The organism is Mesorhizobium sp. Root102 (assembly GCF_001425625.1).
Lineage (GTDB): Bacteria > Pseudomonadota > Alphaproteobacteria > Rhizobiales > Rhizobiaceae > Mesorhizobium.
In genome coordinates this window covers 1-52,992 of record NZ_LMCP01000024.1, presented here as the reverse complement: position 1 = coordinate 52,992, position 52,992 = coordinate 1, and the positions used below count along the sequence as shown (strand labels likewise).

Sequence of the window (52,992 nt, the reverse complement as noted above, 5' to 3'; positions counted from 1 at the left end):
CGCCGACCTCCAAATCAGTCGACAATCCATGAATCAGACTGGATTCGTCAGCGGAACCCCAAAACCTATGCCTGAGTCAATTCGTCCACACGGCCTAGGCCTGCTTGACGTATCTGCGCCAGCTATGCTCCGGGCGGAAACCCAGCACGTCGCGCGCCTTGCGGTTGGAGAGCAGCGTCTCGTATTCGCCAAGCTCGGCCTTGACCGGTACGCCAGGGTAGAACCGCTTCAAGAGTTCGGCCGTCGGCAGGTCGGACGAGGTGTCGTCATTGGCGGCGTTGAACACCTGGTAGCCGAGGCCGTCCTTCTCGATGGCGCGCAACGTGATCTGGCCGAGGTCGCGCGCGTCGACATAGCTCCAGGCAATGCGCTTGCGAAAACCCGGATCGGCGAACCATTTCGGAAACAGCGAATATTCATGTGGCTCGATGACATTGCCGATGCGCAAGGCGTAGATGTCGGTGCCGTTGCGCTGTGCGAAGGCCCGCGCCGTCTTCTCGTTGACGACTTTGGACAGCGCGTAGCTGTCCATCGGATCGACGTCATAGTCTTCGTCGAGTGGGAAATATTGGGGATCACGCGGCTCGTTGGCGAAGACGAGGCCATAGGTCGTCTCGCTGGAGGCGATGATAACCTTGCGGATGCCGAGCTTCACCGCCGCCTCGATGACATTGTAGGTGCCGAGCGCATTGATGCGGAACACCTCATTGTCGGTGGTGATCATAATGCGCGGGATGGCGGCGAAATGCACCACGGCATCGACCGGCTGCGGGCGCAGCGACGGGTCGAATTCGTGCAGGCCCATATAGCTCGACAGCGCGTTGAATACCTGCCCGCTGTCGGTGATGTCGGTGATCAGCGTGCGCACCTTGGGATTGTCGAGCGGCTTGGTGTCGATGTTGAGCACCTGACAGCCTTGCTCCACCAGATACTGCACGACATGGCGTCCGGCCTTGCCGCTGCCGCCGGTGAACATGATCCGCTTCGTCATTTTGTTCTCCACATCCTCTGGGATTTATGTGTATTGTCAGACAATATCGCAATCCGCAACCACCCTCGCCTGCAAAACGGCAGCGCCTGACATCAATCATTGCAACAGGACTTGAAGACATGAACACGACTGCCGCGAGCGAAAAGATCGGCTTCATTGGCCTTGGTCTGATGGGGCACGGGATCGCCAAGAACATCGTCGACAAGGGGTACAGCCTGACCTTTCTCGGCCGCAAGAACCGCAAGCCGGCGGAGGACCTGCTCGGTCGAGGTGCGAAGGAAGCATCGACCTCGCGTGATGTCGCGGCGGCATCGACAATCGTCTTCATCTGCGTCACCGGCTCACGCGAGGTCGAAGCTATCATTCGCGGCCCCGGCGGCCTCAAGGAGGGCTTGAAGAAGGGCTCGGTCGTCGTCGACTGCTCGACCTCCGATCCGGTCTCGACGGTGGCACTGGCGACTGAGCTCAAGGCGCTCGGCATCGATTTTGTCGACGCACCGCTCAGCCGCACACCGAAGGAGGCCTGGGAAGGCACGCTCGACGCCATGGTCGGCGCGCCGGACGCCCTCTTTGCCAGGGTGAAGCCGGTGATCGAAACCTGGGCCGGCCGCATCGTCCATATCGGCGACACCGGCGACGGCCACCGCATGAAGCTGCTCAACAATTTCATCTCGCTCGGCTACGCCGCGATCTATTCCGAGGCGCTGGCGCTGGCTGAGAAGGTCGGCATCTCGCCGCCGCGCTTCGACAGCGTCATCCGCAACGGCCGCATGGATTGCGGCTTCTACCAGACCTTCATGCGCTGGACGCTGGAGGGCGACCGCGACGCTCACAAATTCACCATCGCCAACGCCTTCAAGGACCTGACCTATCTGGAATCGATGGCCGGTGCGGCGGGGATCGCCAACCCCCTCGGCAACGCCACCAAGAACTCCTTCGCCGGCGCTCACGCCACCGGTCCGGCGGAGCAGTTCGTGCCCATGCTGGCAACGCATATCGGCAAGGTGAACGGCGTCGATCTGATGCCGACGAAGGATGGCAAGAAACAAACGATTTGAGGGATTACGAAGCAAAGGTGCCGATCACCGCCTTGACCGGCCGATCCCATCGTCGGTGTTTGCAAGCAGCTTGTGCACGGCGTTGCGCGCGGCTGCAGGGCGCTGCAAGCGGATGTTCTTCTCAATCGCTTCATGCAGCTTCTGCGCCTGCCGCTGATCGCCGATCTGCTGCGTGGTGAACGCGAAGAGATGGTCGAGCGCCGATTCGATCAACACGCCGAGCGGCACCAACAGGTCGTTGCCGGAGGCGCGCAGGATAGCCAGATGAAAACGCGTGTCGGCGCGGATACGCTCCTGCAGGCTCAAGGCCTCGCCCATTTCGCGGCAGGCTTGGCTGATCTCCACCATCTGCTCGTCACTGCGCCGCGTGGCGGCAAAGGCCGACGCTTCCGGCTCGATGATGTGGCGAAACTCCTGCACGGTGCGCAGGAACGCCTCGCGGTCGGGCGCGGTCGCATACCAGGCCAACACGTCGCGGTCGAGCAGGTTCCAACGCTCCTTCGGCTCGACCCAGCTGCCGATCTTGGGGCGCGATGCCAACAGGCTTTTTGCCATCAGCATCTTGATGGCTTCGCGCACGGCTGAACGGCTGACATTGAAGATATCGGCCCATTTGGCCTCGTTGGGCAGGATGGTGCCGGGCGGATAGTCGCCACGCACGATCCGCAGGCCAATCTCGCCGGCCAGCGAGACATGGACGCTGGCTCCCGCAAAGTGCGCGGCCCCAGCCTTGCGCATGATGGCCGGACGGGAGCTGGCTTCTGCCTTGGCCCAGGCGGCTCGCTTCTTTGACTTCTCGTCCGGCATTCACGTTCCAATGCGTCGGCCGTCTGTCGTGCGGATTGGCCCGAACCTGCGCGGCGCGCCGATCTCGTTGCCGAAAAATCCAGACCATGGACGCGCGAAAGCCGGCGCCTGTCGCCACAACCATTGCGTCCGTCCAGGAATTGACGGGACGCCCGTTGCCGAGCGTCCCGAAATCGAGAACCTACTTCTGGATGCAGGTGTCGACCGTCTCCTTGGTGCACTCGTCGAGGCCGGTGAACACCGGATCGGCGACGGCCTTGCCTTCGATCAGGTCGATCATCACCGACGGTGCCTTGTAGCCCATTTCGAACGGCCGCTGACCGACCAGCGCGGTCACAAGGCCATCCTTGGCGATCGCCACTTCGTCGCCGATCGTGTCGGCGGCGCCGATGACGAAGTCGTTGCTGGCCAGTCTGTCCTTGAGCGGCCCGATCAGGTCGCGGTAAGGTTGCGGCGCACCGAACAGCGGCCAGCCGCCCATGATGCCGAATGCATCGAGCTTGGGATTGGCGGCGAGGATGTCGGTCATTGCCTGCACGCCCTTGGCGCCGTCGTCATTGGTGAAAACCGGGCAGCCGGCGACTTCGGTCCAGCCACCTTCACCCGCCAGTGCGGCAAGGCCGTCCTTGCCCGACAATGCGTCGCGCATGCCCTGGGCACGGCGCAGGATGTTGTCGGCCGCGGGATTGCCCTCGATCGTACAGATAGTGCCGCCGTTCGGCTTGCCCTTCTTGATGTACTCGCCGATCTTCTTGCCCATCAGATAGTTGTCGGTGCCGAGATAGGTCTTGCGAAGGGCTGCATCTTCCTTGCTGAGATCGGCATCGACCGTCATGATCGGGATCGTCGGATTGGCGGTCTTGATAGTCTGCGCGATCAGCGGAGCGTTGGACGGCGAAATCGCCATCGCCACCGTGTCGGCCTTGCTCAGCATGTCCTGGACGATCTGCGCCTCGCCGGCTTCGTCCGAGGTCGATGCCGGACCGGTGTAGAAGCATTCATATTCCGAGCTGGCGTTTTCCTTGTTCCATTTCTCGCAGCCCTGATGGATGGCCTCGAAGAACGGATTGTCGAGACCCTTCACGACAATGACGAGCTGTTTCTTGGCCAAAGCCGGCCCGGCGCCCAACGCCATGGCGGCGACGGCGGCAAGCAAAAGTGTTTTCCTCATGTCAGTCCTCCCTTGAAACAGACGGACACGGCGTGCCCGCCACACAGATCGACCGGATGCGTGATGACAGACGTTCGTCTCGCGAGCGCTCATGTCGCCAGGACAGATCGATAAGCATTTCCAGATGCGGCTTCAAATCAGCTCAAACACACAAGGTGCCGCCGGATCCTAGACCGTGAAACCTCCGCCGATTCCGTCCGGCAAACCGCCAGCAGGGATCGGCATAATCTCCTCCGGCGCTCAGCTAATATCGGCTTGCAGCCAACGTCAATGCTATTTGTCCTACAAAACTGATTTTTAAAATAGTCCTTGCTCAAATCGTCCGACAATTGATTGACGCGCGCCGGCTTTTGCGTAAAAGAACGCTAACGCTGTCTTCGGGAGGAGCTGGGGACAGCGGGGCCAAAGCAGCGCCGGCATTCACGCCGGGAACAGCAGCAGGCCGCAAGCACGGGGAGGCAAAGGCTGGTGGCGGTTCTCGAACTCACCAACATCTCGAAGCATTTCGGCGCCATCCAGGCGGTCAACGACGTGTCGCTGTCGATCGAGCCAGGACAGGTGGTCGGCCTGATGGGCGACAACGGCGCCGGCAAGTCGACACTGGTCAAGATGATCGCCGGCAATTTCCGCCCGAGCCATGGAACCATGCACATGGATGGCAAGGAATTGATCCTGCACAAGCCGGCGGACGCCCGCCAGCACGGCATCGAGATCGTCCACCAGGACCTTGCGCTCTGCAACAATCTGACCGCCGCCGCCAATGTCTATCTTGGCCGCGAGCTGCGGCGTGGCGTCGGGCCGTTCCGCATCCTCGACTATGCGACGATGTATAGGCGCGCCGGCCAGCTCTTCGCCGAATTGAAGTCCGAGACGCGTCCGCGCGACCTCGTCAAGCAGATGTCGGGCGGCCAGCGCCAGGCGGTGGCGATCGCCCGCACCATGCTGTCGCAGGCCAAGATCGTGCTGATGGACGAGCCGACGGCGGCGATCTCGGTGCGCCAGGTGGCCGAGGTGCTGAATCTGATCCGCCATTTGCGCGACCAGGGCATATCAGTGGTGCTGATCAGTCATCGCATGCCAGACGTCTTCACCGTTGCCGACCGCGTCATCGTCATGCGGCGCGGCCGCAAGGTCGCCGACAAGACGATTGCGTCGAGTTCGCCCGAGGAAGTCACCGGGCTGATCACCGGCGCCATCGAACAGGTTTGATTTCAGCGAATCCCACCACGCACAGCAGATGAAGGTCGACGATGGCACTGACAATTGACCAGCCGATCGAACACAAGCAGCAATCCCTGCCGGCAAGGCTGTTTGCCAGCCAGACCTTCTGGGTGGTGATCGCCGTCATCCTGGCCTGTCTGTTCCTGTCGTTTGCCACCGACGCTTTCGCCACGTCGAAGAACCTCTACAACATCACCCGCAACATCACCTTCGTCGCCATCATCGCGCTCGGCATGACCTTCGTCATCATCACCGGCGGCATCGACCTGTCGGTCGGCTCGGTGCTGTGCCTGTCGTCGATGATCTTGGCCGTCACCATGCATGCCGGCTACTCGATCGAGGTCGGCATCCTGGCCTCGATCGCCACCGCGCTCGCCATCGGCGCCTTCAACGGTATCCTGATCGCCTATCTCGGCTTTCCGCCATTCGTGGTGACACTCGGCATGCTGTCGATCGCCCGCAGCCTGGCCATGGTCGCCTCCAACAACACCGTCGTCTTCCAGTTCGGGCCAGACCACGCCAAGCTTCTGGCATTGGGAGGCGGCGCCTGGGTGTTCGGCATCGCCAATCCGGTGCTTTACATGATCCTTCTGGCGCTGATCACCGGCTTCGTCCTGCGCTGGACCAAGTTCGGCCGGCACATCTTCGCCATCGGCGGCAATGAGCATGCGGCGACGCTGACCGGCGTTCCGGTGCGCCAGATCAAGGTCGCGGTCTACATGATCTCGGCGCTGTCGGCAGGCATTGCCGGCATCATCCAGACTGGCTGGCTGGGCGCCGTTACCACCAATCTCGGCACCGGCATGGAGCTCCAGGTGATCGCCGCCACCGTCATCGGCGGCGCCAATCTGGCCGGCGGTGTCGGCACCGCCTTCGGCGCCATCGTTGGCGCGGCGCTGATCGAGGTGATCCGCAACAGCCTTGGCCTGCTCGGCATCAATGCCTTCTGGCAAGGCGTCTTCATCGGCGGCGCCATCCTGTTGGCGGTGCTGTTCGACCGCATCCGCAATTTCCGCCGCAGCGACTAGGCCGGGACAGTCTGTGACAAACTCCCTGTTCAGCCTTGATGGGCGGCTTGCGCTGATCACCGGTTCTGGCCAAGGTATAGGTTTCGCCCTGGCTCGGGGCCTTGCCGAACACGGCGCCAGCGTGGTGCTCAACGGCCGCGACGCTGCCAGGATCGACAGCGCCGTCGAAAAGCTGCGCGATGCCGGCTTCAAGGCGCATGCTTCGAGTTTCGACGTCACCGATTTTCAGGCGGTCAACGCCGACGTCGCCCGCATTGAGGCCGAGATCGGGCCTATCGACATCCTCGTCAACAATGCCGGCGTGCAATTCCGCGCCCCGCTCGAAGATTTTCCCGAGGAGCAATGGGAGCGGCTGTTCAAGACCAATGTGTCGGGCGCCTTCCATGCCGGTAAGGCGGTCGCCCGCAACATGATCCCACGCGGCAAGGGCAAGATCATCAACATCGGCTCGGTGCAGAGCGAACTGGCCCGGCCGAACATCGCGCCCTACACAGCCACCAAGGGCGCGATCCGCAACCTGACGCGAGGCATGTGCGCCGACTGGGCGAGATACGGCCTGCAGATCAACGCGATCGCGCCCGGCTACTTCCGCACCGAGATGAACCAGGCGCTGGTCGACAATCCAGAATTTTCCGCGTGGCTGGAAAAACGCACGCCGGCCGGACGCTGGGGCAATGTCGACGAGTTGATCGGCGCCGCCGTGTTCCTCGCCTCCGACGCCTCGTCCTTCGTCAACGGCCATACGCTGTATGTCGATGGCGGCATGACGGCTTCGGTTTGAGGGGTTGGCATCCTCCCCAACCGCTATTCGTTCCGGTGCCTATCGCTCAGTCTGAAAATCCACAGGCATCGGCCGTCATCCGCCCCCGTCGCAGCCCCGAGTCTTGACGCGGCCCCGAACTCAGCCGCACAATCCCCGTTGCAGGCGAAGGGAGGCCAGTCGTCTGCGGGAGGAAATACCCATGACGGAAGCGATCAGGCTCTACTGGGGCCGGTTCGGACATGTTTCTGTCCTGAATGTCGCAAGCGACTTCGTCACCCATGCCCATGTCGAGGCGCATCTGATCATCTGGCTGGAAGGTACGGCCGGCGAGATGACCATCGGCCGTGAGACCGTCCGGCTTGGCCCCTGCACAGCCGCCGGCATCAACTCCTTTCAGCCGCACAGCCATGTTCTGTCGCAGAACGGAACGCCCGGTCTGTTTCTCGCCTTCTACATCGATCCCGACTGGGCGCGGCGCCGCCGCGACCTGCCTTCGTCCGCGCCGCTGTTCTCACAAGCCGCGATCACGCTTGAACCCTGGCTACACCAGGCCGCCGCCAATCTGCTCGATCACCTCAGCGACAATGAGAGCATCGACGACATCGCCAACTACGAGATCGAGCGTTTCATCGACAGCGTGCTCGATGCCGCCGACGCCTCGGCGCCGCAGGAGGCACGTGTCCGCATCAACACCATGCAGGATTTCCGTGTCCGCAAGGCGATCCAGCTGATGAAGGCCAATGTCTGCGAGCGCATCTGCTTCGACGACGTGGCGCGCAGCGTCGGCCTGTCGCGGCCGCACTTCTTCGCGCTGTTCAAGGAACAGACCAATCTGACGCCCAACGTCTATTGGAACACGCTGCGCATGGAGGAAGCGGTGCGGCAGTTGCAGTGGTCGCAGGAGCCGCTGATCTCGGTCGCCTGCAATCTCGGCTTCACCACGCAGGGCAATTTCTCGCGCTTCTTCCGCGACCATGTCGGCGTGCCGCCGACGCTCTACCGCGAGGCCGCGCGGGCGATCGCCTGAACCAACCGCCCGCGCCCCTTTTTCAGACTCCCACCCTTTTTCAGACGCATTGATACGCGCTCAAGACGCATTGATAAGCGCCGCTGAAATGGCCGTCCTACCCTTGCACCGGATCGTTTTTGCAAGGGAAGATTTGAATGACCAAAGTCACCATCTCCAGCGTCATCGACGCGCCGGTCGAAAAGGTCTGGGCGCGCATACGCGACTTCAATGGACTGCCAGGCTGGCATCCGCGCATGGTCGAAAGCCATATCGAGGACGGCAAGGACGCCGGCGCGATCGGCTGCGTGCGCAATTTCCAACTCGCCAGCGGCGCCCGCATCCGTGAAAAGCTGCTCGACTTCTCCGATCCGAATTTCCTCGTCAGCTATTCCATCCTGGAAACGCCGCAGCCGCTCACCAACCACAAGGCGACGCTGCAACTCAGGCGCGTCACCGATGGCGACCGCACCTATGCCGAATGGACCGCCAGCTTCGACGCCGCGCCCGAGGAAGCCGACAAGATTGCCGAGGGCATGGGCGCCAATGTTTTTCAGGGCGGCTTCAATGCCCTGAAAAGCCATTTCGCCGGTCAGAGCTGACAGGAGCCAAGCCATGGCGCTAGCACTGCAGACTTTTGCAACGGTGAAGGACGCCAACGCGGCGCTGAAAGCCGCTGGCACGCGCTATCTCGGTGGGGGTACACTGGTGGTCCGCGCGGCCAATGAAGGCGATGTTTCGGTCTCCGGCCTAATCCGCTCAACCGAGCCGTCTCTGTCCACCATCGCTGTTGCCGGCGGCAAGGTCCGCATCGGTGCTTCGGTGACCATGGCGGCTATTGCCCGCCATCCGGACCTCGGCACGCTTGCCAAGACCGCCCGCGCCGTTGGAGGCCCGGCGATCCGCAACATGGCGACCGTCGGCGGCAATCTGTTTGCCCCGGCTCCCTATGGCGATTTCGCCGTTGCCCTGCTGGCGCTCGACGCCACGGTCAGCACCGATGATGGCGAAACGCCGATCGAGACCTTCCTGGCCAAGCGGGACGGCAGCCGCGCCATCGTCACTTCGGTCGGGTTCACGCTTCCCCCGCAAGGCGGCTTTCGCTTCCTGAAAGTGTCCAGGGTGAAGCCGAAGGGGGTCTCGGTGCTCAGCATCGCCACTGTGCTTCAACAGGCTCCAGATGGCACCGTCTCTTCGGCGCGGATCGCGCTCGGCTGTATGGCCGACCGGCCAGTGCGTGCCAGCGCGGCGGAAAAGGCCCTGCTCGGCCGGATGCTGACCGCAGACGGCATCGCGCCTGCTTTGGCCGCAGCCAGTGATGGCACCTCGCCGATCACCGATCCGATTGCCAGCGCCTGGTATCGCAACGAAGTGCTGCCGGTCCATCTCGGCCGGCTTCTGCTCGCATAATATTTCGTTCGGGGCGCGCGTCTGTCCGATGGTTCGGGCAGGCGCGCTGGGAGGGAAAGCATGGCAAAGGTTCCGGTTCAATTCACACTCAACGGTTCTGAAAAGGCCGAATTCGTCGACAGTGGCACGACGCTGCTACACGCCTTGCGCGACAAGATCGGCGACACCTCGCCGAAGGGCGGCTGCCATCAGGGCAGTTGCGGCGCCTGTTCGGTCATCATCGACGGCGAGCTCCGGCTCTCCTGCCTGACGCTGGCCGAGACCTGCGATGGCGCCGTCATCAGCACCACGTCCGGGCTTTCCGATTCTGGGGTCTTGCATCCCTTGCAGCGCGCCTTCCTCGACACCTTCGCCACGCAATGCGGCTTCTGCACGCCGGGCATGATCATGGCGGCCAAGGTGTTGCTCGACCACACACCCAATCCCAGCCGCGACGAGGTGGTCGAGGCGCTGTCGGGCAACATCTGCCGCTGCACAGGCTACGAGCCGATCATCCAGGCGGTGCTGACCGTCGCGCGGTCCAACTCTCAGAACGCGGCTTGAGGGAACAAAACGAATGGAACTGCGCAAGAATTACTTCGCCGATGTCCGCAGGGACGATCTGCACGAGATCGGCCAGCCACGGCCGCGCTCGGACTCTCCCGGCCATGTCACCGGCAAGACCGCCTTTTTTGCTGACCGCAACTTTCCCGGCATGCTCCATCTGAAGATGGTGCGCAGCCCGCATCACCATGCCCGCATCCGCTCGATCGACACGTCGGAAGCGGAAAAGCATCCGGGCGTGGTGAAAATTCTGACCGCCAAGGACGTGCCGCACAATGTCTACACCATCCTCATCCTGATCCAGATCGGGCCGGAGGACGAAACCGTGCTGGCCGACGGCAAGGTGCGTTGGAAGGGCGAGGCCGTGGTGGCGGTGCTGGCCGAGACCGAGCGCGCGGCACAAGAGGCCGCCGCCAAGGTCAAGGTCGACTATGAGGTGCTCCCGGCCGTCTTCGACATGCAGGAGGCGCTGAAGCCCGGCGCGCCGCTGGTCAACGAATATCACGGCCAGAATTACTACCTCTATGACAGCGGCGAGTGCCGCAAGGTGCGATTCGGCGATGTCGAGGCGGGCTTCACCGGCGCCGATCACGTGTTGGAGCAAAGCTACCAGTCCTCGCCGATCGAGCACGCGCCGACCGAGACCACCGGCTGCGTGGTGGCACCCGAGGGCAATGACCGCTTCACCTGCTACACCAACACGCAGGCGATGTTCTTCACGCTCGACAACACCTCGATCATCCTGCAGATGCCCGGCAGCAAATTGCATTTCGTCGGCGGCACCGTCGGCGGCGGCTTTGGCGGCAAGGTCGACGTCATCGTCGAGCCGATCGCCATCCTCGGCGCCAAATTAACCGGGCGACCGGTCTGTTTTATCTACAGCCGCGAGGAGGAGATGCAGATATCGTCACCTCGCGCGGCCGAAAAGGTCGTCATCAAGGACGGCGTCATGAAGGACGGCCGCATCGTCGCGCGCAAGGTCACCGGCTATACCGACGCCGGCGCCTATTCACGCCACTCGCCCTATGGCGCGCAGAAGGGTGCGGGGCACTATCCCGGCCCTTACACCATCCCCAATGTCTGGATCGACACCTACTGCGTCTACACCAACCGCACTCCCTCCTCCGCCATGCGTGGCTTCGGCGTCACCATCGGTGACTTCGCGCTGGAGGTGCAGATGGACAAGCTGGCGCGGCTGATCGGCATGGACCCGCTCGAATTCCGCTTCATCAACGCCTATCGCGACGGCGACATGAAGGCGCATCGCCAGCCGACCGAAGGCGCGGCGCTGATCGAATGCATGCAGGAAGCCTCGCGCGCCGCCAACTGGCCGGTGGCGGAGAAGTACATGGCGATGTCCTCCTACGTGAAGGGAGCTTGAGATGGCGATCAGGCGTGGACGCGGCGTCGCCGCGATCAACTATCCCACCGGCATGAACCTCGGCGGCGACCCGACGCAGGCCCTGGTGCATTCGACACCGACCGGCAATTTCATGGTGACGCTGTCATCGGTCGATCTCGGCCAGGGCATGAAGCAGATCATGGCGCAGATCTGCGCCGAGACGATCGGCGTGCCGACCGACCGTGTCGTCGTCGACACCGCCGACACCGACACCGGCCCGCACTGCATGGGCACCTTCGCCTCGCGCGGCACGCACCGCGCCGGCAACGCCGTCATCCAGGCCGCCAGGGAAGCCCGCCAGGTGATGCTGGAAGTGGCGGCCGAGGAGCTGGAGGTGAATGCGTCGGACCTCGAGACCGACGGCCAGGGCAACATCCTGGTCAAGGGCGCGCCGCAAAAATCGATCTCGATCTTCGACGTCGCGCTGTCGGCGCATTTCAAGCGCGGCCGCTCGATTTCCGGCCGCGGCATGTTCCTGATCCCGCGCTCCTATCCGGAAAAAGAGACCGGCGCGATGAAGCCGTCGACCTGCTACGCGCATGCCTGCACCGTGGCAGAAGTCGAGGTCGACGACGAGACCGGCGAGGTCACCGTGCTGACGGTCAAGAACGTCTTCGAGATCGGCCGCGCGCTGAACCCGAAAATGGTCGAGCAGCAGCTGGTCGGCGGCTCGTGGATGGGCATCAGCCACGCGCTCTACGAGACCACGGAACCCTACTACCCCAACCGCGACCATGGCGGCACCGACTTCAACCAGTATCTGATGCCCGGCCCCGGCGACCTCGCCGAGACCGAGATCATCGTGCTGGAGCGTCCCTCGGCAGACGGGCCATACGGTGCCAAGGGGCCGGGCGAAATGTGCGCCAACCCTCAGATCCCCGCCGTCGCCAATGCCGTCTTCGATGCCGTCGGGGTGCGCATCGATACGCTGCCGATCACGCCGGAGCGCATCTTGCGCGCGCTGAAGGCGCAAGCGGCGAACTGAGGGCTGGAATGACTGGGACAAGCGCCGAGACTGTCGCGACCTCGCCGGAGGCGGTGGCGCAGCATCTGGCCGCCTCGCGCTATCTGGCGGATGAGAGCCTGGCAACAGCCATCTTCCTGGCGATCCGGCTGGGCAAGCCGCTGCTGCTTGAAGGCGCACCGGGTGTCGGCAAGACGGAAGCGGCGAAGGCGATCGCGCAGCTGCTGGGCCGCGATCTGGTGCGGCTGCAATGCTATGAAGGCATCGACGCCGCCCATGCCCTCTACGAATGGAACTACCAACGCCAGCTGCTCGCCATCCGCCATGCCGGCGAGCATGAGATCGACATCTATGACGACCGTTTCCTGATCGCCCGGCCGCTGCTGCAGGTGCTGAAGGCGCCCGAGCGGCGCGTGCTGCTGGTCGACGAGATCGATCGTTCCGACCATGAATTCGAAGCGCTGCTTTTGGAATTCCTCTCCGACTTCCAGATCAGCATTCCCGAGCGCGGCACCATCCGCGCCACCGCACAGCCGATCGTCATCCTGACCTCGAACCGCACCCGGGAACTCGCCGAAGCACTGCGGCGGCGTTGCGTCTATCACTGGATCGGCTATCCCGACGCCGAGCGCGAGGCCGCCATCATCATGCTGCGCGCCGGCGATGTGGCTGAGGCAACGGCACGTGCGGTGGCAGCAGCCGTGCAGACCATTCGCGCCCGGCCGCTCGCCAAGCCGCCCGGCATTGCCGAGGCGGTCGAATGGGCCAATGCCGCCACCATTCTGGAGAAAGGCGGCAGCCCGTGGCCGGAAGCCTTCCGCCGCGCCATCGGCGTGCTGATCAAGGACGAGGAAGATCTCTCCTACATCGCGCCGGAGCTTGGCCGGATCGTCGAGGAGGCGCTGGCGTGAGCGCGTTGCCTCGCGCGGCCACGCCCCTGCTCGGCTTCGGGCGGCTGCTGCGCCGCTACGGCTTTGCTATAGCAGCCGAGCAGGTGTCCGGCTTCATGCAAGCGGTGACATTGCTCGGCCCGCGCTCGATGGCGGATATCCGCGAGGCAGCGCTTGCGACACTGGCGCCGCCTCCCGACCGCCGCGACGAATTCGAGGCGCATTTCCAGAGCCATTTCTATGGCAACGCATCCGCCATGGTCGAAGGCGACGCCGACGAGGAAACCCGCATCAAGGATGATGGCGGCGCCGATGACCAACGACTCGAAGCCGAACAGAGACATGAAGGCGGCGAGCTGTCGTCGGCCCTGGAGCAATTGAGCACGCGCGATTTCCAGCGCGACGACGACAGGCTGACCGGTTTTCAACGCAAGCTCGCCTCCGCCCTGCCCACCCGCCGCTCCTTCCGCACCGTGCGCACCCACGCGCGCGGCAAGCTCGACCTGCGCCGGTCGCTCAGGGAAATCGTCAGCGCCGATGGCGACGTCCCTTCGCCGCTGCTGCGCCGCCGCCAGACCGTGCCGCGCAAGCTGCTGCTGATGATCGACGTCTCCGGCTCGATGAAACTGCACACCGCGGACTATCTCAAGCTCGCCCATACCGCTGTGCAAGGTGGGGATCGCGTCGAGATCTTCACCTTCGGCACACGGCTGACCCGCATCACGTCAGCGCTGCGCATCCGCGACCGCGACCAGGCGCTGGCGCGTGCGGCGGCCCTGGTCGACGATTGGGACGGCGGCACCAGAATGGGGCCAACCCTGCTGGCCTTCCTCTCGGTGCCGCGATTCTCGGCCTTCGCGCGCGGCGCTGCCGTCGTCATCCTGTCCGACGCGCTGGAGCGCGGCGACCATGCCGAGTTGGAGACGGCGATGCGCCGGCTGAGCGCCCGCGCCTTCAGGCTCTCGCTGGCAACGCCGTTGGCTGGCGACCCAGGCTTCCGGCCGGCAACAGCGGCGCTTCGCGCCATCCTGCCGGTGCTCGACGATCTCGTCGACGGCTCGTCGCTCGCCGGCCTCACCGATTTCATCCTGTCGCTCGCCCACCCTGCCCCAGCGGCGGCGGCAATCTGGAAGAGGGTTTCATGATGCAGAAAGCCATCGACGCGCATTTCCACATCTGGCGCCAGCAGGACCAGCCCTGGCTGGTCGGGCCGATGGTGCCGCGCATCTTCGGCCCTTACGAGCCGATCCGTCGCGACTACCCGATGGAGGAATTTCTGGCCGATCAGCAGGGCGCCGGCGTCGAGAAGGCCGTCTATGTCCAGACCAACTGGGCCAAGGAGGATTTCGAGAAGGAGGTCGCCTTCCTGCAGCAGACCGCTGAAGAGACCGGCTGGCCGCATGCCATTGTCGGTTATGCCGACATGACCGTCGACGATATCAGGCCGCAGATCGACAGGCTGAAGAAATATCCGCTGCTGCGCGGCGTGCGCATGCAACTGCACTGGCACGAGACGCCGGCCTTCCGCTTCGCCGCTTCGGCCGACCAGGTCATCGACCCGAAGGTCCGCGCCAATGTGGCGCGGTTGAAGGACTATGGCCTGTCCTTCGACCTGCAGCTTTTCCCGGCGCAGATGAAGGACGGCCTCACCCTGGTCGGCGAGAACCCGCGGACCAATTTCATCCTCACCCACGCCGGCATGCTGACCGGCATGGAGCCGGAAACCACCGAGGCCTGGAAGGCAGGCCTCCGCACGCTGTCAGCGGCGCCCAATTTCTATGCCAAGCTGTCCGGCCTCGGTACCTTCGTCCACCGCAACGACCCGGCGCTGATTGCCTACATCATCGACAACGCGATCGACATTCTGGGCAGCGACCACCTGATGTTCGGCTCGAACTTCCCGATCGAGAAACTGTGGACCAGCCACGCCGAGCTGATCAAGGCGCACCGGGATGCAGTGGCCAGGCATGGTGCTGCGGCAGAGGCGGATATCTTCTGGAACACAGCGGAGAAGGTTTACCGGCCAGCGTGAGAGCGCCCTTCCCTTCTCCCCTGGGAGAAGGTGGGTCGGCGCACAGCCGCCTCGTCACTTCACCTCGAACTGCGGATCGACCGGGATCTGCAACGCCGTCACCATGTGGTTGGTCTGGCCGGCGAGCCCAATGATCGACACCAACTCGCCATGCTGGGCGTCGGTCATCCCCTTGGCACGAGCGGCGGCGGTATGCGAATGGACGCAGTAAGAGCAGCCATTGGCGGTCGACACGGCGATGTAGATCATCTCCTTGGTCAGCGGATCGATAGCGCTGTCAGTGACCATCACCACCTTCAGCTGTTCCCAGATCCGCTTCAGCGCCGGAGGATCGTTGGCCAACCCGCGCCAGAAATTGTTGACGAAATCGGATTTGCGCGTCGTGCGGATGTCGTCGAAGACGGCCTTCACGGCCGGGATTTTCTCCACCTCGGCATCGCTGAGAAGTCTTGTGGTCGCCATGGTTTTTCCCTTCGTGTGAATTGAATCAGGTCTTGAGCAATTGCGGTCAATTGTCGTGGATGATTCAGTTTTTGCAGGTCGGCGCCCCTAGCTTCCATTCCGTGACGCCTCTCCAAGGGTGCAGCGGAGCAGAATCCTGCACCCCTGCGACGCCTGGAAGTCGCGGCATGGATCCTCGGGTCTGCGCCGCGTCGCTGCGCTCCTTGCTCCGCCCGTGGATGACGAAAGGACTGACGTCTTCGCCAATTACCAACGTATGCGCACCGCCAGCCACCGCCTAGGAACCTAATGCACGGCCGCATACATGATCTTCTCCTCCGTCGCCTCGGCTGGCGAAAACTCCTCGACGATGCGGCCCTGGCGGCAGACCAGGATGCGGTCGGACAGGTTCATGATCTCAGGCAGGTAGGACGAGATGACGACGACGGCCAGGCCCTCATCGGCCAGCCTGTTGATGATCTGATGGATCTCGGCGATCGCGCCGACATCGACGCCGCGCGTCGGCTCGTCGAAGATGACGATGCGCGGCTTTTGCACCAGTCCCTTGCCGATCACCACCTTCTGCTGGTTGCCGCCGGACAGCTCGACCACACGCGCATTGTCGTTGATCGCCTTGATGTTCAGCGTCTTGGTCCACTCGGCCGAAAGCGTGCGCATCTCCTGCTGGTTGATCACCCAGGCCTTTTCGCGGCCCGCCGCCAGCAGCCCGCCGAACAGGTTCTCGGCGATGCCCATCGTCTCGAAGATGCCTTCGCTCTTGCGGTCCTCGGTGACATAGACGATGCCGTCGGCCACTGCCTCGCTCGGCACGAGGTAGCGCACCGGCCTGTCGTCTAGCTCGATGGCGCCGCCGCGCAGGAAATCGCGCTTGTAGATGCCGGAGACGATCTTGAACGTTTCGGTGCGGCCCGAGCCGATCAGCCCGAACACGCCGGTGATCTGGCCCTCGAAGATCGAGAAGGAGTTATTGCGCACGACATTGCTCATCGAGATGTCCTGCACCGACAGCACCTTCTTGCCAGCCTTGCGCAGCTTGGCTTCGTCACGCTGCCGGTAGATCTGCCCCGAAAGCGTACGCCCGACCATGGCGGCGACGATCCTGTCGCGGTCGAAGGCCGATGTATCGTCGGTGATCACAAGCTCGCCGTCGCGCAGGATGGTGATGCGGTCGGCAATCATCAGCGCCTCTTCCAGCGCGTGGCTGATGAAGACGATGGAAACGCCGCTCGCCTTCAGCCGGCGGATCAACGCGAAGAAGTGGCGCTTTTCTTCCGGCGTCAGCGTCGCCGTCGGCTCGTCGAAGATGATGATCTCGGCATTGTGGTGGACGGCGCGCGCGATCTCGACCATTTGCCGCTTGGCCGCGCCCAGCGTCGCCACCATCGCATTCGGATCGACCGGAAAATTCAGCGACTGCAGGAACTGCTGTGCTGAAATATACGTGCCGCGCAGTCGGTTGAGGAATTTTTCAGTACCGAGATAAAGGTTCTGCGCCACCGTCATCGACGGCACCAGGCTGGTTTCCTGAAACACCATGGCAATGCCGGCCTCGAGGGCGGCATGCGGCGAGGCGTAGGCGATCTCGGCGCCTTTGTGGAACATCTTGCCCGACGTGGCGTCGACCACGCCGGCGATGATCTTGGTCAGCGTCGATTTGCCGGCGCCGTTCTCGCCGAGCAGTGCGTGGATCTCGCCCTTGCGCAATTCGAAGCTGACATTCTTCACCGCGGGCACGCCGCGATAATTCTTGGTGACATTCTCCAGGCGGACGATCGGTTCCATCAAAACCCTCCCGACGCGAGGTCGATCGCCAGCACGCAATCGCCGCCCCTGGAGGCGACGAACAAAACGCCGTCCTTCTCGGCGACACTGCAGATGCCGTGACGCGTGCCGTTGGCGCGGCTGTGCAGGCTGAATTGCGGCTGCATCTTCTGGTCGAGCCTGACCACCAGCCCGTAGGAGCGGCTCGGCGACCATGGCTTGTGGATGCCCATGGTGCGGATGCCGCCGCATTGCAGCGGCTCGAGGAAGCTGCGGCTGGACGCCACTGCCGGCGCGATCCAGTAGGCCGGCGGCACCTGGCTCAGCATATCCTGCCTGTAATGCGTTTCCTGCAGCACGAATTCGATCAGCCGGTTGCGCGGCGCGAACAAGGTCAACCACGCCCCGCCATCGGCGGACGGCGACAGCCGCGCGGGATAACCGGGCAGATGCGCAAGAACCGTCGAGCGGCTGCCCGTCGCGCCATCGAAACGCACCAACTGATGACGCCAGCTTTCGCTGACCAGCACATCTTTGCCGACAGGATGCAGGCCATAGGGAAAGGTTATGTCGCCGGCCACCTTGCGGAAATCGCCGCCTGCCGTGTCCCGCTTCCAGAGCGAACCGGACGCGCCCTTCTTCATCAGATCGGCGGCCCATTGCGATGGAGCATGCTCGGCCGAGCCGTTGGCCAGCCACAGCGTGCCATCGTCGGCATAGGCAAGTGCGGTGATGCAGCGGATCTCCGCCGGCAGCGAAACCTCCCCGCCGGCAATCAGCAGCTTGCCACTTTCCAGCCCGACCGTCAGTTCGCCCGATGGCGACAGCGCCAGCGCGGTGATGGGAGAGGGAAACGTATCGACCACGGTTTGGGTCGCGCCGATAGCAATCGAGTGGATGGCATTGCCGCTGGAGGCCAGCAGCCGGTCACCGGGAGCCAGCAGATTGTCAGGCTCGGTCAGCTCGGCAAACGCAGGCGCATCATCCAGCCGCGTATTGGGACGGAAAGCGCCGTCGAGCGGCGGGATGGTCACTGCCTTGCCGCGAAACAGGTCGAGCACAGGATCGAGGATCATGGCTTTGCCCCCCAGTAGGAAGTGGGACTGGTCCAGTTCGGGTCGGCGCCTGAAATCTTGTAGCGGCCGATGCGGTTGTTGAGGATGCCGCCGACGAACAGAAAACCCTTGTGCTCGCGCATCGAGGTGACCATCGGGTGCGCACCACCCGTGAGGTCGCCCATCGCCTCGACGATGCCGCCCTTTTCGTTGAACTTCACCACGCCGCCAGTGTTGATGTTGGGGAACAGCCATTCATCCTGCGGCAGCCGCCGCGTCATGCGCTTGCGCATGTCGGGGTGGCGCAGCGACAGGTCGAAGCTCGGCGTGCGCATGCCCAGCCATGCCATCCAGTAATTGCCGTCGGAAGCACGGTTGATGTTGTCGGGATAGCCCGGCATGTCGCGGATGACGCATTCGGCGGTGCCGGCTTTCGGCCCCTCCAGCCAGTAGCGATGCACCCGGCAGGCCCAGCTTTCGGCGAAGAACAGCGACTTGCCGTCATGCGCCATGCACACGCCATTGGTGTAGCGGTAGCCGTCGAGCAGCGTTTTCGTCGAGCCGTCCTTCGGATCGTAGACCAGCAGCCGGCCGGTGGCGCGGTTCTCGATCGAATCCAGCGCCCAGTCATGCGCGTCGTAGCGCTTGGTAGAGTCGGTGAAATAGATGCGGCCGTCAGGTGCGATGTCGCAGTCGTTCGGGTCGCGCAAACGCGCATCGTCGACGATCGAGGTCCACGAACGTGACGTCTCGGCAGACAGGCGCTTCACTTCGCGCTCAGGCGAGACGGAATAGAGCCCCATGGCGCCGACGCAGCTGATCAGATTGCCGGATTTGTCGAGGGCCAGGCCGAGCGGAAAGCCGCCAATATGAGCAAACACTTCCGACCTGACATACCCAGGTGCAAAGAAGCGGACGATCTCGCCATGGCGCGTACCACAATAGAGATTGTCGTCGCGGTCGAGGATGACGTCTTCCGGCCCCTCCAACTCGCCAAGCCCGATATGGTCTGCCGCCGACAGCCGGTTGTCGAGTTCATAGGGCGTACCGGAGCCGGGCGCGGCCGACTGTGTCTCGCCCATCTTGAGATAGACCGGCGCGACATAGACCTCGTTCAGCACCTTGTGGCGGTTCTTCAGCCAGCGGATGTCGATGGTCACCGCCACCGCCAGCATGATGCCGAGCACCATCTGGTTGGTGCCGGTGCCGTAACCCAGCCGGATCAGTCCGTTGGTCATGGTCAAGACGATGATGGCGCCCATCAGCCCCTTGATCACCGAGCCGCGCCCGCCGCCGAGACTGACTCCGCCGACTACTGCCGCCGTCAGCGCCATGATCTCGAGGTTGAGGCCGGTGCCCGGCCCTGCCCCGCTCAAGCGGCATGCGATGAGGAAGCCGCCGATCGAGGCACAGAAGCCGGAAAAGACATAAGTCATGAACACCGTGCGGCGCACGCGAATGCCGGCATTGTGCGCCGAGCGCCTGGAACCGCCGACCGCCAGCACATGCCAGCCCGGCCGCGAGCGCGTCAGCGCGATGTGGGTAATGATGGCCAGGATGATCGCCAGCCACACCGAGACGGAGAGCCCCCAGAAGGTGCTATCGCCAATGAAGTCGAGCACATCGGATGTGGCAGTCGAAAGCTGCACGTCGGCGGCATAGGTGGTGACCAGGATGTCGAACAGCGCCCGTCCGAAAATGAAGGTGACCAGCGTGGTCAGAAAGGCACGCAGCCTGAGATAGCCGACGAGGTAGCCGTTGATGGCGCCGAAGACGAGGCCGGTGGTGAGCGACGCGGCCAGCGCCAGCCAGATCGACTGTTCGAGGATGAAGAAGACGTAGACGGCGGAGAAGCAGGACAGCGCGAAGATCGAGCCGACCGACAGGTCGATGCCGCCGCCCAGCATCACCACCGTCATGCCGGTGACGACCATCGAGAACTCGCCGAGCTGGCGGGTCGATTCCTGCAGTGCGGTCAGCTTGAAGAAGCCGGGAATGACCGAGCCGAAGGTCGCCAGTGTCACCACCAGTGCCAGGAACGGAATGGCGTTGTCGGTCCAGCGTTTGGTCAGGATCTCGCCGACGACATGGTCGGGCACGAGATTGTAGCGCCAGGAGTGGAGGCGTTCGCGAACGGACATCGGCTGCTGCTATTCCATGAGGGAGCGAGGTGACCGGATCCTTCCGGCCACCTCGCTTATACTTCAGTCGAAAAAGTACGGCTTATTTCGCCGCCGCTTCAGCCTGCAGCGCCTTCAGGTCCCAGCAGCTGTCGGGCTTGAGGTCCGCCTTGGTCGTCGCCTTCTCCAGCGTGTAGATGTAGGTGTGCGAGGTGCCCGCCGGCTGGCCGCTCTGCAGCAGGAACTTGATGATGGCGTTCATGTCGCCCGACTGGCGGGCAAGATCGGTCATCACCACGGCGCCATAGGTGCCGTCCTGCAGCTTGTCGCAGTCGGCGGCCTTCTCGCCGCCGCCGGTGGTGACCAGGAACACCTTGCCATCGAGCTTGGCGTCGCGGATCGCGGCGGATGCGCCGGTAGCGTCACCATCCCAGAAATCAATGATCGAGCAGATATCCGGGTTCTGCTGCAGCATCGTCGTCGTCACGTTGCGCGAAGTCGTCGCATCCCAGTTGGAGTCGGGCTTGGCCACCACCTTGAAGTCGGGATGCTTGTCCAGAACCTTCATGATGCCGGCATACTGATAAAGGCTGGAAGAGTTGGCCTGGTCGCCCTGCACGAGGCCGATCTTCTTCGACGAGTTTTCGCCGCAGCCCTTGATCGCCGCTTCGGCCTCGAGCTGGCCAAGCCGATCCCAGTCGCTGCCGACGAAGGCGTCGGCCGGGAAGTTGGCGGGATTGTCGACCAGGATGACGTAGGTGCCGGCGGCCTGCGCCTTCTTCATCAGCTTGGAATAGGAGTTGAGGTCGGGTGCATGGATGATCAGCACATCCGGCCTGGTGTCCGAGGAGATGGCGTCCGTGATCGCCTGCGCGCCGGCATCGACGACCCAGTTCGGATCGCGCGTTTCGAACACGCCGCCCCAGGCCTCGACTTCGGTCTTCAGGTAGTGCGCCCAGCCCTGCGCCAGGTCGAAGCCCATCGCCAGAGGCACCAGCATCACGCGCTTGCCTTTGAGCGCCTGCGCGTAAGCCGCCGGGCCCGGATCGTCGGCGGCGAAGGTTGGCGCCACGAAGGCGGTGACGGCGAGTGCCGTGGCGGCGGCCATCAATGTCCTGATGAATTTCATGTCAGATCCTCTCGTTTCGATTTTCATTGCCGGTCGATCGGGATGGATCGGGCCGGGTACCCCTAGATGTCGCCTTGCTGGGCGGTCTGCTCGTCACGTGGATTGATGATACCGTCGACGATGATCGCGCCGAGCAGGATCGCCGCCTTGATCAGGTTCTGGTAGAGCAGCGGAATGTCGATGATGGTCATGGCGTTGAGCAGGATGCCGATCAGCGCCGCACCAACCAACACGTTGCGCACCCCGCCGCGCCCGCCGGACAGGCCGATGCCGCCGATCACCGCCACCAGCACGATGTCGTAGAGCAGCGTCGAATTGACGACGCGGGTGTTGATCGAATGCAGGCTGGCCGCCGTCAGCAAGCCGGCGATCAGTGCGACGAACGCTGAAAGCACGTAGCGCAGCACCAGCATCGGCCGCACCGGAATGCCGATGTTGCGCGCGGCCACCGGATTGTCGCCGGCGAAGTAGATGTAGCGGCCCCATTTGGTGTAGCGCAGGAACAGGAAGAACAGGAACGCCAGTCCGGCGAAGACGAACACTTCGATGGGAATATCGAGGAAGCGCAGGCCGCCGAGCAGCTCGACCCAATGGCCCTGCGGCACCGGCACGGCATCCTGCGTGATCAGCTGCGAGCGCACATAGCCGAAGACGAAAGAGCCTGTCGCCAGCGTCACGAAGATCGCCGGCACATCGGCGTAGGCGACGAGAAAGCCGTTGAGCAGGCCGACGGCCAGCACGCCAGCCAGCACATAGGCGAAGGCCAGCCCATCCGGCGTGCCCGAGTTCAGCAGTTGCAGATACCAGGCGACCGACATCGCCATGATCGCCACCGCCGACAGGTCGATTCCTCGGCCGATAATGACGACGGCCATGCCGAGCGCCAGTATGCCGAGCACCGACACCGAACGCACAATAGCGACAAGGTTGTTGGCATCGATGAAGCCCGGCAGGCCGATGGCAGCGGCAACGAACAGCACCACCGCGATGGCAAAGACAATGCCTTCCTGATTCAGGCTCCTGAAATTCGGCCAGCCGATCGTGTTCATGTCTGCGTTTGCCCCGATGGCAGCGCTGCCATCCCTGGGAAGAAAGCTAATCGGCTCAGTGCCGGTTCGTCAAATGAATCCGCGTTCAAAACCTGGGCTTGCAACGATATTCATCGAGTGGACGCATCGATTGCCGAAGCTGGCGCAATGCGTGGAAAACTCTGCGCTTTTGGCAATCGGTTGCGCCAATGCGGCCGCTCGCGAAAGCGTTGCACCAAGGCGAAAGGACAAGACGGAATTTATCTCCGTATCAGGCGGAAAAAATCGATCTCAATTCCCCGGCGCGTGGCCGGAAACTTCGGCGCCCGCACCCGGCGGCAGCCCGAGAAAACGCAACGCCGCCACCAGCCCGATGGCGCCGAACACCAGGAAGGCTACTCGAAAATCGACGAGGTCGAGAGCGGGCCGGTCCCTGGCGATCTGCGACAGATTGAGGATCGCCGCCGCCACCGCCACGCCGAACAGCATCGCCACCTGCTGCAGCATGGAGGACAGCGTCGCCGCCGAACTGCGCCGCGCCGCATCGATATCGGCGAAGGCCAGTGTGTTGAGTGCCGTGAACTGCATCGAGCGCGACAGGCCGGCGATCAGCATCAGCGCCACCACCAGCGCTTGTGGCGTCTGTGGCGAGATCGCCGCGCAGGCCATGATCGCCGCCGAGGCGATCAGGCCGTTGACGACCAGCACCGACCGGAAGCCGAAGCGGCGCAGCGTCGGCGTAGTCACCGTCTTCATGCCGAGATTGCCGAGGAAATAGGCAAGGATCATCATGCCGGCGTCGACGGGGCTCAGACCAAAGCCGACCTGGAACAGCAGCGGCAACAGGAATGGCGTGGCGTTGATCGCCACCCGGAAAATGGTGCCGGCGGCAAGTGTCGATATGGCGAAGGTCAGCACCTTGAACGAGGAGAGATCGAGCAGCGGATGCCGCGCGCGCCGCAGATGCCGCACCGCCAGCCAGCCGATGACGATGCCGGCCGCGATCAGCAACACCGTCGGCAGCACGGCCTCCTCGGGATGCGCGATGCGCTCGAGGCCGTAGAGCAGCAGAGCGAGCCCAGCCGATGTCAGCACGAAGCCCGGCCAGTCCAGCGGCTTGGGATCGGCCTCGCGGTCGCCCGGAATGAAGCGGGCGACCAGCGCCAGACCGATCACGCCGAGCGGGATGTTGATGAAGAAATTCCAGTGCCAAGACAGATAGGTGGTGATGAAACCGCCAAGCACAGGTCCGACCACTGGCGCGAACAGCGCCGGCCAGGTGATCAGGGCCGTAGCGTTCAGCAGCTCCGACTTCGACGCGTTGCGCAAGACGAGGATGCGCCCGACCGGCGTCATCAGCGCGCTGCCGAGCCCCTGCACGACACGTGCGGCGACGAACTGGGTCAGGTTTTGCGAGAAGCCGCAGGCGAGCGACGCCAGCGTGAACAGGACGATCGCCAGCAGGAAGATGTTGCGCGCGCCGAACCGGTCGGCAAGCCAGCCCGACAGTGGCACGAGTACCGCCATGGTCAGCATGTAGACGGTGATGCCGATGCTCATTGCCACCGCCGACACGCCGAAGGACTCCCCCATCTGCGGCAGCGAGGTCGAGATGATCGTCGAATCCAACAACTGCATGAAGAAGGCGATGGCGACGATCAGCGCCACGCGCCGCGCATTGCTGGCCGTTTCGGGTAAGGCTTCGGTGTTGGGAATGGCAGTCATGACGGAACCGGTTTGAACCGCATTTGGCCGGCCGCGTCCAGAGATAGCGCAACAAACTTTCGTGTCGCGCGGCGGCCTGCTATGGGATGAACGGGGTGTCCGAGGAAAGTGTAGGCGTCAAATGAAGCCCATCTATATCGACTACCTCAATGCCCTCGACATCGATGCCCTTGCCATGACCGATGCTGAAATCATTGCCGCCGTCGAGGCTGGCCTGGTGGCGCAAGGCAGGGGCGAGACGGTGATCGAGCCGCGCGTCCATCTCGAGCCGGACCCGTCCTTCCACGGTCATTTCAATGTCTTGCGCGGCTACGTCGCGCCGCTCGACACAGCCGGCGTCAAGATCGTCGGCGACTATGTCGACAACTACCTGCATGGCCTGCCTTCCGAATTCGGCATCCTCAATCTGTTCGATCCACGCACGGGCACACCGCGCGCCATCCTCGACGCCACCGTCATCACCGACATGCGCACCGGCGCCGTCACCGCCATCGGCGCCAAGCATCTGGCGCGCAAGAATTCAAGGGTGCTGGCCCACATCGGCGCGCGCGGCACCGCCTACTGGAATGTGCGCCTGCTCGACCATCTCTTCGACTTCGACGAGATCCGCGTCCATTCGCGCCGGCCGGAAAGCCGCGACAGTTTTGCCGCCAAACTCTCCGCCGATCTCGGCAAGACAGTGACGGCGGTGGCCGACTGGAAAAGCTGCATCGACGGCGCCGACATCGTCGTCGAGGCCTCGCGGCTGCCGGAGCCGCAGCCATTACTGAAGACGGAATGGATCAAGCCGGGCGCGCTGGTCGTGCCCTATGGCACGATGAGCGCGGTGGAACTGTCGCTGACCGACATCATGCAGAAGATAGTCGTCGACGATTGGGGCCAGTGCAAGGGCGGCAAGTTCGGCTCGCTGCGCGCCCATGTGGAGACCGGGCGGCTGAGCGAAAAGACGCTGCATGCCGAGCTCGGCCAGGTTGCCGCCGGTCTCAAGGCCGGGCGTGAAAGCGACGACGAAACGATCCTGTTCTGGCACCGCGGCCTGTCGCTGTCCGACATTGCACTCGGCAAGGCGATGCTGGCCAAGGCGCAGGCGCAAGGCATCGGCCAGAGGCTGCGCTTCGCATGACCGCGCTCGTCCTCACCGGAGCCGGCGTCGCCGTTAGCGATGTCGCTGCGGTCGCCCGCGATGGTCGCAAGGTGGAAATAGGACCCGATGTCATCGGCAGGCTCGAGAAGGCGCGAAAAGTGCTCGACCAGGCTGCCGCGTCCGGCCAGCAGATCTACGGCCTCAACACCGGGCTCGGCGCCAATCTCGGTACCGCTGTAGAGGGCGACGCCAGCACCTTCCAGCGCCAGTTGCTGGAAGGGCGCAGCGGCGCGGTCGGCGAAGCGTTGCCGGTCGAGGCCGTTCGCGCAACCATGGTCGCGCGTGCGGCGATGCTGTCGGTTGGCGGGTCCGGCCTTTCACCCTCCGTCTTCGTCGCTTTGGTCGATACGCTCAATGCCGGCGTCCATCCGGTGATGCCGTCGCTCGGCTCGATCGGCGCCGGCGATCTGGTGCTGATGACAGCACTTGCCCGCATGCTCTCCGGCGAAGGCGAAGCAGACTATCAGGGCCGTCGCATGCCGGCGGCCAAGGCGCTGATGATGGCTCGCCTCGCCCCCATCAGCCTGGCGCCCAAGGACGGGCTATCGCTGATCAACGCATCGGCGGTGTCCGCCGGCAGCGGCGCACTTGCGGTGACGGAGGCGCTGTCCGCCCTTGCCCAGCAACAGCAGGCCGGCGCTCTGACCATGGAAAGCGTCGGTGCCAACCGCACCGTCCTCGACCCGCGCCTGCATATGGCGCGTCCGGCGGCTGGCCAGCAGGAAGCAGCCAAGGCGCTGCACGATCTGCTTGCCCGAGACGAGGCGCCAGCGCCGACCACCTTGCAGGATCCGCTGTCGATCCGCTGTATGCCGTCGATCCATGGCGCGCTGATCGAGGCAATCGGCCAGGCGAGACGTGCCGTCGAGATCGAGTTGAACGCCGCCGCCGACAATCCGCTGGTGCTGGGTGATGATGAACTGGTTCTGTCGACCGGCAATTTCCACACCGCCGCACTGTCGCTCGCCTTCGAGACGCTCGGCTTGGCAATTGCCCAATGTGCGGCGGCGAGCGCCGCCCGCTTCATCCAGCTCACCGGTTCGGGCCGCAATGGCCTGCCGAAATACCTGTCGCCGGTTGGCGGCGCCTCGGCCGGCTTCGTGCCCTTGCAGAAGACGGTAACTGGGATCCTTGCCGCCATCCGCCACAAGGCCAATCCGGTCATGCTCGACTTCCTGGCCGTGTCGGAAGGCGTCGAGGATCACGCCACGCAGACACCTCTCGCGGTCGCGAAATGCGCCGGGATGATCGCGCTGTGGCGCCGCCTGATCGCCTTTGAATTGATGGCAGCCGCGCAGGCGGTCGATCTGCACGACGGTTTCACGCCGGCGCCACGCACCGCCGCAATACACACGGCAATACGCGCGCTGGTCCCGACGCTGAAGGAGGACCGGCCGCTCGGCATCGACGCCGAGGCGCTTTACGCCGCGCTTGCCGGCGGAAGCTGGCCGGCCTGACGCGGCTTCTCAGAAGACGACGGTCTTGTGGCCGTTGAGCATGACGCGGGCTTCGAGATGCAACTTGACGGCGCGCGCCAGCACCCGGCTTTCGATGTCGCGCCCGACAGCGACGAAATCCTCGGCGCTCATCGCATGAGTAACGCGTTCGGTCTCCTGATCGATGATCGGGCCCTCGTCGAGGTCGGAGGTGACGTAATGCGCCGTCGCGCCGATCAGCTTGACGCCGCGGTCGAAAGCCTGGTGGTACGGCTTGGCGCCCTTGAAGCTCGGCAGGAAGGAATGGTGGATGTTGATTGCCCGTCCAAACAACCGGTCCGACAGGCCTTTCGAAAAGACCTGCATGTAGCGCGCCAGGATGACCAGTTCCGCCCCCGTCCGATGCACCAGGTCCAGCAGCCTCTGTTCCTGTTCGACCTTGTTTTCCCTGGTGGTCGGCCAATGGTGGTAGGGGATGCCTTCCATCTCGGCGAAGCGGCGGGCATCCTCGTGATTGGAGACGATGGCGGCAACCTCCGCGTTCAGCCAGCCGACCCTGATCTGGTAGAGCAGATGGAGAAGCGCGTGGTCGAACTTGGAGACCATGACGATGATCTTCGGGCGGCGCCCCTGATCGACCAGCGCGGTCTTCATGCCGAAGCGATCGACGCTTGATTTCAGCGCCCGTTCCAGACTTTCCTTGGTCGAGCCCGGCGGGCTGATGAAGGCGATCCGCATGAAAAAGCGATTGGTCTGCCGGTCCCAGAACTGGCTGCTCTCGGCGATGTTGGCGCCGTTCGCGGCAAGCTCCGCCGTGACGGCGGCGACGACCCCCGGCCGGTCCTCGCAGGAAAGGGTAAGAATATGAACCGGAGCCTCGCCCGTCGCATCATTGTCTTGAGATTTCACGCCCCGTCGACCCTCTTCATGAACAGGCTGAGCTCAGCCGGGTCCATATGCACCACATGCTTGTCCTCGGGATATGCGCCGCTGTTCACATCGGCGACATATTCGGAGAACGCAGCGATGCGCTCGGCCTGCAAACGATCAAATTCGGCGGCGAAATTGCGATAGACCTTGGAGTGGCGGGGCATGTGGCCACGGTTCTGGCCGAGGATGTCGTCGGCGAACAGATACTGCGCGTCGCAGCCGGTGCCCGCCCCCATCGACAGCATGATCAGCGATGTCCGTTCCGAGATCGCCTTGGCCACCTCGACCGGCACGACCTCGATTTCGGCGCCGATGGCGCCGGCCGCCTCCAGCTGCTTTACCGCCGCGAAGACCTCCATGGCGGTATCGGCGGTCTTGCCGACAGCCTTGAAGCCGCCGGTCCAGGTCGCGCGGGAAGGAATGAGGCCGACATGGCCAATCACCGGTATGGCATCGTCCGCCATCCGCTTGATCGTGGCGTAGCCAGCGCTGCAATAGACCGCGTCGGCACCGGCCTTGTAGAGCCGGAAGGCCCAGCGTACGAAATCGTCCGCCGTGCCGATCTCGAAGAAATTGTCTCCCGGCATGGTGAACAGGCTGGGTGCTGCGTCGCGGTACTCAGGGTTGAGCACCAGTTCGGGCGGCACCGAGACGATGTCGACCCCTGCCCGCTCGGCAGCCTCGGCTTCGTCCATCGTCAGCACGCGCAGCATGGTCAGCTGGCGCTTGCCCTTCATGGCGCGCAAATCCGCGACGGTCGGTCTTTTTCGGCTCATCGAATGGGTTCCCTCTGTTACATGCTGCGGCAGGTCAGCCGATCTGGACCATCACTTTGCCGGCCTCGACCTTCACCGGATAGGTCGCGAGATTGACGCATACCGGCGCACCTTTGGCGGCACCAGTCTTATAGTTGAAGCGGCCATTGTGCTTGGGGCATTCGATGATGTCGTCCATCACCAGCCCATCGGCCAGATGCGCCTTCTCATGCGTGCAGTAGCCGTCGGTGGCGAAATATTCGTCATCCGGGCTGCGATAGATGGCGAAGGTGCGTCCGCCGTGATCGAAGCGGATGACATCCTCTTCCTCGACATCATCGACGCCACACGCTTCAACCCAGTCGGCCATCTGTTTCTCCTGCAACTCTATTCCGCCGCCGGCACGGCCAGCGCGTGGAATTCCTCCCGGTACGGCCGCGCCGTCGGCGGCAGCTCGCGCTTGAGGAAATAGTCCTCGTACTGGAACTGCTTGATCAGCACCGGCCAGACCTCGCGATAGGCATGCCACATCGATGGATTCGGCTCCGGCAGATCGTGCTTGATCAGTTCGTGCAGCCTCGGCAGCGCGTGATAGGGCACCATCGGGAACATGTGATGTTCGACATGATAGTTCATGTTCCAGTAGATGAAGCGGCTGATCGGGTTCATGTATACGGTGCGCGTGTTCAGCCGGTGGTCAGTGACGTTGTCGGCGAGGCCGATATGCTGCAGCAGGCCGGTCAGTACCATGTGCCAGCTGCCATAGAGGCGCGGCAGGCCAATCAGGACCAGCGGCAGCAACGACCACAGGTACAGCGCCAGCGCCATCGCCGCGACATAGATGGCGATATGCCAGCGCGCGGCGGTGACCACCTTGCGCAGCTCCATCTCGGGGATGAAACTCCTTTCGTCGGGCGAGATGCCGCCGAACGCATTGCGCACCAGCGTCGGCAGCGAATAGCGGAAATCGAGAATGCCGGTGAAGGCGAGTGCGGCGCGCAGCAGGTCCGGCGGACGCATCACCGCGATCTCGGCATCACGGCCCACGATGATCGTATCGGTGTGATGGCGTGCATGGCTCCAGCGCCAGGTCACCGGATTGCGCATCAGCATGAAGCTGGCGATCTGGTAGACGACATCATTCATCCAGCGCGTACGGAAAGCGGTGCCGTGGCCGCATTCATGCCAGCGCGAGTCGCTGGAGGAGCCGTAGAGCACGCCATAGACAAGCAGGAACGGCACCACCCACCACGTACCCCAGAACCAGATGATGCCGGCGGCCGAGCCCAGTATGGCAACGATCCAGATGATCGTGTCGCGGATCGCCGGCCCGTCGGAGCGTTGCATCAGCTCCTTCATCGCCTTGCGCGCGACGTCGGTGTGATACCATTCGGCCGAGGCCAGTCCCGTCTCGATGGCGATGCGTGTGCTTTCTCCGACCAGGCTGTAGTCGCGCTTTTTTGCCATCACATCGACCTCCGATATCCGGCCCGCCAGCCGGAGCATTCGTTTCGCATCATGCCCTGTCCGCCAATCTCGGAAAATTTCCCGACGGCGCAGGATAATCCTGTTGCGGTTGCCTGGCGATCGAAGCGATCCTCGCTTCAGCCGCGGCGATCGCGCCGGCGCCGTCGAGCACCCTGAACACCGCGTCGTAAGAACGGCTGCCGCCATGCTCCAGCCATATCATCTCGCCACGTTCACGCGCCGCGAGATTGCCGAGCACATGGTGCGTCGAGGGTTCGATGCCCAACGCGTACTGCCCCGCCTGGAAATTCTGCCATTGATAGGCGCAAGGCAGCTGGTCCTTGCGCGTCACCACTTCGAAGCCAAGCCCGAGTTGATCGTTGACCACCGCCACAGGCACCTCGCCATTGGCGTCCGCCGCCATCTCATGCTGCCAGACCTGCTCGCTGAAACCCAGTCGCGGCGCTGGCATCGTGCGGTAGCCGACCTCCTGCGCCTGATAGCGCTCGCCGTCATGACCGGCCCAGACGACGTCGCGGATCGGCGCCAGATAGCGCGAACCTTCGTCAAGCAAGGGATGGCTGACATTGACGTGGTAGAAATACATATGCGGCGTGCGGTTGAAGCCGTGATTGACGACGCGGTCCGACAGCCGAATCTCGTTGCCACCGACATCGGCCTCGATGCGCCGCACCAGATGGAGATCCTCACCGAACACCGCCGATTGTTGGACGATGCCCTCGGCCCACAGCACGCAGCGGTCGCCATCCCAGGCCTCGCCATAACTGGTCAGCCGTGCCGGAATGGTGCCGACGCGGCCGTGCAGCGAATGGATCACGGTCTTCCTGCCCGGATAGTTGTAGCTCTCGGCGGGCACCTCTTCCCGACCCAATATGTGGTCGAGGCCGCAGGTCACAAGCAGGCCTGAAAACGAGCGCGCCCAGGCAAGCCCGCCTTCCCCCTCATAATCGTGCAGGCCGGGATGACGAAAGCCGCTCGGCGAATGCCAGCCGATCGCCTGGCCCTTGAAGTCGCAATCGGCGATATCAAGCGCCCGGTCGACCAGCGCGGTGAAACGCAGGCCCGAGCCGGTACGGAACTCCAGCATACGGATGCCGCGTTCCACCCCGTCGCCAAGCGTCATCAGCCGCACGCCGGCGAATTGCGACAGCATGCCTGAACGTTCCGATACCTGCCGGCGCGAAAGCGTCTTGCCGTAAAGCTCTACCATGTGACGGCCGCTTCGTTCACTGCACTGTCGTCCCTTCAACCAGCGGCGCGAGAGGCGGTCACAGACCGTTGGCGCGGAACTTCCCGTCGAGGAACTTCTTGGCGCGCGGCACGTCGTCTTCCGAGAGATGCTCGATGATGACCGGGATGTTCGGATGCTTCTGCGCCAGCCGCTGAAGATAGAGGTCGTAATTCAGCGAACCGAGGCCCGGTGCCGGCAGCTCGATCTCACCGACGCCACGGAACGTATGGCTCTCCAGCGCGTCCTCGTCGCCAATATCGGCGTGCTTCTCGGACTTGTCGCCGCCCGAACGCTTGACGTCCTTGGCGTGAGCGATCTTGATCTTGTCGGTCAGCGTGTCGAACACCTGATTCAGGATCTGGTCCATCTTGTCGATGTTGTGCGTCTCGAAATAATTGGTCGGATCCATCAAGAGGCCGAGGCCGGGATGGTCGATCTGCGCGAACATCTTCACCGTCTCCTCGACCGAACCGACGACGTTGTTGACATAGGTTTCGAGCAGGAAGACCGCGCCGTGGTCATAGGCTGTCTGGGCGAGGTCGGCGATCACCTTGCGGCATTCCTCGAACCCTTCCTCGGTCTTGTTCTTGGGGTGATGCACCCAGTCGGATTCGGTGTTGTAGGTGCCGGTTTCCGAGATCACGTAGGGTGAGCCGAAATGGCGGGCGTTGCGGATGATCTCCTTGAGGTAGCCGACGCGCTTGTCGCGCTCGGCCTTGTCGGGATGGATGATGTTGGTATAGCCCGACACGCAGCAGACCGGCAGATTGTGGTCGCGGAAGACGTCGCGCACCTTCTTGGCCTTGTCCTTGGTGATCTGCCCGGCCGACAGGTCGACATCCTTGAAATGCAGGTCGAGCTGCACCGTGTTGAAACCGAGCCCGCGGATCTTCTTCGCCGTCTCTTCGAGACCGTACGGGAAATAGCCCGTGAAAATACCTGCCTGCATCATGGTGTGAATTCCTCCCTGTAAGCGATTCAGTTGATTGAAGTTGTCGAGATTTCGGAAAGCTTGACCGTGCGGCCCTCGTCGATCGAGCGGTAGCCCGCCTCGACCAGCGCCATGGTCTTGACGTTGTCGGCGACCGACAGCGCCGGCGGCGTGCCGGTCTTCACCGCGTGCTGGAGCTGCTCCATCACGCCGATAAAGGCATGCGGGAACCACATCGTGTCCCAGCTTGGACTGACCCACTCGCCGCCGGTCGTCTCGGTCGAGGCGTAGGTCAACGTCGAGGCAGCGCCCGTCGGCCAGCCGATGGTGCCCTTGGCGACACCCTTGGTGCCGTCGACGCGCCAGTTGATGTGCTGGTCGTCCTTGTAGCCATCCTGGCGCGGGCCGGACCAGACATCCTCCAGCGACACGGCGAGCACGCCGGACGGGAAGCGCAGCGTCGACACCGTGATGCCGTCCGAGTGGTCGAATTTCGTGCGCGGATCCTTGCGCGTCAGCGTGGTGATCTCGTCGGGATCGCCGAACAGGAAGCGCAGCACATCGAGATGGTGCACGCTCATATTGGCGAGCGTCAGCCGGTCGTAGTCTTCAAGGAAGCTCTGCCAATGTGGGATGGCGTGCATGTCGATCTGCGCGAAGACGATGTCGCCCAGCGCGCCGCTGTCGATGATCTGCTTCAGCACGCGCATCGACTGGTCGTAGCGCATGTTCTGGTTGACCGAGAGGATCTTGCCGGCTTTTGCCGCCTCGTCGCGCAGCTTGACCGCTTCCTCGACCGACAATGCCAATGGCTTCTGCGCCAGGATCGCCTTGATGTGCTTCTGCTTCAGCGCATGGCGGATCAGCGCCGGCTGCTGGTCTGGCGGGAAAGCAAGATCGATGATCTCGACATTCGTATCCTCGATCAGCTTTTCGGGCGTGTCGTGGACGGTCGGGATGGCCCAGCGCGTCGCTACCTTCTCGGCGCTGGCCCTCGTGCGCGAAGCAATCGCCACCACCGGGAAGCCAGCTTCCTTGTAGGCGGCGAGATGGCACTCCGCCATGATCATGCCGGCGCCGACGCAGCCGATCCTGTGTTCCTTCGTGCGGACCTTCACGTCCGGCTCGAAGCCCTTGTGTGCCATCTGATCCTCCCGAAGCTCTTTTCTTGCGGTCGCTGTCATCGTGCCAGCGCTCCCCCGCTCTGCCCGAAATAATGCACGCGAGCCGGCTCGCAGGATATCGCCACCATGGCGTCGGGCCGGATGTCGGGCTGGCCGCGCAGCAATGCCTTCAGCCGCGCCTGGCCGGCAGCGAGCGTCACCACGGTGTAGCCGCCAAGCGGCTCGACCTCGAACACCCGCGCCGGGCGGCCTGAGCCCCCGTCCGCTTCGATGAGCCACGGTCTGACCTTGATGTCTTCCGGCCTGAGCCCGATCTCGACGGCATCAGTGGGAGCCGCCTTGTCGGCAATGCGGATCGTGCCATCGGCCGCTTCGACGCCGGCCTCACCACGCGCCGATTTCAGGATGTTCATCATCGGCGAGCCGAGCAGCCGCGCCACATAGGTGCTGGCCGGACGGTCATAAATCTCGGCCGGCGCACCGATCTGCCTGATCCTGCCATCCTCCAGGATGGCGATGCGATCGGCTACCGACATCGCCTCTTCCTGATCATGCGTGACATAGATCAGCGTCTTGCCGAGCTCGCGCTGGATACGCTTCAGCTCGACGCGCGTTTCTTCGCGCAGCCTGGCGTCAAGCGCCGAGATCGGATCGTCCATGAGATAGGCGTTGGGATCGCGCACCAGCGCACGCGCAATCGCCACACGCTGCCGCTCGCCGCCCGAAAGCTGTCCCGGCGGCTTGTGCAGGATGTGGCCGATATGCAGCTTCGCCGCGACGTCGGCGACCCGCCTTTTGATCTCGACCTCGGCGACCCGGCGTTCGACCAGGGGGAAGCGGACATTGTCGAGCGCGCTCATATGCGGAAACAGTGCCAGGTTCTGGAACACCATCGCCACGTTGCGCTCAGCCGGCGACATGGTGTTGACCGGCCTGCCGCCGATCAGGATCTCTCCGGCATCCGGTGTCTCCAACCCCAGCACCAGGCGCAGGATCGTTGACTTGCCCGACAGTGGTGGCCCGAAGAAGCAGAAGAACTCATTGTCGTTGACCGCAAACGAGGCGTCGTCGACGGCGAGTGTCTTGCCGTAGCGCTTGGTCACATTGCGGAAGACGATATCGGCCATCTCAACCCGCCCTCATCGCAAGGCCGCTAGCGGCGTCGAAGACACGCACCGACGACGCGGCAGGCGCAACAACAGCGGTGTCGCCGATCGCCAGTCCGACATCATTGTCGAACACCGTTTTCACGGCAGTCTCGCCCTGCCCGAGATGAACGATGGTGCGCGCGCCGATCCGTTCGACGAAGGTGACCTGCATGGCGAGGCCCTGCCCATCTTGCACCAGCGTCGCTTGTTCGGGCCGAAATCCGTAAAGCACCTCCCCGCGCGCCCCACGCAAAGCGGCCGCGAGTTCGCCCGGCAGCGGCGGCGTAATGCCCAATGGTCCGAGATCGACGACGAGCCCACGATCGCTCTCCGCCGGCCTGCCCTTGAGCAGGTTCATGCCCGGCGCGCCGATGAAGCGGGCGACGAAGACATTGGCCGGGTCGTTGTAGACCTCGAGCGGCGTGCCGACCTGCTGCAGCACGCCATGGTCCATGACCGCGATGCGGTCGGCCATGGTCATCGCCTCGAGCTGGTCGTGGGTGACATAGACCATGGTCTGGCGAAACTGGCGCTGCAACTGCTTCAGTTCGGTGCGCATGACGGCCCGGAAGGCGGCGTCGACATTGGAGAGCGGCTCGTCGAGCAGGAAGATCGCCGGCTCCATGATCGCCGAACGGCCGATCGCTACCCGCTGCAAGATGTTGACCGAGAGCCGGTCGGCCTTGCGGTCGAGCAGCGGTGTCAGCTGCAGCATCTCGGCGATGGCGCCGACGCGACGGTCGATCTCGGCTTTCGCGGTACCCCGCATCCTCGGCCCGTAAGCGAGGTTCTGGCGCACCGTCATATGGGTGAAGATGGCGTAGTTCTGGAACACGAAGCCGACGCCGCGCCGCCCCATCGGTACCCCGGCCATGTCGCGCTCGCCAAACAGGATCTTGCCGCTGGTCGGCTCCTCCATGCCGGCGATCATGTTCATCGTCGTCGACTTGCCGCAGCCAGACGGCCCGAGCAGCGCCATGAACTCGCCGTCGGCAATTGCCAGGTCCATGGTCTTCAGCGCGGTGAAGTCACCGAACTTCTTGACCAGGTTCTGCAGGTGAATGGCACTCATGCCGGGACCTCGCGTGCCCGCGCCATGCGCTTCATGGCGAACACCGCAACGATCGACAGCACGATCAATATGGCCAGCGCGATCGCCGCCACATAGCCCCAGATCAGGTCCTGCGTGGTGAGCTTGTAGATGTAGACGGAGATGGTCTCGGTGGCGACGCCGGGACCGCCGCCGGTCATGATGTAGAGCGTGTCGAAGATCTTGAAGTTCTCGATCACCCTGATCGCCAGCGCGATGATGATGATCGTCTTCATCTTCGGCAGCACGATGGTGACGAAGCGCTGCCACGGATTGGCGCCGAGCAGCGTCGCTGCCTTGATCTGATCCTCCGGCACGCCGACCAGGCCGGCAAGCAGGATGAGGAACATCAGCGGCGTCCACTGCCAGATGTCGGCGACCATCACGGCGATCAGTGCCAGCGTCGGGTCCGACAGCCATGCGATGGTGACGGGAGAGCCGGTGAGCGCCGACAAGATGTCGTTCACCGGGCCGCCCGACTGGAACAGCATGAAGAACATGTAGCCGGCCACCGCCGGCACCACCATCATCGGCATCAGCAGGATCGAGTAGAAGATGCGCTTGCCCGGAAAATCGTCGGCAAACAGCGTCGCCAGCGCCAGCCCGAGCAGGAATTCCGCCGGCACGCAGACGATCATGACGATGGCCGTGCGCTTCAGCGCGCTCCAGAAGCGCGGATCGGCGGCGAGATCGGTGTAGTTGGCTAGGTTGTTCCACATCGACCAGGCATTCCACCAGCCGAGGCCCGACAACGGCGACCAGTCGGTGACGCTGATGTAGAGCTGCATCAACAGCGGGAAGGCCGAGATGAACAGCACCAGGATCTGCGCCGGCAGCGTCAGCCGGAAACCCAGCCTTGCGCCCTCGTCGCGGGGAACCGGCCTTGCTCCGACGGCTTTCATCTCGTCCTCTGAAATCATGGCAGTCACTGCGCTCATTGCTTGAGCGCTCCGAAAGTCAGTCCGCGCACCAGATGGCGCTGGATGGCGATGCCCATGATGACCGGCGGCACCGCCGCGATGAGGCCAAGCGCCGCCTTGGCGCCATAGAGCTGCCCGGTCATCGAGGAGGACAGCGAGGCCATGTAGACTGGGATCGTCACCCATTCGCGCGTCGTGAGAAGCAGCGCGATCAGATAGTCCGACCAGTTGAGGATGAAAACGAAGAGTGCGGCACTGGCCAGCGGCGCGCGCATCATCGGCAGCGTGATACGGGTGAAGACGCGCAGCCGCGAGCAGCCTTCGACAAGTGCCGCCTCCTCGATCTCGCGCGGCATGTCGTCGAAGAAGGTCTTCATCAGCCAGAAGGCGAACGGCAAGGTGACGATGCCGTAGATCAGCGCCAGTCCCCACCAGCTGTCGGTGAAATTCAGGAAAGCCCACATGATCATCACCGGGATCATCACCGCCATCGGCGGAAACAGCCGCAACTGAATCAGCGCCAGCGGCAGGTTCTGGCCGGAGCTGAAACGCGACAATCCGTAAGCCGCGGCAGTGCCCGCCGACATGGCGATCACCGTGCCGAAAACCGCCGACAGCAGCGATGAGAGGATCGGTTTCAGCGCCGTGCGGTCGAGCGCGACAATCAGATTGTTGGTCGACTCTCCGAACACGAAACGGAAATTGCTGAGCGTCGGGTTCTTCGGCCACCATGTCAGGTCGGCGCCGGTCGCCGACCATTCGGCGATCGGCTTGAACGCCATCGACACCATCCACAGGATCGGCACCAGCGTCACCGCCATGGCCGCGAAGATCGCGGCGTAGCGGAAGATCTCGAAAGGAATGGAACGCTTCATCTGGCGGCTTTGCTGGTGGCGTTGTGGGCGGAGGGGAGAAGCAGGCTCCTCCCCTCCTTCGATGTGATCCAGGGAGATGGATCAGACGATCGGATCGAGAACTGTCGGCCAGGCCTCCTTGTTGGTCTTGATGGCTTCGAGCAACTTGTCCTCGCCGGTGCGCCGGGCGATCTTCTTCCACTCGGCCTCGGTATCGGCCATCGCCTGCTCTGACGTCTTGGCCTTGGTCAGCGCCGCCATGAGGTTCTCGTCGAGCGCATTGTGGAAGGCGGTTGCGCCGGGATAGTTGATGGTCGGCACGGTGCGGGCGACCGTCTCGCGCACAACGTCCATGTGGTAGGCATGATAGGTCTGGCGGACCAGCGGGTCGGAGAAATCCGAAAGCCGGAACGGATCCAGGTAACCGCCGGGGTTGGCGCTCATCCATGCGTAGATTCGGGCGGAGCCCAGCCATTGCAGCAGGAGATAGGCGACCTCCTGGTTTTTCGACTGCGCGGAAACCATGCCGGTCAGCGAGAACCACAGCACGGAACGGCTGATCAGCTTGCCGTCGATCTCCCGGCCGGGTGGCAGCATCGAGCCGATCTTGCCGGTGACAGCCGAGTCCTTGTTGCCGGCATTGTCGAGGAATTTCGGCAGGTTGGAGAAGGCGCACGTCATCGCCGCCCCGCCCTTGGCGAAATTGCCGTACTGTTCCGGCCAGCCCCAGGAGATCGCATCCGGCGAATGATGCGCGAGCGACGCGACATATTCGTTGGTCGCGGCAATGCCTTGCTCGGAATTGATCATCGGCTTGCCGTCATCGCCAAACAGGAACTGGTTGGGCGAGGCCATCGAGACATAGCCCTGATACCAGTTGGTATAGCCCCAGCCCTGGTTGCGCAGGTCGGTCGATCCGAACAGGCCCTTGTCCGGGCGCTGGAAGAAGGCGGCGATGTCGCCATGCTGCTTCCAGGTCTTCGGCGGTGCCAGATCGTAGCCGTATTTGTCCTTGAAGGCCTTCTTCTCGGCTTCGTCGCCGAACAGATCGGTGCGGTAGACCCAGGTCTGGAAGTCGCCGTCCAGCGACACGCCATAGTTCGAGCCGCGGTATTTGTTGAGCAGCGACACGCCCTTGGCGCCGTTGACATAGCCTGTCGTGGGATCGTCCCATTCGGGCTTGTGCTGCGCGACGAAGTCATCGAGCTTGGCGATGCCGCCGGTTTCGGCGAGGTCGCCGAGGCGGTTCCATTCGGTCGAATAGATGTCGTAGGCCCCACCCTTGGTGGAGATGTCCTGCATCGTCTTGGTGAATTCCTGGCCGTTCGGCAGACCGACGATTTCGATCGGGATGCCGGTCTCCTTTTCCCACAGGTCCTTGATCGACGGCGCGCCGGCCGGAAACGGCTGTGTGAGCTGGCCGATCGAGCCATCGGACAGGCCGAGCACGATCTTGGCCGGCGCCTTGCCGGCGCCCTTCAGCGCCTTGGCCGCCTCGATGGCGCGGCCTTCCGGCGTGTCGGCGCCATACTGGTAGCGCTCGGCCCCATCGAAGCCCGTCGGGCCGCCGATCATGCCTGGCGCCAGCGCGTCGGCCGCATAGGCGCGGCTGGGACGAATGAATTTCGGCGCAATGCCAGCGGCGGCCATGATCACGGCCGCCTTTCCTCCGGACGCCAGCAAGCGGCGCCGCGAGATGCGGATCAAATTGGACATTGAAACTCCTCCCTCAGGGCCACGTTTCCTCCACGACCCTATGAGGGATATTGACGGCAGCACGGGAAGGCTGTCAACATCATAAATAATCAAAAGACCTCATAACATTGCAAATGGGCTGAGAAATGCGCAAATCCAGGGTCCACACCTCACCCCCGATGCCTCGATTTGATGGGAACCGCCTCTCCCCGACCCTGCATAGCCCTGCCGGATCATTTGATTTAGCCCGGGAGCTTGCACATCTGCCAAGGGCGGATACATCATTTCCCATCAGAATCGCCGATGGCAGGGAAGCCGTCTCCGCCCGATCTGACGCATGCAGGAGATGAAAGACGGTGCGGTCCACCTTGACTGACATAGCCCGGGAAGCCGGTGTCTCGGCCGCCACGGTCGACCGAGTGCTCAACAACCGCCCCGGCGTGCGGGCGCGCACGCGCGAAATCGTGCTCGAAATGGCACAGCGGCTTGGCTACATCGCCGAAAGCCCGAACGGGGCACCGCCGCGGCCCTTGCCCGGCGACGTCATCCGGCTCGATTTCGCGCTGCCCGCCGGCACCAACTCCTTCATCAAGATGCTGCACCGCCAGATCGAGGCGCAGGCGCAGTCACGGCCCGACCTCGATGTGCACATCGCCACCATCGAAGGGTTCAATCCGGACGGCCTCGCCCGACTGCTGCAGGACTTGCGCGGCCAGACGCAAGGCGTCGGCGTCATTGCGCTCGACCATCCAACGGTGCGCGAAGCGATACGCTCGCTGTCGGCCAACGACATCAAGGTGGTGACCATCGCCTCCGACATCCTGCATGTGCCTAGGGTCGCCTATATCGGCATCGACAACCGCGCCGCCGGGCGGCTGGCCGGCTATCTGCTCAACCGTTTCATGGGATCAGGTCGTCCGGGCAAGGTGGCGCTGTTCGCCGGCTCGCTGTCCTATCGCGGCCATGAAGAACGCGAGATGGGGTTTCGCCATATCCTGACGGAGGAATCGCCCAATCTGCAGATCGTCGAGATGCGTGAAATGCTCGACGACCGCGAGAAGGCCTATTCGGAAGCGTCTGCCCTGCTGGAGCGGCATCCCGACCTTGCCGCGATCTACAATGTCGGCGCAGGCAACACCGGCATCGCCCGCGCGCTCAAGGAGCGCGGCCGCGCGCAGTCCATGGTCTTCCTCGGCCATGAGGTGACGGACGGCACCAAGGACCTCCTGCTCGACGGCACGCTCGACGCGGTCATCGATCAGAACCCGCGCGTCGAGGCCCGCGAAGCGCTCAACACTCTGACCCATGCGGTCCGGGGATTGCCCTATGAATTGCACCAGCCAAGGCTGCAGGTGATCTTCAAGGAGAACATCCCGGAGATTTGAGCAGCAGCTTTTCGTTTCTGGACCGAGCGCGCTTGCTAGATCGCACGTCCCGTTGTGGTGCCACCCACCGCCAACGCGCGGTTGCCGGACGCCGTGCCACGTCCAATCTCAACGAACACCCGCGCGACCAGCGGAGGCGCGATGGTCGCCTACGGGTGGCGCGATACAGCTGGATTGATGGCGGGTTGAATCGTAACGATCGCCCGGCCATCCACGCCAGTGCCGATTGCTATCCCGTCGCCGGAAGCTATGCCGGCAATATCGCACACAACCAGCGGCATACGGATCTCGTAGAGAAATTCGGCAACGATGGCACCTACCGCCAGGATCGGGTCCGGCCGCTCCAGAAGGATACCGGCCGGCGCCGTGCCCCTGCGGATCGCCTCGGCCAGGACCGAAGATGAAGACGACGAGCCGCGCCCGCTCGGCATGACCAGGATCCTGCCGGCGACATTCTGGCCGAGGCCCGGATGCGAATGGTCTGTTATGTCGCCGGTCTCGGCATCGATGCCGCCCCAGAAGCTGAGCGGCTGCGAAAACACCAGCGCCTGGCCCTCGGCCGCGCCGGCCAACTGAAAGGTGCCGGTTCGTTCCACCGGTCGCGTCATGGGGCGCTCCGCACGACATGCCCGGCCGCAGCGGAGCGGATGCAATCCCTCATCTCGGCGAAGGCGACGGAGACACCGATATTGCCCGGCGCGTAGTGCGCCCATTTGCCGGAATTGGTCATCACCACGCCGTCGAGGCGCTCCAGGATCGAGGTGACATAGGTGCAGGTATCAGTGACCGGGATCAGGCCGAACGCCTCCATGCCATCAAGCGCGCCCTCGTCCTGCAGTCGCGTCAAGGTCGCACGGCCCGTGTTGACATAGATAGGGATGCGCCTGCCGGGCGTGACCTCGCGCAGCAGCGGCAACAGGCGCATCCATTCCTCGTGCGAAAAGTGCGGCGTGCCGAGCGAGACGGCCGCCAGTGGCGCACCGTCGGGCACACCAGACAGCCTGGCCAGCGCATGGTCGATATCGGCGCGGCCGATGCGGATCGTCTCGTCAGGCGCATGGCCATGGAACGCCTCATCGAGCGTTCTTGCTTCCGGCGTGATGCCGACCGCATGGAACAGCGCCACCGCGCCTGTCGTTGCCGCCGCCGCGCCCAGCGCCTTCAATTGGTCCTCGTCGCGTGGCCGGGGCAAACCGGCAATCACCGGAATGCGGTCGCTGCTCGCCTGCCCGATGATCAGCCCGACACCGACGAAAAGGCTGTCGCTCGGCTCGCGGTCAGGAATATCCAACTCAAACAAGATCCGGCCGCGCCGGTTCTCGCTCAGATGCAGACCCCAGGCCGGCGCCCGTCCGGTCATGGCGCAGCACAGATCGATGAAATCGCCATAACGGTTGGTACGCGCCCCGATCACCGAATTGGCAAAGACGATGGCGTTGGATTCACCCCAGGCGATCTGTTCGCCGAAACCCGGGCGGAACCGGGTCTGGTAAGGCGCGCAGGTGAAGGTCGCCTGACAGCCGAGTTCCAGATGCGCTTTCATCAGCCGCCGCGCCGGCACCTCTTCCGCAGCTGGCATCTTCACCATGCCCGGATGGATGAGATCGAACGAGCCGACATTCAGCGTCGTCGGCACCTGGACGCGGCCACCGCCCTCGACCAGCCGTTCGACGAAATCGAGCCCCGCCTTGCCGTGGTAGAGACAGCCATCGATATGGGAGCCGGCAATATCGAGCAGACTGCCTGCCCCGACCGCATTGGAAAACGCGACCAGGATTTTCATGGCAGCGGCTGCGGACGAGCCCTGCTCGCCGTCGAGCATGGATCGGTCTCGCGCACTCAGTTCCAAGTTCATCGGCATGCTCCGGGCTCGTGCCAGTCTATGCTGTCCCTGATTGCGAACCGTCTGGCAAGACCCGGGAAGGATCAGTTTGCCGCGATCAACACCGTACTCTCCGGCGACCAGCGCAGCACAACATCCTGACCTTCCGAGTCCAGTGGCCAGAAAAATCCGAGGCTGATCGTCGTGGTCGCGTTCGATCGCGGCGAGGATGGCGAATTGTTTCCAGCCTTTGGACCCGCCGACCAGCAGAGCGACGACCGCGCCATACGCACTGCCAGGGCTCTGGCGGCAAAGCATGCCGGCGTCATCGCCTGGAGCCGCGAGGCCGACCCGACGCTGGGCGAATACGGCCCGCCGAAGACGCTTCTCGTCAGCGGCGAAGTACCTGATATGGAATGATAGGTTGGCGGCAAAGCTGGTGAAATAGAACATCGTTTTAATATAAATTCATCTGAAGGAACTGTTTTCTTTCGATCTCGTTTGTCTGCAGGTCGTTTATTCCAATGACCTCGACAGAGAGGAATTCCCAAATGAACCTCAAGATGCTCACGATGGGCGCGATGGCGCTTGCGATGATGACTGGCTCGGCTTTGGCCGCTGGCAGCACCGGAACGTCGGCGCTCGACGACCCGGCGAAGATGTCGCCCTTCTTCACCGATGCCGGCATGAAGACCATGAAATCCGAGACGGAATTCAAGGCCGCCTGGATGGCCATGAAGGAAGAAGACCGCGCCGGCATGATGAAGGAATGCGGCGACGAGGCCATTGCCAAGTCGCATGACAATTTCTGCAAGATGACCAAGCAGCTCGGCGGCGCGAACTGACGTAGCAGGATTTGAGCGAGTGCCCGATATAGAACGGTCGGAGGCGGGCCAAGTGCCCGCCTTTTTTAGCGGCGATGTTGGACATCACATCACCGAGCTGGCGAATTCAATTCGCGACAACACCTGGGCAAGGGTATAGTATTGATGGTTGGAGGGGCAAAACGCCCCTCGTTTGGTTTGTGCCCATGTTTCAACCCATCGTGAATATCGAAGACGCGCAGACGCTGGCGCAGGCGATCGTCAATACGATCACCGAGCCGTTTCTCGTCCTCGACGAGCAGTTTCGCGTGCTGGCGGCCAGCCGCTCCTTCTACAACACCTTTGAAGTCGACCCGCAGCAGACCCAGGGCTCGCTGCTTTACGCGCTCGGCGACGGTCAATGGGATATTCCGGCACTTCGCCTGCTGCTGGAGACGATCATTCCCGAGAAGACCGCCATGGACGATTTCGAGGTCGAACACGATTTCCCGCGGATCGGCCGTCGCACCATGCTGCTCAATGCCCGCAAGGTGCTTTACGACCACAGTTCGGCCATTACCATCCTTCTCGCCTTCAATGACATAACGGCCCGTCGTATCATCGAGCGGGAGAAGGAGGAACTGCTCAGCCGCACCGAGGACCTGCTTCGGCAGAAAGATGTACTGCTGCGCGAGATGGAGCATCGGGTTGCCAACAGCCTGCAGATCATTGCCTCGATCCTGTTGCTGAAGGCACGTTCGGTCACGTCGGAAGAGACGCGTCAGCACCTCAAGGACGCCCATCAGCGCGTTCTGTCCGTGGCCGAGGTGCAACGCCATCTCCACACCTCAGCCGGAGTCGACGAGATCGATGTCGGCTCCTACCTTCCGAAATTGTGCAGCAGCCTCGCCTCGTCGATGGTTGGCGAAACCCAGCCGATCACGGTGACCGTGACGGCCGAAGCCGGCAGGATGGATTCGCAAAGGGCTGTCAGCCTGGGACTGATCGTTACCGAACTCGTGCTCAACGCCATCAAATATGCCTTCCCCAAGGAGAGGGCCGGCGCTCGCATCCAGGTGAGCTACGAGACCGCGGGCAGCGACTGGAAACTCACGGTTTCTGACAATGGCGTCGGCAAGATCGCCAACGATGTACCAGCTACCGGTCTTGGAACAGCCATCGTGGAAGCATTGGTGAAACAGCTGGAGGCCAAGGTGGACGTTGTCAGCGACACCGACGGCACCAGCGTGTCGGTCACCCGGGCAACGTTCACATCACGGGTGCCGCGAGCGGCGTAAGACCGCTAGCACGATGCCTCGACCTTCATCGCCATCCTTTTTCTGGTCAGGCATGGCGGTCGATGCGGCGCATGACCTTGATGGCCTGCTTCCGCCACGTCAGTCAGCGCATCCCTTCCTGAATGGTCTCGATATGGCCGCGATCCGCCGCGGGACGTGGAGATCATCGCGGAATTCGCACAGTGTCGTCCGCAGCGTCAGTGGCATTGGCAGCCTTCCGCAACTCAACGGTATCGACGCAAGCCAGTTCCCTCGCCCGTCAAGCAAAAGCCCGCCACGGTGAAACCGGGCGGGCCTTGGAGGAGGATAAGGGGTGGGACCCTCTCCTCTTGTTTCCACGGGGGGTGTGGACCGAGATCACCTTACAAAAAATTCGAAACAGGACGGATCACAAGCAGGCCTGCGCACATCACAATCCGGTGCGTGACAGGCGCTGACGCGGTGACGAGATAGCGATCGTCCCGGAGTCAGTCAATCGAGCGAGCAGCGCGGCTAGATCCGCCCAAGCACAACCAGCACGATGAGGATGAGCAGAACGAGCCCGAGACCACCGCCGCCATAATAGCCGGTTCCGTAGAACGGACCGCCGCCAAGGCCGCTGAAGCCGCCAAGCAGCGCAATGATGAGGATAATGATGAGAATGGTTCCTAGACTCATGGCTGTTCCCGCTCCTGTGGACGCTGACGCGCCGGTTTGAACATCGCATGCGATGTTTCGATGACTTGAACGTTCGAGCGGCCCTACCGTTCCGTGCCATTGTACCAAGCAAACACCCGAAGAAGATTCGCCGGCAAATGGAAAAGACCCGCCACCTTGCGGCAGCGGGCCCGTAGTATTTTTCTACCTTAGCGGCGCGAGATCAGCAGACACAGCTGGCGCAGGTCGCGGTCGTAGCTGCCTGAGCTTCAGCACGTCGACGCAACGCTGCTTCATGCGCGCCACCTGGCTATCCGACATGTCGGCAACGACACCTGGCAGGCTGGTGTTGGAAGGATTGCTTGCGTTTGTTCCGCCGACGCCGATGCCAGCACCGACGCCAGTGCCGGTACCGACACCCGCGCCGACACCCGCCCCATTTTGACCACCAACCGTGGCGCCAAGTCCTACGCTAACGCCGTTGCTACCCCCCGACACTTGCTTCTGCACCCGCATTGACGCCGCCGCTCGAGCCGCCGACATTGGCACCGGCGCTGGCGTTGAGCCGGGATCTGCTGATCTGTGCGTCTAACGTGGATCTGTCGCGCCTCGTGAACCTCTTTGACCGGCTAGCCATTTCCTCGAAGCTGGAGAAGCCGATTGGCTCCCTACCCCAGAGTTGAATTGCTGAAATACTTTGCGAAATCAGGGCGTTGCGCCAGAACTTTGCCGTCGGCATCACGCAAAATGCCGGAAGCGAAGAGATAGTCGCCGATCGCTCCCATCTTGGCCGGATCCATCGTCCCGATGACGCCGCTTTGGCTGCGTAGATAATGGCCGTCGATCAATGCCTTCAGCGAAGCGTGGATCAGCGCTGGATTGGTCAGCGCATCCTTGTTGGCCGCGATCAGCAGAGCTGCCGCCTCATCGGGACTGTCGACGGCGAACTGGTAGCCGCGCCGCGTCGCCTGAACGAAGTCCGCCGCAGGCTTGGGATTTGCCTGGAGATAGGCTTCGCTCGAAGAGATGAGTGTCGTGTGCTCGTCAGGCACGCCGTAATCGGCATAGACGAAACTGCGCTGTTTGACGCCCTTGAGTTCGGCTTCGACACCCTCCCAGGTCGCGACTTCGAGCGTGAAATCGACCGAACCATTGGCCAGTGCCTCATAGGCTGAAGTGCCGAGCGTCACCGTCTCGAAACGGCCCTTGCCACCATCATGGCGGATGATGGTCGATATCAGTGCGTTTTCCCAGGCACTGCCGAAGCCGCCATAGATCAAGCCGTCAAGGCTTCTCGGGCTTTTGATCTTGTTGCGTGCCGCATTGAAGACCACGCGACCGGTTTCGGATTGCACCACCGCATAGACGCCCTTCAGGTCCGCCCCGGCGGCATTCTGGGTGAACAGGCTGATGGTGCCGTTGATGCCGAAATCGGCGACGCGGTTTGCGACCAGCGTGCCCGCACCGGTATCGCTGTAAGGCAGGATGTCGACCTCGAGCCCGGCCTCGCGATAAAAGCCCTTGTCGCGAGCGACGAACAGTCCGATGTGGTTGGTGTTGACCGTCCAGTCGAGGGCGACGGTGACCCTTTGTGCAGCCGATTGTGCTTGGGCTCGCCCCGATCCGGCAACAAGCGGAAGGCCTGCGGCAAGGGTCAGCAACAAGGCCTGCCGGCGCGTAAAGTCAGTCATGGTCGTGTCCTTTGGATGGGTTGGGGTTGAGGATGATGTCGAGGATTTCGGCCTCGAGCGCACTTGCCTGCCGCGCGGCATCGCCGCCAAGGCTGCGCGGGCGCGGCAACGGCACCTTGATTTCACGGACGATGCGGGCCGGGCGCGCCGACAGCACATAGATGCGGTCGGACAGGAACACGGCTTCGCGTACATCATGAGTGATCAGCAGCGCCGTCCAGCGGTGGTGCCGCCACATCTGTTCGAGCCAGCGCTGCATGGCGGTGCGGGTCAGTGCATCGAGCGCACCGAACGGCTCGTCGAGCAGCAGCATGTCACGCTCCTGCACCACCGTGCGCAAAAGCGCCGCGCGCTGGCGCATGCCGCCGGACAGCTGCGCGGGAAAATGCCGCTCGAAGCCGGCAAGCCCGAACTCGGCAAACAGCGGCGCGACGCGCGCCCGCGCCGCCTTGCGCCTGATGCCTTGCACTTCGAGCCCGAGCGTCGTGTTGTCGAGGATGCGCCGCCAAGGCATCAGCGCATCACGCTGCGGCATGAAGGCGAAATGCCTGCCGTGGTCATCGAGCGGCGCGCCGTCGAACAACATCTCGCCCTCGCCATGCTCGGCGCCGGTCAGAAGCTGGAACAGCGTCGACTTGCCGGCGCCCGAGGGCCCGAGGATCGAGACGAATTCACCTACGCCGACGCTGAGCGAAATGTCGGCGAGCACGTCGAGTCCGCCGAACGCCTTGCGCACATGCCGCAGCTCGAGCCTGCTCATCGCCGCGACCCCATGCCTACGGGTTCCTTGCCGGCGCGCTCCCAGGGCATGGCCAGACGCTGCAGCAGCACAGTCGACCCGAACAGGACAAGTGTCAGCGCGGCGCTGACACCGACGGCGGCCAGCACCAAATCGGGGCGGAAATTGTTCTTGGCGTTGAGCATGTAGATGCCCAGCCCCTTCGCGGCCCCGGCATATTCGGCGAAGATGGCGCCGACCACCGCATAGGTGATGGAGATCCTCAGGCCAGCAAAGAAGTAAGGCAGCGCCGAAGGCAGCCGCGCCAGCATGAAGATGCGCCAGCGCCCTGCTCCCATGGCGCGCAGCATTTGCCCGATCTCGGCCTCGGTCGCCTCATAGCCCTCGACCAATGCCACCAGCATCGGAAAGAAGGTGACCAGTGCCACCAGAATGATCTTGGGCGCCAGTCCGAAACCGAACCACAGCACCACCAACGGCGCAATCGCTACCAGCGGCAAGGTCTGGCTGACGATGAAGACGGGAAACAGCGCACGCCGCAGCGGTTGGAAGAAGTCGACCAGCATCGACAGCGCAAAGGCGGCGCTGAGCGAACAGGCAAAGCCAAGTAGCGTGGCGCGGATGGTCGGGATGGCGTTGTCGACCAGCGCCTCGCGATTGAGCATCGCTTGCTCGAAGACACGCGACGGCGCCGGCAATATCGTCGGCTTGATGCCGGAATAGGTGGCATAAAGCTCCCACGCCAGCAGCAGCAAACCGACCGAGATCATGGCCGGCACTGCCTTGGCAAGAAGGCTCGCGATCGGGCGCGAAGCGACTGATGATGAGGCCACGGGAGATAACCTTTGACGGCCGCGCGGGAGCGGCGGCAGCTTCAGACAGCCGACGGGCTGTTGGCCGAGACCGTGACGTCGAGGGTTACGTGGCCGGCGCCTGGTCCGAAGCGGCAGAAAGCCTCGTCCAGCGCCGAAAAGACCGCACCGGCATCACCGCGCAATTTCGTGCAGAAATGCTTGGAACGCTCATAGACGCCGGACTGCTTGAGAAAGTCGATGCAGCCGTAGATCTCGTCCATGTGGTCATCGGTCCCCATCACATAGAGCGAGAACTGCGCCGTAGCCGGCTGGCCGGTGGCAGCAGCATTGCGCACCGCCGCGATGGCCGCATCCTTGCGCGGGCCTATTGGCCCGACAGGCCCACCAAGTGCATCGGAGCGGCAGATCGGATCATCCGGCTCGCCCGGGCAGCCGCGCGAGATGGTGGCCGACAACACGCAATGCTTGCCACTGCGTGCCGCCGCCACGAAGAGATCGCGCATGGCTGGAAACAGCACTTCGGGCGGCCCGACCAGCAAGGTCGAGATGTCATCAGTCTCGATCCTGAGCTTGTCACGGTAGGGATCGAGCGCGCCGAGCGCACCAAGGATGACGCCGACGAAATCGTCGGCCATGGGATATAGGGAAATCTGTGCGCCTGAAAACATCGCCCGCCTCGCTCCGCTGGTATTACCCAGATCAGCTTCTAGGGTCTGTGGGCTTGCCGCCCCCGTCTCAGCCCCGACCGTACGGAGCACCCCTGTGGATGCGGGGTTTAAAGCACCATTCGAGCTGAAGTGAAAGCCGTTTTTTTTCAGCGCGCTGCGCCAAAAGCATTGCGCCAGGCGTGGTGCCGCCTGAGTGGAACTTTATCGGGAACCTTCGCTGCCGCGACCGGGCCTCCCCACAGTCGCGAAGCGATCACCTTCGTACACGCCGTCAATCGCCTGACCGTGTTTGGCCGGCATCCGCATGCCGCAGGAAGTCGAAGAAGGCGTGCACGGCCGGCGACGTATGACGCTGCTTCTGGTAGCAGAGGAACCAGCCGGGAAAAGTCGCGCACCGCTCATCCAGTAGCGGGACCAGTTTGCCGGCATCGATCAGCGGACGCACCAACTCTTCCGCCCAGAAGGCAATGCCGACGCCCTGCACCGCGGCCGCAATCGCCATGCCGCGGCTGGAGACGACCAGCGGACCATCGACCGCGACCGAAAACCATTGGCCATCCCTGGCGAGCCTTACGAAACCGCCTTTTCGCGAACCGGCAGTTTCCAGCCCGGCCTGACGAAGTGGCAGGTGTAGCCGTTGGGGTATTTCTCCAGATAGTCCTGATGCTCAGGCTCGGCTTCCCAGAATGGACCGGCCGGCGCGACTTCGGTCACGACCTTGCCCGGCCACAGACCCGAGGCATCGACATCGGCGATGGTGTCTTCGGCGACACGCTTCTGTTCGTCGCTGGTGTAATAGATCGCCGAGCGATAGCTCATCCCGACATCGTTGCCCTGACGGTTGCGGGTCGTCGGATCATGGATCTGAAAAAAGCGCTCCAGCAGCGTGCGATAGCTTATGATGGCCGGATCGAAACTGATCTCGATGGCTTCGGCATGGCTGCCATGGTTGCGATAGGTGGCGTTGGCCACGTCGCCGCCGCTGTAGCCGACACGGGTGGAGATGACGCCGGGATAGCGCCGTATCAAATCCTGCATCCCCCAGAAGCAGCCGCCGGCAAGGACTGCGCGTTCGGTCGAAGTCGCCATATCACGTCTCCTCAAAAGCAAGTTGGTCTCCATAAATGGGCATTGTCACCTGCTTCGTCCAGCGGACCGGCGGATCTGCTTCAGTTGCCCGGCCGGACGAGGCCGTCGATCGCAGCCGGCAACTGCCGCGCGCCGGGCGGAATGGCGGCGAAGCTGATCGCCACCGGCGGCGCCTTCAGTGACCAGTCGAAAAGAACGGTTTTGACCGGGATGTCGCCCACCCACGCCTGCAGATAAGATGGCACATCGCGCCCAGGCCAGACCAGCAATATGCCATGCTCGCGCAGCCGCTCCTTGGTGATCCACGGGGCGTACTGCATGTTCAGGTCGGTGAAGATCGACGGCTTGTCATAGGCATTGAGGCCCGCCAACGGCGCAATAAGGGCATGGCCGCCAACGATGTCGAGCCGATCGGGCGTCGCAGCGTGCCAGACGGCCTCTGCCTCATCCGAGATCTTTTGCGCCGGCCAGCAGACGGGGTCCATGCGCCCGCGCAGATTGCATTTCGTCCAGCGGATGCCCGCATAGGCACCGGATATGCCGACAATGCAGATGAGCGCGCAGATCGCCAACTTTCGCATCTCGACGGCGCCGAGGCGATGGCCCAGGAAGGCGAGCGCCACAACGCCAGCAAGATTGTACATCGGCGCGCCCCAGGCCTCGCCGGCGCCGGTGAACAGGGACGCCACCATGACGAGGATCGCCGGGCCAACCCCCATCCACAAGAGATAGACCAGCGTGCCGCGCCCGACGGGCTTTTGCGGCGCGGGCGAGCGCCGCAGCAGCCCTGATATCGCCAGCACCAGAAGAAAGCCGCAGAGCCCGGCCATCTGGACGCCGATATAATAAAAGCGGGAGCGATGGGCCACCACCCACTGATCGCGCCAGGCGGCATAGGTCAGCGGCAGGAAATCGACGCGGCAGAGTTCGACGGCCAGTGGCGCAGCGACGGCGCCGAAAACCGCGAGCCCGAGCCATGGCCAGGGCGTGGCGAGCCGACTGCGTGCGCGTGTGTCTGACAACAGCCAAATCGCGCCGAAGAGCAACAGCAGCCCGGTTGAAAACTTGGCGTAGAGCCCGACGCCCGACACCAGCCCGAGCAGCAGCCACCAGACCGGCCCGCCACCACGGCCCGCACGCCACAACAGCCAGCAGATAGCGGCCCAGAAGGGCATCTGCGCATAATCATGATTGAACTGTGGGGTCGGCCAGCCGAAGAAATAGAGAGAAGGCATCAAAAGCACGGCGGCCAGCGCGCGGATTCTTCCGAACATGTCGCGGGCCAGCAGGTAGACGAAGATGAAAGTCGCCGAGACGAAGAGCTGGGCGAGCAGATATTGCGGCCAGCGGAACGATCCGGTCAGAAGATGGCTGGTCTCGAGCAGCCAGCCGGGAAGTTGTGGATGCTTGTAGGTCAACAGCACCCATTCGCGTCCCCACATGAAGCTTTCGACGACATCGTTGGGCGGTGCGAGGTTGACAAGCGCCGGCGCCACGGTCCAGCACAGGATCTGCGCCAGGCATAAAAGGGCCAGAACAGCTTCCGGATAACGGGTCAGATCCAACCAGATCGACGACTGGCGCCAGTCGTCTGGTACAGAGCTGCCGACCGGCAGCCAGCCGTTCACGGGTTCATCGATTCGCGTCATGCGGTGGATAAATCACATCGGACGGTTTTTCGAACAGCCCAGAACTCAAAGCTTACGAAAATGTATACTTGAGAGACCATTTCAAAACCAAGATTGAGGCAGAATTTCACCTCACTATGCTGCTTCTCCCCTCACATGCAAGCAAAACAACAATGGAAAACGCCCTTCTGCGGCACCTTGAACATGCCAGGCAGAGCGCATTAGCCGTGATCGCGACAGGTGTCGTTTACACCTGACCAGGTCCCCGGCCACTCCCCCACCAACAAGCATCCAGGATTCAAAATGCGCCACCACCATGCCGTCATCCATTACCATGCGCTCGACTTCTGGATGGCACGTGCAGCCGTTCTGGTCATCATCTGCCTGCAGCTTCTGGTCATCAACAACCTCTCATTCGGGCCGCGCTGGCTGGCGCCGGCACTGGAGGCCGCCCTGCTGCTGCCCTTGTCGGTGGCCACGGCCTGGACACAGGCCGCCACCCGAAAGGCGGTGGAGGATCACGAATGGTACGCGATCGGCCAGTTTCGCATCATGATCCGCAGAACCGCCTTGACCATGACCGCCACCATCAGCGTCATGAATTGCGGTTCGCTGGTCTTGCTGGTGCGCGCCTTGCTGGAGGGCCATGCCGGCAATAGCGGCACGACGCTGCTGATCGACGCCCTCAACATCTGGGTCACCAACGTCATCGTCTTTTCCTTGTGGTTCTGGAGCACCGATCGCGGCGGGCCGCCGACCTGCGGTCTCGTCAAGCTTGCGCAGGCCGATTTCCTGTTTGCGCAGATGACGCTGAACGACCGTGAGCTTCGCAATTGGCTTCCCGGCTTCGTCGACTATTTCTTCCTCGCCTTCACCAATGCAACAGCGTTTTCGCCCACCGATACCTTGCCACTCTCCCAACGTGCCAAGCTGCTGATGATGGCCGAGGCCATGATCTCGCTGCTGACCATCGCGCTGGTCGCGGCACGCGCGGTCAACATCCTGGCCTAAAGTGTTTGATCCCGAGCTTTGATGGTGCATTATTTTCCTTGGAATGGAGGGATGCACTGTGGGACAGATTCTACATGGGAGCGCCACGACGACAG

General features: G+C 63.2%; 53 protein-coding genes and 1 riboswitch. Of the genes, 20 read left to right on the top strand and 33 right to left on the bottom strand.

The annotated features are described in order from the left end of the window. Positions 1 to 94: 94 nt before the first annotated feature. A complete protein-coding gene (locus ASD12_RS20745; RefSeq protein ID WP_056590347.1) occupies positions 95 to 991 on the bottom strand; it encodes an NAD(P)-dependent oxidoreductase in 897 nt (298 codons plus the stop codon). Between the two features lie 119 nt (positions 992 to 1,110). Between ASD12_RS20745 and ASD12_RS20740 the strand changes: the two genes are divergently transcribed. Further along, positions 1,111 to 2,049 (top strand): NAD(P)-dependent oxidoreductase, encoded by a 939-nt coding sequence (locus ASD12_RS20740; RefSeq protein ID WP_056590344.1) that lies wholly within the window; start codon positions 1,111 to 1,113, stop codon positions 2,047 to 2,049. A 24-nt stretch (positions 2,050 to 2,073) separates the two neighbouring features. Here the strand turns inward: ASD12_RS20740 and ASD12_RS20735 are convergent, their stop codons facing one another. Continuing rightward, complete coding sequence (locus ASD12_RS20735; RefSeq protein WP_056590341.1) at positions 2,074 to 2,856, bottom strand: FadR/GntR family transcriptional regulator; 783 nt, start codon at positions 2,854 to 2,856, stop codon at positions 2,074 to 2,076. A gap of 181 nt (positions 2,857 to 3,037) precedes the next feature. Then, positions 3,038 to 4,027: a sugar-binding protein gene (locus ASD12_RS20730; RefSeq protein WP_056590338.1), complete on the bottom strand. Its 990-nt coding sequence runs from the start codon at positions 4,025 to 4,027 to the stop codon at positions 3,038 to 3,040. 468 nt (positions 4,028 to 4,495) lie between these two features. Here ASD12_RS20730 and ASD12_RS20725 point away from each other — a divergent pair, with 468 nt between their 5' ends. The 12 genes from ASD12_RS20725 to ASD12_RS20670 all read left to right on the top strand — a co-directional run bounded on the left by ASD12_RS20725 (position 4,496) and on the right by ASD12_RS20670 (position 15,286). Beyond that, a complete protein-coding gene (locus ASD12_RS20725) occupies positions 4,496 to 5,236 on the top strand; it encodes an ATP-binding cassette domain-containing protein (RefSeq protein WP_056590335.1) in 741 nt (246 codons plus the stop codon). Positions 5,237 to 5,277: 41 nt separating this feature from the next. After that, positions 5,278 to 6,276, top strand: a complete 999-nt coding sequence (locus tag ASD12_RS20720; protein ID WP_056590332.1) for an ABC transporter permease — start codon at positions 5,278 to 5,280, stop codon at positions 6,274 to 6,276. A gap of 13 nt (positions 6,277 to 6,289) precedes the next feature. Then, the gene (locus tag ASD12_RS20715) at positions 6,290 to 7,057 is read left to right on the top strand and encodes an SDR family oxidoreductase (RefSeq protein WP_056590329.1); all 768 of its coding nucleotides are present in this window, start codon (positions 6,290 to 6,292) and stop codon (positions 7,055 to 7,057) included. Between the two features lie 181 nt (positions 7,058 to 7,238). Beyond that, positions 7,239 to 8,066 (top strand): AraC family transcriptional regulator, encoded by an 828-nt coding sequence (locus tag ASD12_RS20710; protein WP_056590327.1) that lies wholly within the window; start codon positions 7,239 to 7,241, stop codon positions 8,064 to 8,066. A 137-nt stretch (positions 8,067 to 8,203) separates the two neighbouring features. Then, the gene (locus tag ASD12_RS20705; protein WP_056590324.1) at positions 8,204 to 8,647 is read left to right on the top strand and encodes an SRPBCC family protein; all 444 of its coding nucleotides are present in this window, start codon (positions 8,204 to 8,206) and stop codon (positions 8,645 to 8,647) included. Positions 8,648 to 8,660: 13 nt separating this feature from the next. Then, the gene (locus ASD12_RS20700; RefSeq protein ID WP_056590317.1) at positions 8,661 to 9,455 is read left to right on the top strand and encodes an FAD binding domain-containing protein; all 795 of its coding nucleotides are present in this window, start codon (positions 8,661 to 8,663) and stop codon (positions 9,453 to 9,455) included. 60 nt (positions 9,456 to 9,515) lie between these two features. Continuing rightward, positions 9,516 to 9,998 carry a (2Fe-2S)-binding protein gene (locus ASD12_RS20695; RefSeq protein ID WP_056590314.1) on the top strand — a complete coding sequence of 161 codons (483 nt, stop codon included), beginning with the start codon at positions 9,516 to 9,518 and terminating at the stop codon, positions 9,996 to 9,998. A 13-nt stretch (positions 9,999 to 10,011) separates the two neighbouring features. Then, entirely contained in the window at positions 10,012 to 11,379 is a 1,368-nt protein-coding gene (locus ASD12_RS35785; protein ID WP_056590310.1) for a xanthine dehydrogenase family protein molybdopterin-binding subunit, read from the top strand. A 1-nt stretch (position 11,380) separates the two neighbouring features. Beyond that, complete coding sequence (locus ASD12_RS35780; RefSeq protein ID WP_023756899.1) at positions 11,381 to 12,385, top strand: molybdopterin cofactor-binding domain-containing protein; 1,005 nt, start codon at positions 11,381 to 11,383, stop codon at positions 12,383 to 12,385. An 8-nt stretch (positions 12,386 to 12,393) separates the two neighbouring features. Continuing rightward, complete coding sequence (locus tag ASD12_RS20680) at positions 12,394 to 13,275, top strand: MoxR family ATPase (RefSeq protein WP_056590307.1); 882 nt, start codon at positions 12,394 to 12,396, stop codon at positions 13,273 to 13,275. A gap of 5 nt (positions 13,276 to 13,280) precedes the next feature. Continuing rightward, positions 13,281 to 14,399, top strand: a complete 1,119-nt coding sequence (locus ASD12_RS20675) for a VWA domain-containing protein (RefSeq protein WP_244482918.1) — start codon at positions 13,281 to 13,283, stop codon at positions 14,397 to 14,399. Then, entirely contained in the window at positions 14,399 to 15,286 is an 888-nt protein-coding gene (locus ASD12_RS20670; RefSeq protein ID WP_056590352.1) for an amidohydrolase, read from the top strand. Before ASD12_RS20675 ends, ASD12_RS20670 begins: the two co-directional genes overlap by 1 nt. Positions 15,287 to 15,340: 54 nt before the next feature. On the opposite strand, the gene ASD12_RS20665 is transcribed toward ASD12_RS20670, so the two are convergent. The 7 genes from ASD12_RS20665 to ASD12_RS20635 all read right to left on the bottom strand — a co-directional run bounded on the left by ASD12_RS20665 (position 15,341) and on the right by ASD12_RS20635 (position 24,566). Next, the gene (locus ASD12_RS20665; RefSeq protein WP_056590301.1) at positions 15,341 to 15,748 is read right to left on the bottom strand and encodes a carboxymuconolactone decarboxylase family protein; all 408 of its coding nucleotides are present in this window, start codon (positions 15,746 to 15,748) and stop codon (positions 15,341 to 15,343) included. A 285-nt stretch (positions 15,749 to 16,033) separates the two neighbouring features. Continuing rightward, positions 16,034 to 17,530: a sugar ABC transporter ATP-binding protein gene (locus ASD12_RS20660; RefSeq protein WP_056590298.1), complete on the bottom strand. Its 1,497-nt coding sequence runs from the start codon at positions 17,528 to 17,530 to the stop codon at positions 16,034 to 16,036. Then, positions 17,530 to 18,585, bottom strand: coding sequence for a hypothetical protein (locus tag ASD12_RS20655; RefSeq protein ID WP_056590294.1), 1,056 nt, complete (start codon positions 18,583 to 18,585; stop codon positions 17,530 to 17,532). Before ASD12_RS20655 ends, ASD12_RS20660 begins: the two co-directional genes overlap by 1 nt. Beyond that, a complete protein-coding gene (locus tag ASD12_RS20650; protein WP_056590291.1) occupies positions 18,582 to 20,705 on the bottom strand; it encodes an SMP-30/gluconolactonase/LRE family protein in 2,124 nt (707 codons plus the stop codon). The genes ASD12_RS20655 and ASD12_RS20650 overlap by 4 nt, the downstream gene beginning before the upstream one ends. A gap of 82 nt (positions 20,706 to 20,787) precedes the next feature. Further along, positions 20,788 to 21,813 carry a sugar ABC transporter substrate-binding protein gene (locus ASD12_RS20645; RefSeq protein ID WP_056590288.1) on the bottom strand — a complete coding sequence of 342 codons (1,026 nt, stop codon included), beginning with the start codon at positions 21,811 to 21,813 and terminating at the stop codon, positions 20,788 to 20,790. 62 nt (positions 21,814 to 21,875) lie between these two features. Beyond that, entirely contained in the window at positions 21,876 to 22,862 is a 987-nt protein-coding gene (locus ASD12_RS20640; protein ID WP_056590285.1) for an ABC transporter permease, read from the bottom strand. A gap of 270 nt (positions 22,863 to 23,132) precedes the next feature. Continuing rightward, entirely contained in the window at positions 23,133 to 24,566 is a 1,434-nt protein-coding gene (locus ASD12_RS20635) for a DHA2 family efflux MFS transporter permease subunit (RefSeq protein WP_056590283.1), read from the bottom strand. A 121-nt stretch (positions 24,567 to 24,687) separates the two neighbouring features. On the opposite strand from ASD12_RS20635, the gene ASD12_RS20630 reads away from it, so the two are divergent. Beyond that, positions 24,688 to 25,689: an ornithine cyclodeaminase family protein gene (locus tag ASD12_RS20630; RefSeq protein ID WP_056590280.1), complete on the top strand. Its 1,002-nt coding sequence runs from the start codon at positions 24,688 to 24,690 to the stop codon at positions 25,687 to 25,689. After that, positions 25,686 to 27,167, top strand: a complete 1,482-nt coding sequence (gene hutH / locus ASD12_RS20625; protein ID WP_056590277.1) for a histidine ammonia-lyase — start codon at positions 25,686 to 25,688, stop codon at positions 27,165 to 27,167. The genes ASD12_RS20630 and hutH overlap by 4 nt, the downstream gene beginning before the upstream one ends. Before the next feature lie 9 nt (positions 27,168 to 27,176). Here the strand turns inward: hutH and purU are convergent, their stop codons facing one another. The 12 genes from purU to ASD12_RS20565 all read right to left on the bottom strand — a co-directional run bounded on the left by purU (position 27,177) and on the right by ASD12_RS20565 (position 39,333). Further along, on the bottom strand, positions 27,177 to 28,055 hold the full coding sequence (gene purU, locus ASD12_RS20620) for a formyltetrahydrofolate deformylase (RefSeq protein ID WP_056590273.1): 879 nt from the start codon (positions 28,053 to 28,055) through the stop codon (positions 27,177 to 27,179). Beyond that, positions 28,052 to 28,852: a 3-methyl-2-oxobutanoate hydroxymethyltransferase gene (locus ASD12_RS20615; RefSeq protein WP_056590271.1), complete on the bottom strand. Its 801-nt coding sequence runs from the start codon at positions 28,850 to 28,852 to the stop codon at positions 28,052 to 28,054. The genes purU and ASD12_RS20615 overlap by 4 nt, the downstream gene beginning before the upstream one ends. Before the next feature lie 34 nt (positions 28,853 to 28,886). Next, a complete protein-coding gene (locus tag ASD12_RS20610) occupies positions 28,887 to 29,201 on the bottom strand; it encodes a MocE family 2Fe-2S type ferredoxin (protein WP_056590268.1) in 315 nt (104 codons plus the stop codon). A 17-nt stretch (positions 29,202 to 29,218) separates the two neighbouring features. Further along, a complete protein-coding gene (locus ASD12_RS20605) occupies positions 29,219 to 30,298 on the bottom strand; it encodes a fatty acid desaturase family protein (protein WP_056590349.1) in 1,080 nt (359 codons plus the stop codon). 49 nt (positions 30,299 to 30,347) lie between these two features. Then, entirely contained in the window at positions 30,348 to 31,529 is a 1,182-nt protein-coding gene (locus ASD12_RS20600; RefSeq protein ID WP_056590265.1) for an aldose 1-epimerase family protein, read from the bottom strand. Positions 31,530 to 31,587: 58 nt separating this feature from the next. Continuing rightward, on the bottom strand, positions 31,588 to 32,502 hold the full coding sequence (locus ASD12_RS20595; RefSeq protein ID WP_056590262.1) for a sugar phosphate isomerase/epimerase: 915 nt from the start codon (positions 32,500 to 32,502) through the stop codon (positions 31,588 to 31,590). Positions 32,503 to 32,528: 26 nt separating this feature from the next. Continuing rightward, the gene (locus ASD12_RS20590; RefSeq protein ID WP_056590259.1) at positions 32,529 to 33,626 is read right to left on the bottom strand and encodes a Gfo/Idh/MocA family oxidoreductase; all 1,098 of its coding nucleotides are present in this window, start codon (positions 33,624 to 33,626) and stop codon (positions 32,529 to 32,531) included. Between the two features lie 35 nt (positions 33,627 to 33,661). Then, complete coding sequence (locus tag ASD12_RS20585) at positions 33,662 to 34,732, bottom strand: ABC transporter ATP-binding protein (protein WP_056590256.1); 1,071 nt, start codon at positions 34,730 to 34,732, stop codon at positions 33,662 to 33,664. A gap of 1 nt (position 34,733) precedes the next feature. After that, on the bottom strand, positions 34,734 to 35,825 hold the full coding sequence (locus ASD12_RS20580) for an ABC transporter ATP-binding protein (RefSeq protein ID WP_056590253.1): 1,092 nt from the start codon (positions 35,823 to 35,825) through the stop codon (positions 34,734 to 34,736). Then, positions 35,822 to 36,781: a sugar ABC transporter permease gene (locus tag ASD12_RS20575; RefSeq protein ID WP_056590250.1), complete on the bottom strand. Its 960-nt coding sequence runs from the start codon at positions 36,779 to 36,781 to the stop codon at positions 35,822 to 35,824. The genes ASD12_RS20580 and ASD12_RS20575 overlap by 4 nt, the downstream gene beginning before the upstream one ends. After that, the gene (locus ASD12_RS20570) at positions 36,778 to 37,638 is read right to left on the bottom strand and encodes a carbohydrate ABC transporter permease (protein WP_056590247.1); all 861 of its coding nucleotides are present in this window, start codon (positions 37,636 to 37,638) and stop codon (positions 36,778 to 36,780) included. The genes ASD12_RS20575 and ASD12_RS20570 overlap by 4 nt, the downstream gene beginning before the upstream one ends. Positions 37,639 to 37,719: 81 nt before the next feature. After that, positions 37,720 to 39,333: an extracellular solute-binding protein gene (locus tag ASD12_RS20565; RefSeq protein WP_056590244.1), complete on the bottom strand. Its 1,614-nt coding sequence runs from the start codon at positions 39,331 to 39,333 to the stop codon at positions 37,720 to 37,722. 335 nt (positions 39,334 to 39,668) lie between these two features. Here ASD12_RS20565 and ASD12_RS20560 point away from each other — a divergent pair, with 335 nt between their 5' ends. After that, complete coding sequence (locus ASD12_RS20560) at positions 39,669 to 40,697, top strand: LacI family DNA-binding transcriptional regulator (protein ID WP_056590241.1); 1,029 nt, start codon at positions 39,669 to 39,671, stop codon at positions 40,695 to 40,697. Positions 40,698 to 40,846: 149 nt separating this feature from the next. Here the strand turns inward: ASD12_RS20560 and ASD12_RS20555 are convergent, their stop codons facing one another. Both ASD12_RS20555 and ASD12_RS20550 read right to left on the bottom strand, forming a co-directional pair. After that, on the bottom strand, positions 40,847 to 41,305 hold the full coding sequence (locus ASD12_RS20555; protein WP_056590237.1) for a DUF126 domain-containing protein: 459 nt from the start codon (positions 41,303 to 41,305) through the stop codon (positions 40,847 to 40,849). Beyond that, entirely contained in the window at positions 41,302 to 42,552 is a 1,251-nt protein-coding gene (locus ASD12_RS20550; protein WP_056590235.1) for an aconitase X, read from the bottom strand. The genes ASD12_RS20555 and ASD12_RS20550 overlap by 4 nt, the downstream gene beginning before the upstream one ends. Positions 42,553 to 42,723: 171 nt before the next feature. On the opposite strand from ASD12_RS20550, the gene ASD12_RS20545 reads away from it, so the two are divergent. The 3 genes from ASD12_RS20545 (at position 42,724) to ASD12_RS20535 (ending at position 44,620) form a co-directional block, all read left to right on the top strand. After that, a complete protein-coding gene (locus tag ASD12_RS20545; RefSeq protein WP_244482917.1) occupies positions 42,724 to 42,939 on the top strand; it encodes a hypothetical protein in 216 nt (71 codons plus the stop codon). A gap of 131 nt (positions 42,940 to 43,070) precedes the next feature. Continuing rightward, the gene (locus tag ASD12_RS20540; RefSeq protein WP_056590229.1) at positions 43,071 to 43,364 is read left to right on the top strand and encodes a hypothetical protein; all 294 of its coding nucleotides are present in this window, start codon (positions 43,071 to 43,073) and stop codon (positions 43,362 to 43,364) included. A gap of 185 nt (positions 43,365 to 43,549) precedes the next feature. After that, the gene (locus tag ASD12_RS20535; protein ID WP_056590226.1) at positions 43,550 to 44,620 is read left to right on the top strand and encodes a PAS domain-containing sensor histidine kinase; all 1,071 of its coding nucleotides are present in this window, start codon (positions 43,550 to 43,552) and stop codon (positions 44,618 to 44,620) included. 492 nt (positions 44,621 to 45,112) lie between these two features. Here ASD12_RS20535 and ASD12_RS33320 read toward each other — a convergent pair whose 3' ends face one another. The 9 genes from ASD12_RS33320 to ASD12_RS20500 form a co-directional block, all read right to left on the bottom strand. Further along, complete coding sequence (locus tag ASD12_RS33320; protein WP_082525567.1) at positions 45,113 to 45,277, bottom strand: DUF3309 family protein; 165 nt, start codon at positions 45,275 to 45,277, stop codon at positions 45,113 to 45,115. Positions 45,278 to 45,460: 183 nt separating this feature from the next. Then, positions 45,461 to 45,772, bottom strand: coding sequence for a hypothetical protein (locus tag ASD12_RS34230; protein WP_200953709.1), 312 nt, complete (start codon positions 45,770 to 45,772; stop codon positions 45,461 to 45,463). 152 nt (positions 45,773 to 45,924) lie between these two features. Beyond that, positions 45,925 to 46,947: an ABC transporter substrate-binding protein gene (locus tag ASD12_RS20530; RefSeq protein ID WP_056590222.1), complete on the bottom strand. Its 1,023-nt coding sequence runs from the start codon at positions 46,945 to 46,947 to the stop codon at positions 45,925 to 45,927. Beyond that, complete coding sequence (locus ASD12_RS20525) at positions 46,940 to 47,707, bottom strand: ABC transporter ATP-binding protein (RefSeq protein WP_056590220.1); 768 nt, start codon at positions 47,705 to 47,707, stop codon at positions 46,940 to 46,942. The genes ASD12_RS20530 and ASD12_RS20525 overlap by 8 nt, the downstream gene beginning before the upstream one ends. After that, complete coding sequence (locus tag ASD12_RS20520) at positions 47,704 to 48,456, bottom strand: ABC transporter permease (protein WP_082525566.1); 753 nt, start codon at positions 48,454 to 48,456, stop codon at positions 47,704 to 47,706. Before ASD12_RS20520 ends, ASD12_RS20525 begins: the two co-directional genes overlap by 4 nt. Before the next feature lie 104 nt (positions 48,457 to 48,560). Further along, a complete protein-coding gene (locus ASD12_RS20515; protein ID WP_056590213.1) occupies positions 48,561 to 49,169 on the bottom strand; it encodes a YkoF family thiamine/hydroxymethylpyrimidine-binding protein in 609 nt (202 codons plus the stop codon). Then, a riboswitch (TPP riboswitch) is annotated at positions 49,160 to 49,273 on the bottom strand. (Overlaps the previous gene by 10 nt.) Before the next feature lie 167 nt (positions 49,274 to 49,440). Continuing rightward, positions 49,441 to 49,692 (bottom strand): LysR substrate-binding domain-containing protein, encoded by a 252-nt coding sequence (locus tag ASD12_RS34225; protein WP_274533702.1) that lies wholly within the window; start codon positions 49,690 to 49,692, stop codon positions 49,441 to 49,443. 47 nt (positions 49,693 to 49,739) lie between these two features. Next, positions 49,740 to 50,258 (bottom strand): peptide-methionine (S)-S-oxide reductase MsrA, encoded by a 519-nt coding sequence (gene msrA / locus ASD12_RS20505; protein ID WP_056590207.1) that lies wholly within the window; start codon positions 50,256 to 50,258, stop codon positions 49,740 to 49,742. Between the two features lie 80 nt (positions 50,259 to 50,338). Further along, a complete protein-coding gene (locus tag ASD12_RS20500; RefSeq protein WP_082525570.1) occupies positions 50,339 to 51,886 on the bottom strand; it encodes a glycosyltransferase family 39 protein in 1,548 nt (515 codons plus the stop codon). 303 nt (positions 51,887 to 52,189) lie between these two features. On the opposite strand from ASD12_RS20500, the gene ASD12_RS20495 reads away from it, so the two are divergent. Next, on the top strand, positions 52,190 to 52,897 hold the full coding sequence (locus tag ASD12_RS20495; RefSeq protein WP_056590200.1) for a hypothetical protein: 708 nt from the start codon (positions 52,190 to 52,192) through the stop codon (positions 52,895 to 52,897). Positions 52,898 to 52,992: the final 95 nt, after the last annotated feature.

What these genes read in the sequence shown, in the direction of transcription:
- ASD12_RS20745 (WP_056590347.1), bottom strand. Translation starts at nt 991, where the DNA reads ATGACGAAGCGGATCATGTTCACCGGCGGCAGCGGCAAGGCCGGACGC.
- ASD12_RS20740 (WP_056590344.1), top strand. Translation starts at nt 1,111, where the DNA reads ATGAACACGACTGCCGCGAGCGAAAAGATCGGCTTCATTGGCCTTGGT.
- ASD12_RS20735 (WP_056590341.1), bottom strand. Translation starts at nt 2,856, where the DNA reads ATGCCGGACGAGAAGTCAAAGAAGCGAGCCGCCTGGGCCAAGGCAGAA.
- ASD12_RS20730 (WP_056590338.1), bottom strand. Translation starts at nt 4,027, where the DNA reads ATGAGGAAAACACTTTTGCTTGCCGCCGTCGCCGCCATGGCGTTGGGC.
- ASD12_RS20720 (WP_056590332.1), top strand. Translation starts at nt 5,278, where the DNA reads ATGGCACTGACAATTGACCAGCCGATCGAACACAAGCAGCAATCCCTG.
- ASD12_RS20710 (WP_056590327.1), top strand. Translation starts at nt 7,239, where the DNA reads ATGACGGAAGCGATCAGGCTCTACTGGGGCCGGTTCGGACATGTTTCT.
- ASD12_RS20705 (WP_056590324.1), top strand. Translation starts at nt 8,204, where the DNA reads ATGACCAAAGTCACCATCTCCAGCGTCATCGACGCGCCGGTCGAAAAG.
- ASD12_RS20700 (WP_056590317.1), top strand. Translation starts at nt 8,661, where the DNA reads ATGGCGCTAGCACTGCAGACTTTTGCAACGGTGAAGGACGCCAACGCG.
- ASD12_RS20695 (WP_056590314.1), top strand. Translation starts at nt 9,516, where the DNA reads ATGGCAAAGGTTCCGGTTCAATTCACACTCAACGGTTCTGAAAAGGCC.
- ASD12_RS35785 (WP_056590310.1), top strand. Translation starts at nt 10,012, where the DNA reads ATGGAACTGCGCAAGAATTACTTCGCCGATGTCCGCAGGGACGATCTG.
- ASD12_RS35780 (WP_023756899.1), top strand. Translation starts at nt 11,381, where the DNA reads ATGGCGATCAGGCGTGGACGCGGCGTCGCCGCGATCAACTATCCCACC.
- ASD12_RS20680 (WP_056590307.1), top strand. Translation starts at nt 12,394, where the DNA reads ATGACTGGGACAAGCGCCGAGACTGTCGCGACCTCGCCGGAGGCGGTG.
- ASD12_RS20670 (WP_056590352.1), top strand. Translation starts at nt 14,399, where the DNA reads ATGCAGAAAGCCATCGACGCGCATTTCCACATCTGGCGCCAGCAGGAC.
- ASD12_RS20665 (WP_056590301.1), bottom strand. Translation starts at nt 15,748, where the DNA reads ATGGCGACCACAAGACTTCTCAGCGATGCCGAGGTGGAGAAAATCCCG.
- ASD12_RS20660 (WP_056590298.1), bottom strand. Translation starts at nt 17,530, where the DNA reads ATGGAACCGATCGTCCGCCTGGAGAATGTCACCAAGAATTATCGCGGC.
- ASD12_RS20655 (WP_056590294.1), bottom strand. Translation starts at nt 18,585, where the DNA reads ATGATCCTCGATCCTGTGCTCGACCTGTTTCGCGGCAAGGCAGTGACC.
- ASD12_RS20650 (WP_056590291.1), bottom strand. Translation starts at nt 20,705, where the DNA reads ATGTCCGTTCGCGAACGCCTCCACTCCTGGCGCTACAATCTCGTGCCC.
- ASD12_RS20645 (WP_056590288.1), bottom strand. Translation starts at nt 21,813, where the DNA reads ATGAAATTCATCAGGACATTGATGGCCGCCGCCACGGCACTCGCCGTC.
- ASD12_RS20640 (WP_056590285.1), bottom strand. Translation starts at nt 22,862, where the DNA reads ATGAACACGATCGGCTGGCCGAATTTCAGGAGCCTGAATCAGGAAGGC.
- ASD12_RS20635 (WP_056590283.1), bottom strand. Translation starts at nt 24,566, where the DNA reads ATGACTGCCATTCCCAACACCGAAGCCTTACCCGAAACGGCCAGCAAT.
- ASD12_RS20630 (WP_056590280.1), top strand. Translation starts at nt 24,688, where the DNA reads ATGAAGCCCATCTATATCGACTACCTCAATGCCCTCGACATCGATGCC.
- hutH (WP_056590277.1), top strand. Translation starts at nt 25,686, where the DNA reads ATGACCGCGCTCGTCCTCACCGGAGCCGGCGTCGCCGTTAGCGATGTC.
- ASD12_RS20615 (WP_056590271.1), bottom strand. Translation starts at nt 28,852, where the DNA reads ATGAGCCGAAAAAGACCGACCGTCGCGGATTTGCGCGCCATGAAGGGC.
- ASD12_RS20610 (WP_056590268.1), bottom strand. Translation starts at nt 29,201, where the DNA reads ATGGCCGACTGGGTTGAAGCGTGTGGCGTCGATGATGTCGAGGAAGAG.
- ASD12_RS20605 (WP_056590349.1), bottom strand. Translation starts at nt 30,298, where the DNA reads ATGGCAAAAAAGCGCGACTACAGCCTGGTCGGAGAAAGCACACGCATC.
- ASD12_RS20600 (WP_056590265.1), bottom strand. Translation starts at nt 31,529, where the DNA reads ATGGTAGAGCTTTACGGCAAGACGCTTTCGCGCCGGCAGGTATCGGAA.
- ASD12_RS20595 (WP_056590262.1), bottom strand. Translation starts at nt 32,502, where the DNA reads ATGATGCAGGCAGGTATTTTCACGGGCTATTTCCCGTACGGTCTCGAA.
- ASD12_RS20590 (WP_056590259.1), bottom strand. Translation starts at nt 33,626, where the DNA reads ATGGCACACAAGGGCTTCGAGCCGGACGTGAAGGTCCGCACGAAGGAA.
- ASD12_RS20585 (WP_056590256.1), bottom strand. Translation starts at nt 34,732, where the DNA reads ATGGCCGATATCGTCTTCCGCAATGTGACCAAGCGCTACGGCAAGACA.
- ASD12_RS20580 (WP_056590253.1), bottom strand. Translation starts at nt 35,825, where the DNA reads ATGAGTGCCATTCACCTGCAGAACCTGGTCAAGAAGTTCGGTGACTTC.
- ASD12_RS20575 (WP_056590250.1), bottom strand. Translation starts at nt 36,781, where the DNA reads ATGAGCGCAGTGACTGCCATGATTTCAGAGGACGAGATGAAAGCCGTC.
- ASD12_RS20570 (WP_056590247.1), bottom strand. Translation starts at nt 37,638, where the DNA reads ATGAAGCGTTCCATTCCTTTCGAGATCTTCCGCTACGCCGCGATCTTC.
- ASD12_RS20565 (WP_056590244.1), bottom strand. Translation starts at nt 39,333, where the DNA reads ATGTCCAATTTGATCCGCATCTCGCGGCGCCGCTTGCTGGCGTCCGGA.
- ASD12_RS20555 (WP_056590237.1), bottom strand. Translation starts at nt 41,305, where the DNA reads ATGACGCGACCGGTGGAACGAACCGGCACCTTTCAGTTGGCCGGCGCG.
- ASD12_RS20550 (WP_056590235.1), bottom strand. Translation starts at nt 42,552, where the DNA reads ATGAACTTGGAACTGAGTGCGCGAGACCGATCCATGCTCGACGGCGAG.
- ASD12_RS20540 (WP_056590229.1), top strand. Translation starts at nt 43,071, where the DNA reads ATGAACCTCAAGATGCTCACGATGGGCGCGATGGCGCTTGCGATGATG.
- ASD12_RS20535 (WP_056590226.1), top strand. Translation starts at nt 43,550, where the DNA reads ATGTTTCAACCCATCGTGAATATCGAAGACGCGCAGACGCTGGCGCAG.
- ASD12_RS33320 (WP_082525567.1), bottom strand. Translation starts at nt 45,277, where the DNA reads ATGAGTCTAGGAACCATTCTCATCATTATCCTCATCATTGCGCTGCTT.
- ASD12_RS34230 (WP_200953709.1), bottom strand. Translation starts at nt 45,772, where the DNA reads ATGCGGGTGCAGAAGCAAGTGTCGGGGGGTAGCAACGGCGTTAGCGTA.
- ASD12_RS20530 (WP_056590222.1), bottom strand. Translation starts at nt 46,947, where the DNA reads ATGACTGACTTTACGCGCCGGCAGGCCTTGTTGCTGACCCTTGCCGCA.
- ASD12_RS20525 (WP_056590220.1), bottom strand. Translation starts at nt 47,707, where the DNA reads ATGAGCAGGCTCGAGCTGCGGCATGTGCGCAAGGCGTTCGGCGGACTC.
- ASD12_RS20520 (WP_082525566.1), bottom strand. Translation starts at nt 48,456, where the DNA reads ATGATCTCGGTCGGTTTGCTGCTGCTGGCGTGGGAGCTTTATGCCACC.
- ASD12_RS20515 (WP_056590213.1), bottom strand. Translation starts at nt 49,169, where the DNA reads ATGTTTTCAGGCGCACAGATTTCCCTATATCCCATGGCCGACGATTTC.
- msrA (WP_056590207.1), bottom strand. Translation starts at nt 50,258, where the DNA reads ATGGCGACTTCGACCGAACGCGCAGTCCTTGCCGGCGGCTGCTTCTGG.
- ASD12_RS20495 (WP_056590200.1), top strand. Translation starts at nt 52,190, where the DNA reads ATGCGCCACCACCATGCCGTCATCCATTACCATGCGCTCGACTTCTGG.